Annotated in this window: 44 protein-coding genes and 2 pseudogenes; 16 read left to right on the top strand and 30 right to left on the bottom strand. The window is 66.8% G+C overall.

All coding sequences use genetic code 11. From position 1 onward, the window contains the following. Window positions 1–134: 134 nt before the first annotated feature. The gene (locus tag WS49_RS07265) at window positions 135–1,925 is read right to left on the bottom strand and encodes an acyl-CoA dehydrogenase (RefSeq protein ID WP_059525906.1); all 1,791 of its coding nucleotides are present in this window, start codon (window positions 1,923–1,925) and stop codon (window positions 135–137) included. Here WS49_RS07265 and WS49_RS07260 point away from each other — a divergent pair. The 4 genes and pseudogenes from WS49_RS07260 (at window position 1,924) to pntB (ending at window position 5,997) form a co-directional block, all read left to right on the top strand. After that, window positions 1,924–2,325 carry a hypothetical protein gene (locus tag WS49_RS07260; protein WP_059525904.1) on the top strand — a complete coding sequence of 134 codons (402 nt, stop codon included), beginning with the start codon at window positions 1,924–1,926 and terminating at the stop codon, window positions 2,323–2,325. The genes WS49_RS07265 and WS49_RS07260 overlap by 2 nt on opposite strands. An 81-nt stretch (window positions 2,326–2,406) precedes the next feature. Continuing rightward, a pseudogene (locus WS49_RS33235) lies at window positions 2,407–2,532 on the top strand (dimethylsulfonioproprionate lyase family protein); the annotation flags it as partial. A gap of 434 nt (window positions 2,533–2,966) precedes the next feature. Beyond that, window positions 2,967–4,568: a Re/Si-specific NAD(P)(+) transhydrogenase subunit alpha gene (locus WS49_RS07255; RefSeq protein ID WP_059525902.1), complete on the top strand. Its 1,602-nt coding sequence runs from the start codon at window positions 2,967–2,969 to the stop codon at window positions 4,566–4,568. Between the two features lie 13 nt (window positions 4,569–4,581). Beyond that, complete coding sequence (pntB, locus tag WS49_RS07250; RefSeq protein WP_059525900.1) at window positions 4,582–5,997, top strand: Re/Si-specific NAD(P)(+) transhydrogenase subunit beta; 1,416 nt, start codon at window positions 4,582–4,584, stop codon at window positions 5,995–5,997. Between the two features lie 216 nt (window positions 5,998–6,213). Here pntB and WS49_RS07245 read toward each other — a convergent pair whose 3' ends face one another. Then, window positions 6,214–7,134, bottom strand: coding sequence for a LysR family transcriptional regulator (locus tag WS49_RS07245; protein ID WP_044848491.1), 921 nt, complete (start codon window positions 7,132–7,134; stop codon window positions 6,214–6,216). Window positions 7,135–7,215: 81 nt separating this feature from the next. On the opposite strand from WS49_RS07245, the gene WS49_RS07240 reads away from it, so the two are divergent. The 8 genes from WS49_RS07240 (at window position 7,216) to WS49_RS07205 (ending at window position 14,536) form a co-directional block, all read left to right on the top strand. Beyond that, a complete protein-coding gene (locus WS49_RS07240) occupies window positions 7,216–8,166 on the top strand; it encodes a ketopantoate reductase family protein (RefSeq protein WP_059525897.1) in 951 nt (316 codons plus the stop codon). After that, on the top strand, window positions 8,163–8,555 hold the full coding sequence (locus tag WS49_RS07235; protein WP_059525895.1) for a VOC family protein: 393 nt from the start codon (window positions 8,163–8,165) through the stop codon (window positions 8,553–8,555). Before WS49_RS07240 ends, WS49_RS07235 begins: the two co-directional genes overlap by 4 nt. Window positions 8,556–8,557: 2 nt before the next feature. Then, the gene (locus tag WS49_RS07230) at window positions 8,558–9,016 is read left to right on the top strand and encodes a MaoC family dehydratase (protein ID WP_059525893.1); all 459 of its coding nucleotides are present in this window, start codon (window positions 8,558–8,560) and stop codon (window positions 9,014–9,016) included. Then, a complete protein-coding gene (locus WS49_RS07225) occupies window positions 9,016–10,236 on the top strand; it encodes a CaiB/BaiF CoA transferase family protein (RefSeq protein ID WP_059525891.1) in 1,221 nt (406 codons plus the stop codon). The genes WS49_RS07230 and WS49_RS07225 overlap by 1 nt, the downstream gene beginning before the upstream one ends. Then, a complete protein-coding gene (gene aroE, locus WS49_RS07220; protein ID WP_059525931.1) occupies window positions 10,236–11,069 on the top strand; it encodes a shikimate dehydrogenase in 834 nt (277 codons plus the stop codon). Before WS49_RS07225 ends, aroE begins: the two co-directional genes overlap by 1 nt. Before the next feature lie 19 nt (window positions 11,070–11,088). Continuing rightward, window positions 11,089–11,532: a type II 3-dehydroquinate dehydratase gene (gene aroQ / locus WS49_RS07215; protein ID WP_059525932.1), complete on the top strand. Its 444-nt coding sequence runs from the start codon at window positions 11,089–11,091 to the stop codon at window positions 11,530–11,532. A gap of 207 nt (window positions 11,533–11,739) precedes the next feature. After that, a complete protein-coding gene (locus WS49_RS07210) occupies window positions 11,740–13,167 on the top strand; it encodes an MFS transporter (protein WP_059525889.1) in 1,428 nt (475 codons plus the stop codon). 136 nt (window positions 13,168–13,303) lie between these two features. Next, window positions 13,304–14,536 carry an MFS transporter gene (locus WS49_RS07205; RefSeq protein WP_059525930.1) on the top strand — a complete coding sequence of 411 codons (1,233 nt, stop codon included), beginning with the start codon at window positions 13,304–13,306 and terminating at the stop codon, window positions 14,534–14,536. A 157-nt stretch (window positions 14,537–14,693) separates the two neighbouring features. Here WS49_RS07205 and WS49_RS07200 read toward each other — a convergent pair whose 3' ends face one another. Together WS49_RS07200 and WS49_RS07195 are read right to left on the bottom strand one after the other, a co-directional pair. Continuing rightward, window positions 14,694–15,863, bottom strand: a complete 1,170-nt coding sequence (locus tag WS49_RS07200; RefSeq protein ID WP_059525886.1) for an AraC family transcriptional regulator — start codon at window positions 15,861–15,863, stop codon at window positions 14,694–14,696. Continuing rightward, complete coding sequence (locus WS49_RS07195) at window positions 15,863–17,497, bottom strand: AMP-binding protein (protein ID WP_059525884.1); 1,635 nt, start codon at window positions 17,495–17,497, stop codon at window positions 15,863–15,865. The genes WS49_RS07200 and WS49_RS07195 overlap by 1 nt, the downstream gene beginning before the upstream one ends. A gap of 320 nt (window positions 17,498–17,817) precedes the next feature. On the opposite strand from WS49_RS07195, the gene WS49_RS07190 reads away from it, so the two are divergent. Beyond that, window positions 17,818–18,918, top strand: a complete 1,101-nt coding sequence (locus tag WS49_RS07190) for an AraC family transcriptional regulator (RefSeq protein ID WP_059525882.1) — start codon at window positions 17,818–17,820, stop codon at window positions 18,916–18,918. Between the two features lie 197 nt (window positions 18,919–19,115). Here WS49_RS07190 and WS49_RS07185 read toward each other — a convergent pair whose 3' ends face one another. From WS49_RS07185 to WS49_RS07160, 7 genes and pseudogenes are all read right to left on the bottom strand, one after another. Further along, window positions 19,116–20,573 carry an aldehyde dehydrogenase family protein gene (locus WS49_RS07185; protein WP_059525879.1) on the bottom strand — a complete coding sequence of 486 codons (1,458 nt, stop codon included), beginning with the start codon at window positions 20,571–20,573 and terminating at the stop codon, window positions 19,116–19,118. 19 nt (window positions 20,574–20,592) lie between these two features. After that, window positions 20,593–22,254: a GMC family oxidoreductase gene (locus tag WS49_RS07180; RefSeq protein WP_059525878.1), complete on the bottom strand. Its 1,662-nt coding sequence runs from the start codon at window positions 22,252–22,254 to the stop codon at window positions 20,593–20,595. Between the two features lie 163 nt (window positions 22,255–22,417). Further along, a complete protein-coding gene (locus WS49_RS07175; protein ID WP_059525876.1) occupies window positions 22,418–23,359 on the bottom strand; it encodes a LysR family transcriptional regulator in 942 nt (313 codons plus the stop codon). Between the two features lie 41 nt (window positions 23,360–23,400). Beyond that, window positions 23,401–24,414 (bottom strand): alpha/beta hydrolase, encoded by a 1,014-nt coding sequence (locus WS49_RS07170; RefSeq protein ID WP_257127659.1) that lies wholly within the window; start codon window positions 24,412–24,414, stop codon window positions 23,401–23,403. A gap of 60 nt (window positions 24,415–24,474) precedes the next feature. Further along, window positions 24,475–25,089 (bottom strand): nitroreductase family protein, encoded by a 615-nt coding sequence (locus WS49_RS35835; protein WP_059525927.1) that lies wholly within the window; start codon window positions 25,087–25,089, stop codon window positions 24,475–24,477. A gap of 210 nt (window positions 25,090–25,299) precedes the next feature. Further along, a pseudogene (locus tag WS49_RS35985) lies at window positions 25,300–25,524 on the bottom strand (DoxX family protein); the annotation flags it as partial. Between the two features lie 131 nt (window positions 25,525–25,655). Then, the gene (locus WS49_RS07160) at window positions 25,656–25,856 is read right to left on the bottom strand and encodes a hypothetical protein (RefSeq protein ID WP_059525874.1); all 201 of its coding nucleotides are present in this window, start codon (window positions 25,854–25,856) and stop codon (window positions 25,656–25,658) included. A gap of 128 nt (window positions 25,857–25,984) precedes the next feature. Between WS49_RS07160 and WS49_RS07155 the strand changes: the two genes are divergently transcribed. Beyond that, complete coding sequence (locus tag WS49_RS07155; RefSeq protein ID WP_059525872.1) at window positions 25,985–26,899, top strand: LysR family transcriptional regulator; 915 nt, start codon at window positions 25,985–25,987, stop codon at window positions 26,897–26,899. Window positions 26,900–26,941: 42 nt separating this feature from the next. On the opposite strand, the gene WS49_RS07150 is transcribed toward WS49_RS07155, so the two are convergent. Together WS49_RS07150 and WS49_RS07145 are read right to left on the bottom strand one after the other, a co-directional pair. Beyond that, the gene (locus tag WS49_RS07150) at window positions 26,942–28,435 is read right to left on the bottom strand and encodes a sensor histidine kinase (protein ID WP_059525870.1); all 1,494 of its coding nucleotides are present in this window, start codon (window positions 28,433–28,435) and stop codon (window positions 26,942–26,944) included. Further along, entirely contained in the window at window positions 28,435–29,154 is a 720-nt protein-coding gene (locus WS49_RS07145; protein WP_059525868.1) for a response regulator transcription factor, read from the bottom strand. The genes WS49_RS07150 and WS49_RS07145 overlap by 1 nt, the downstream gene beginning before the upstream one ends. A gap of 647 nt (window positions 29,155–29,801) precedes the next feature. On the opposite strand from WS49_RS07145, the gene WS49_RS07140 reads away from it, so the two are divergent. Next, the gene (locus WS49_RS07140) at window positions 29,802–30,566 is read left to right on the top strand and encodes a winged helix-turn-helix domain-containing protein (protein WP_059525866.1); all 765 of its coding nucleotides are present in this window, start codon (window positions 29,802–29,804) and stop codon (window positions 30,564–30,566) included. A gap of 228 nt (window positions 30,567–30,794) precedes the next feature. Here the strand turns inward: WS49_RS07140 and WS49_RS07135 are convergent, their stop codons facing one another. The 12 genes from WS49_RS07135 to flgB form a co-directional block, all read right to left on the bottom strand. Further along, window positions 30,795–31,853 (bottom strand): hypothetical protein, encoded by a 1,059-nt coding sequence (locus WS49_RS07135; RefSeq protein WP_059525864.1) that lies wholly within the window; start codon window positions 31,851–31,853, stop codon window positions 30,795–30,797. Window positions 31,854–31,868: 15 nt separating this feature from the next. Next, window positions 31,869–32,780 (bottom strand): flagellin N-terminal helical domain-containing protein, encoded by a 912-nt coding sequence (locus WS49_RS07130; protein ID WP_059525862.1) that lies wholly within the window; start codon window positions 32,778–32,780, stop codon window positions 31,869–31,871. A 16-nt stretch (window positions 32,781–32,796) separates the two neighbouring features. Then, complete coding sequence (gene flgK / locus WS49_RS07125; protein WP_059525861.1) at window positions 32,797–34,155, bottom strand: flagellar hook-associated protein FlgK; 1,359 nt, start codon at window positions 34,153–34,155, stop codon at window positions 32,797–32,799. A gap of 134 nt (window positions 34,156–34,289) precedes the next feature. Then, entirely contained in the window at window positions 34,290–34,646 is a 357-nt protein-coding gene (locus tag WS49_RS07120; RefSeq protein WP_059525860.1) for a rod-binding protein, read from the bottom strand. A gap of 13 nt (window positions 34,647–34,659) precedes the next feature. Further along, a complete protein-coding gene (locus WS49_RS07115; RefSeq protein WP_059525858.1) occupies window positions 34,660–35,760 on the bottom strand; it encodes a flagellar basal body P-ring protein FlgI in 1,101 nt (366 codons plus the stop codon). A 50-nt stretch (window positions 35,761–35,810) separates the two neighbouring features. Then, the gene (gene flgH, locus WS49_RS07110; RefSeq protein WP_059525856.1) at window positions 35,811–36,467 is read right to left on the bottom strand and encodes a flagellar basal body L-ring protein FlgH; all 657 of its coding nucleotides are present in this window, start codon (window positions 36,465–36,467) and stop codon (window positions 35,811–35,813) included. After that, a complete protein-coding gene (flgG, locus tag WS49_RS07105) occupies window positions 36,464–37,252 on the bottom strand; it encodes a flagellar basal-body rod protein FlgG (RefSeq protein WP_179949248.1) in 789 nt (262 codons plus the stop codon). The genes flgH and flgG overlap by 4 nt, the downstream gene beginning before the upstream one ends. A gap of 35 nt (window positions 37,253–37,287) precedes the next feature. After that, on the bottom strand, window positions 37,288–38,013 hold the full coding sequence (locus tag WS49_RS07100) for a flagellar basal body rod protein FlgF (RefSeq protein WP_059525854.1): 726 nt from the start codon (window positions 38,011–38,013) through the stop codon (window positions 37,288–37,290). A 2-nt stretch (window positions 38,014–38,015) separates the two neighbouring features. Continuing rightward, window positions 38,016–39,191 carry a flagellar hook protein FlgE gene (locus WS49_RS07095; protein ID WP_059525852.1) on the bottom strand — a complete coding sequence of 392 codons (1,176 nt, stop codon included), beginning with the start codon at window positions 39,189–39,191 and terminating at the stop codon, window positions 38,016–38,018. Between the two features lie 29 nt (window positions 39,192–39,220). Continuing rightward, complete coding sequence (locus tag WS49_RS07090; RefSeq protein ID WP_059525850.1) at window positions 39,221–39,877, bottom strand: flagellar hook capping FlgD N-terminal domain-containing protein; 657 nt, start codon at window positions 39,875–39,877, stop codon at window positions 39,221–39,223. Window positions 39,878–39,903: 26 nt separating this feature from the next. Next, window positions 39,904–40,320, bottom strand: coding sequence for a flagellar basal body rod protein FlgC (gene flgC, locus WS49_RS07085; protein WP_059525848.1), 417 nt, complete (start codon window positions 40,318–40,320; stop codon window positions 39,904–39,906). A 37-nt stretch (window positions 40,321–40,357) separates the two neighbouring features. Continuing rightward, entirely contained in the window at window positions 40,358–40,723 is a 366-nt protein-coding gene (gene flgB, locus WS49_RS07080) for a flagellar basal body rod protein FlgB (RefSeq protein ID WP_059525923.1), read from the bottom strand. Between the two features lie 92 nt (window positions 40,724–40,815). On the opposite strand from flgB, the gene flgA reads away from it, so the two are divergent. After that, window positions 40,816–41,541, top strand: a complete 726-nt coding sequence (gene flgA, locus WS49_RS07075) for a flagellar basal body P-ring formation chaperone FlgA (RefSeq protein WP_257127658.1) — start codon at window positions 40,816–40,818, stop codon at window positions 41,539–41,541. On the opposite strand, the gene WS49_RS07070 is transcribed toward flgA, so the two are convergent. From WS49_RS07070 to WS49_RS07050, 5 genes are all read right to left on the bottom strand, one after another. After that, window positions 41,483–42,196, bottom strand: coding sequence for a glycoside hydrolase family 73 protein (locus WS49_RS07070; RefSeq protein ID WP_257127657.1), 714 nt, complete (start codon window positions 42,194–42,196; stop codon window positions 41,483–41,485). The genes flgA and WS49_RS07070 overlap by 59 nt on opposite strands. A gap of 70 nt (window positions 42,197–42,266) precedes the next feature. Further along, window positions 42,267–42,692 (bottom strand): flagellar protein FlgN, encoded by a 426-nt coding sequence (locus tag WS49_RS07065; protein WP_059525844.1) that lies wholly within the window; start codon window positions 42,690–42,692, stop codon window positions 42,267–42,269. Further along, window positions 42,689–42,958, bottom strand: coding sequence for a flagellar biosynthesis anti-sigma factor FlgM (gene flgM, locus WS49_RS07060; protein ID WP_156441352.1), 270 nt, complete (start codon window positions 42,956–42,958; stop codon window positions 42,689–42,691). The genes WS49_RS07065 and flgM overlap by 4 nt, the downstream gene beginning before the upstream one ends. A 64-nt stretch (window positions 42,959–43,022) precedes the next feature. After that, window positions 43,023–43,733: an RNA polymerase sigma factor FliA gene (gene fliA / locus WS49_RS07055; protein ID WP_059525917.1), complete on the bottom strand. Its 711-nt coding sequence runs from the start codon at window positions 43,731–43,733 to the stop codon at window positions 43,023–43,025. Window positions 43,734–43,738: 5 nt separating this feature from the next. Beyond that, window positions 43,739–44,212 carry a hypothetical protein gene (locus WS49_RS07050; RefSeq protein WP_059596241.1) on the bottom strand — a complete coding sequence of 158 codons (474 nt, stop codon included), beginning with the start codon at window positions 44,210–44,212 and terminating at the stop codon, window positions 43,739–43,741. Window positions 44,213–44,233: the final 21 nt, after the last annotated feature.

Raw genomic sequence — 44,233 nt, 5'->3', positions numbered from 1 at the left:
TCGCCGCCGACAGCCCGGCGGGGCCGCCGCCGACGATCACGACGTCGTATTCCATCGATTCGCGCGGGCCGTATTGCGCGAGCAAGTCCTGTGTGGTCAAAATCCTGTCTCCTCCTGCGCCCCGACCGTTACGGTCAGAACTGGTCTTCCGTCAACGCGAGCACGCTCTCGTTGCCCTTTGCGCCGACGATCGACGCTTCGAGCCCGCCTGCCTGCACGAGGACGTGTTCCGCATAGCATTGTGCGATCGCGATCTTCGCATCGAAGAACGCCGTGTCGCTCGCGCGATTCGCGTGCGCCGCCAGCAGCGCGCGCGCCATCTGCCATCCGCACAGCACCACGCCCGCCAGCTTCAGGTACGGCACGCTGCCCGCGAACACCGCGTTCGGGTCCTGCTTCACGTTCGCGACCACGTAGTCGACCACCGTCGACAGCGCGCGCGCGCCCTTCTCGAGCTGCGCCTTCATCGACGCGGCCGCCGCACCGTCCACCTTGCCGAGCGCCGCGACGGTATCGCCGATCTCCGCGATCAGCGCCTTCGCCACCGCACCGCCGTCGCGCATCGTCTTGCGGCCGACCAGGTCGTTCGCCTGGATCGCGGTCGTGCCTTCGTAGATCGCGAGAATCCGCGCATCGCGGTAGTACTGCGCGGCGCCGGTTTCCTCGATGAAGCCCATCCCGCCGTGCACCTGCACGCCGAGGCTCGCCACGTCGTTCACCATCTCCGTGCTCCAGCCCTTCACGACCGGCACCAGATATTCGTAGATTGCCTGATGACGCGTGCGCGTCGCCTCGTCCGAATGGCGGTGGGCAATGTCGCTGTGCGCCGCTGCGACATACGCGAGCGCCCGTGCGCCCTCGGTCAGCGCACGCATCGTGCCGAGCATGCGGCGCACGTCCGGGTGATGAATGATCGTCACCGACTGCCTGGCCGACCCGTCGACCGGACGGCTCTGCACACGCTCCTTCGCGAATGCCGCGGCCTTCTGGTATGCGCGGTCGGCCACGCCGATCCCCTGCATCCCGACGCCGAAGCGCGCGGCGTTCATCATGATGAACATGTATTCGAGGCCGCGATTCTCCTCGCCAACCAGGTAGCCGATCGCGCCGCCGTGGTCGCCGTATTGCAGCACCGCGGTCGGGCTCGCCTTGATCCCGAGCTTGTGCTCGATCGACACGCAGTGCACGTCGTTGCGTGCGCCGAGCGTGCCGTCTTCGTTGACCAGGAACTTCGGCACGATGAACAGCGAAATGCCCTTCACGCCTTCCGGCGCGTTCGGCGTGCGCGCCAGCACCAGGTGGACGATGTTGTCCGCCATGTCGTGCTCGCCCCACGTGATGAAGATCTTCGTGCCGAATACCTTGTACGTGCCGTCGCCCTGCGGCTCGGCGCGCGAGCGCACCAGCGCCAGGTCGGAGCCGGCCTGCGGTTCGGTCAGGTTCATCGTGCCGGTCCATTCGCCCGAGATCAGCTTCGGCACGTAGCGCTGCTTCTGTTCGTCGGTGCCGGCCGTCAGCAGCGCCTCGATCGCGCCGTCGGTGAGCAGCGGGCACAGCGCGAACGACAGGTTCGACGCGTTCAGCATCTCGATGCACGGCGTCGCGATCAGCTTCGGCAGCCCCTGGCCGTCGTATTCGGCGGGATGCTGCAAACCTTGCCAGCCGCCTTCGACGAACTGGCGGAACGCGGCGCCGAAGCCGGGCGTCGCCGTCACGACGCCGTCCTTCCAGCTGCTCGGGTTGCGGTCGCCCTCGACGTTCAGCGGCGCCAGCACCTCACCGCAGAATTTCGCGGATTCGTCGAGCACGGCCTGCGCGGTGTCGTAGCCGGCTTCCTCGAAGCCGGGCAACTGCGCGACGGTGTCGATGCCCGCGAGTTCCTTCAGCACGAACAGCATGTCCTTGACAGGGGCGTTATAGCTCATGGTCGATGTTCCAAATCAGGCGGTGAATGAGGCGCGCGGCCCGGGCGGCTGCGGCAAAACCGGCCAGCGCCAGGCGACGTCGTGGCCCATCGTAATGCCGCGCCGGCGGTTTTCCATTGTCATATCCGGCCCACATGGTGACAAAACCGGCCACGCGATGCGCGAGGCGATGGCGGAAACGGGCGTCCGGGCGGCGGGTTCGGATGCCGATTTCGGCACAAGCGATGCGCAATCGGCGTGCCGGCGGGACGGGCTGGCCGGCGAAGCCGAAGACCGGGAGTTGATGATGCAAAGTCGCCGAAGCTGCCTCGGGGCGGACGGCAACAACGGCGAGCACATGGCGGCCGGCGCCAAATCGGCCGTCCTTTTTCGCTGTCCGGGCCGGCACGTTTCTGCGTAGACTTTCGTGTCATCAAGCCATGCGAGCGCGGGAGCAGAGACCAGGATGAGTGAACGCCCGAAAGACATCGCGGATTTCGTCCGGCAGCAAAACGGCGCGTGGTTCGATCCCGGGATCGGCGGCGGCATCCACAACGCGCCTGGCGCACTGCATGCGATGCGGTCAGGCAACGCGCCGTTCCTCGCGATGTGGTGTCTGCTGAATTGATCCGACGGATGCGCCTGCGACACACAGCGCGCCATTGCCCTACCGGTCGGTCGGAATCGCCAATGGGGAGCCGGCCATGGGAACCCGCGCAGGAAGCCGGTTATGGGAAGCCCATGCAGCTCCGCCGCGCGGCAGCGCCGCACCGTGGCAGCGGTAGCCCGATCGCATCGTCAACATCCATTCGGCCGACGCGATATCGCCCGCACGTGGATAAAACGCAACAGAACATCGGAAGACGCGTTCGACGCATTTGTGCCCTCGATAGCCCCGCCGTTATGCGGCATACTTTATCCGCACTCAGCGAACGGTCGTTCTATTCTTGACGCAGACCCTCGCACGCGCCACTAAACACGCACATGATTCTGGTACCTTGACGCACCGGCCCGCGCGCTTCGCGATGGCCATCACCGATCTATCACCCATCTTTCAACACTATGACATTACAGATTGGGATTCCTCTGGAGACAGCCACTCAGGAACGGCGCGTTGCGACCGTCCCCGAAGTGGTCGAGAAACTGATCAAGCTGGGTTTTACGGTGGCCGTCCAAAGCGGCGCCGGGGCCGGCGCGAACTTTGACGACGACGCTTACCGCGCGGCCGGTGCGAGCATCGCCGCCAGCGCCGCCGAGCTCTGGTCGGGCAGCGACATCGTGTTCAAGGTCCGCCCGCCGAGCGCCGACGAAGTCGCGCTGATGCGCGAGGGCGGCACGCTGATCGGCTTCGTGTGGCCCGCGCAGAACCCCGAGCTGATGCAGCAACTGGCCGCGAAGCGCGCCACGGTGCTGGCGATCGATTCGCTGCCGCGCACGCTGTCGCGCGCGCAGAAGATGGACGCGCTCACGTCGATGGCCGGCATCAGCGGCTATCGCGCGGTGATCGAGGCCGCGCATGCGTTCGGCCGCTTCCTGAACGGCCAGGTCACGGCAGCCGGCAAGATTCCGCCGGCGAAGGTGTTCATCGCCGGCGCCGGCGTGGCCGGTCTGGCCGCGATCGGCACGGCCGCGAGTCTCGGCGCGATCGTGCGCGCGAACGACACGCGCGCCGAGGTGGCCGACCAGGTCAAGTCGCTGGGCGGCGAGTTCGTCAAGGTCGACTACGAAGAGGAAGGCTCGGGCGGCGGCGGCTACGCGAAGGTGATGAGCGAAGGCTTCCAGCAGGCGCAGCGCGCGATGTACGCGCAGCAGGCCAAGGACGCCGACATCATCATCACCACCGCGCTGATCCCCGGCAAGCCGGCGCCGAAGCTCATCACCGCCGAGATGGTGCAGTCGATGAAGCCCGGCAGCGTGATCGTCGACATGGCCGCCGAGCAGGGCGGCAACTGTGAACTCACGGTGCCCGGCGAGGCGGTCGTGCGCCATGGCGTGACGATCGTCGGCTATACCGATCTCGCATCGCGCCTGTCGCGGCAGTCGTCCACGCTGTATGCAACGAACCTGCTGCGCGTCATCGAGGAGCTGTGCAAGGCCAAGGACGGCACGATCAACGTCGACTTCGACGACGATGCGATCCGCGGCCTCACCGTGATCAAGGAAGGCAACGTCACCTGGCCGCCGCCGCCGATCAAGCAGGCGGCCGTCGCGCCCAAGCCCCCGGCAGCCGTACCCGCGGCGGCCGCGCCGGCGAAGTCTAAAGGCCACGGCCACAGCGGCGAGCCGATGTCGGCCAAGGCGCTCGCGATCGTGTTCGCGATCGGCGCGCTGGCATTCCTGCTGGTCGGCCAGTTCGCGCCGTCCAGCTTCCTGTCGCACTTCACGGTGTTCGTGCTCGCGTGCTTCGTCGGCTACATGGTGATCTGGAACGTCACGCCGTCGCTGCACACGCCGCTGATGAGCGTGACCAACGCGATCTCGTCGATCATCGCGATCGGCGCGCTCGTGCAGGTCGCGCCGCCGCTGGGCGAACTGGCCAATGCCGGCGACCGCCCGTCCGGGCTGATCCTGGGCCTGGCGGTGGGCGCGCTCACGCTCACGGCCGTCAACATGTTCGGCGGCTTCGCAGTCACGCGCCGCATGCTGGCGATGTTCCGCAAATAAGGGGACGACAACAATGACTTCCAACCTGACTACCGTCTCCTATATCGGCGCCGCGATCCTGTTCATCCTCAGCCTCGGCGGGCTGGCCAATCCCGAAACCGCGCGCCGCGGCAACCTGCTCGGCATGATCGGGATGCTGATCGCCGTGCTGGCCACCGTCGCCGGTCCGCGCGTGTCGGCCGCGGGCATTCCGTACGTGATCGCCGCGCTCGTCGTCGGCGGCGCCGTCGGCCTGTACGCCGCGAAGAAGGTGCAGATGACGCAGATGCCGGAACTGGTCGCGCTGATGCACAGCCTGGTCGGCCTCGCGGCCTGCCTGGTCGGTTTCGCGAGCTATATCGACACGTCGCTGCAGTTCACCGGCGCGGAGAAGGCCATTCATGAGGTCGAGATTTATGTCGGCATCCTGATCGGTGCGGTGACCTTCGCGGGCTCGATCATCGCGTTCGGCAAGCTGTCGGGCAAGATCGGCGGCAAGCCGCTGCTGCTGCCCGCACGGCACTGGCTGAACCTGGCCGCGCTGCTGATCGTGATCTACTACGGCCGCGCGTTCCTGCATGCGGAAACGATCCAGGACGGCATGCTGCCGCTCGTCGTGATGACGGTGATCTCGCTGCTGTTCGGCGTGCACATGGTGATGGCGATCGGCGGCGCGGACATGCCGGTCGTGGTGTCGATGCTCAACAGCTACTCGGGGTGGGCGGCGGCGGCCACCGGCTTCATGCTCGGCAACGACCTGCTGATCGTGATCGGCGCGCTGGTGGGCTCGTCCGGTGCGATCCTGTCGTACATCATGTGCCGCGCGATGAACCGCAACTTCATCAGCGTGATCGCGGGCGGCTTCGGCAGCGGCGCGGGCGCACCGGCGGCAGCCGGCGGCGGCGCGGCACAGCCGGCCGGCGAGGCGGTCGCGGTGAGCGCGGCGGAGACGGCCGAGCTGCTGCGCGAGGCCAAGCGCGTGATCATCGTACCCGGCTATGGGATGGCCGTCGCACAGGCCCAGCACACGGTGTTCGAACTGACGAAGCTGCTGCGCGAAAAGGGCGTCGACGTGCGTTTCGCGATCCACCCGGTCGCGGGCCGCATGCCGGGGCACATGAACGTGCTGCTGGCCGAAGCGAAGGTGCCGTACGACATCGTGCTGGAAATGGACGAGATCAACGGCGACTTCCCCGAGGCCGACGTGTCGATGGTGATCGGCGCGAACGACATCGTGAACCCGGCGGCGCAGGACGACCCGTCGAGCCCGATCGCCGGCATGCCGGTGCTGGAAGTGTGGAAGGCGAAGACGTCGATCGTGATGAAGCGCAGCATGGCTTCGGGCTATGCGGGCGTCGACAATCCGCTGTTCTACAAGGACAACAACCGCATGTTGTTCGGCGATGCGAAGTCCATGCTCAATGAGATCTTCGGTGCACTGAAAGCCTGAGTGCGGCCGCGCGCGCGGAGCGGGCAGCACGCCGCTCCGGCGCCGCGTGGCCTCGATACGCCGTCACGGACGCCGAAACCGGACGACGCGCAGCCTCCCCCCTCCTGCCCTTTTCCCGTTGCGCCGGTTTGGTCACCGCTTGTGGACGACGGAGTCGAGCACGAAACTGGTCGTCATGTTTTGCACGCCGTCCAGCGCGAACGCCAAATCCGCAGATCAATGCGACGCGCCGAACAGTTGAATCACGACGCCGCGCAGCCACCGGTTGCCCGCCTCGTGGTGATATCGCGCATGCCAATGCTGCCGCACCGCAAACCCGTCGACCGGGATCGGGCACGCATGAACCGCCAGATCGCTCGCCTGAGCCAGTGTCTGGCCGATATGACGGGGTAGCGTCGTGATCAGGTCGGTCGTCTGGACGATCGCCCCCAAACCCAGAAAACCCGGCAACTCCAGCACCACGTCGCGCTCGATGCGCGCCTGCCGCAGCGCCTGTTCGAGGAGCTGCGCGCCCGTTCCCGCCGTAATGGCGACATGACCTTCCGAACGATACTGCTTTGCCCCGAGGCGACCGCGAATCCTCGGGTGATGCCGATTGGCCAGACAGACCCAGTCCTGGTCGTACAGCTTCTGCTGATAAATGCCGCCGCCTAGCCACGGCACATAGCCGATCGCGAGATCGGCTTCGCCGGATTCGAGCGCGCGCTCCGTATTGCCGTCGATCCGTGCGGCTTCCAGCCGGACGCCGGGCGCCTGCGCGCGGACATGGGCCAGCAGCCGCGGAAGCAGCGTGATGTGGCTCGCGTCGGTCATGCAGATGCGAAACCGTCGCTGGGCCGTCGCGGGATCGAACGCGATCTCCCAAGCCGTGAAGCGCCGCAGGGATTCGAGAATTTCCCGGCAGGGCCCGATCAGCGCGTCGGCTTGCGGTGTCGGCGCCATGCCGCCGGGCGTCCGGATGAAGAGCGGATCGTGCAGGTGTTCCCGCAAGTGCCCGAGCCAGATGCTGACCGTCGGCTGGCTCTGGCCCAGTTGCTCGGCGACGCGCGTGACGCTGCGCACGTCGTACAGGAGATCGAAAAGCTGAAGCAGCTTCAGGTCGGGCAGGTCGGCGGGCATCGTGGCGTTATTGTCCATGGCAATGACGCCATTGTATCCATTGCATTGTCGGCATGAGCGGCGAATCCTATCGTGATGCCATACGTCAAGGAGACACCATTGAAAATAGCAATTCTGGGCGCGGGCGCACTGGGCTGCGCGATCGGCGCCACCCTTACCCAAGGCGGCCACGAGACCTGGCTGATCGACCGCTCGCCGGCACACGTCGATGCGATGCGCCGTGACGGCCTGCGCGTCGACGACGCGGCCGGCACCCGCCACGTACGCGTCCACGCGACGACCCAGGCGGCCGATGTCGGCGTGGCCGACCTGGTGGTGGTGCTGGTCAAGTCGTTCCACACCGATGCGGCCATCCGCGGCGCCCAATCGCTGGTGGGGCCGGATACCACGGTGCTGTCGTTGCAGAACGGCCTCGGACACGAGGACATCCTGATCGACGTCGTCGGCCGCGAGCGCGTCCTCGCGGGCAAGACCTACGTCGGCGGCGTGCTGCGCGGCGCGGGTCATATCGAATCCGGCGTGATCGGCAAGTACACGTATATCGGTGAACTCGACGGCCGCATCACGCCGCGCGTAGAGGCGATCGCCGCGGCGTTCAATACCGCCGGCCTCGCCACGACGATCAGCGACAACATCGTCGGCACGATGTGGGACAAGCTGCTGGTGAACGTCGCGACGGGCGCGCTGACGGGGCTGACCGGCCTCACCTACGGGCAGCTTTACGACGAGCCGCTGCTGAAGGCGACGTCGCTCGCGGCCGTGGCCGAGGCGATCGCGGCGGCGCAGGCAGCCGGCGTCACGCTGTCGATGACCGATCCCGAACAGGCCTGGACGCTCGCCGCCGAGGGGCTGCCCGCGTCCTTCAAGACGTCGATGCTGCAAAGCCTGGAGAAGGGCTCGATCACCGAGATCGACTTCATCAACGGTTCGGTCGTGCGCTGGGGCCAGCGCTACGGCGTACCGACCCCGGTCAATGCGACGCTCGTCGCCTGCATCAAGGGACTGGAACGCGCGATGGCCGACCGCCAACGGCAGGAGGCCGTCGCATGACTGCCACGAAAGCCTATCTCGAACACGTTGCGATCTGGGTGAAGGACATTCGCTGGCACATCCGCTTCTTCGAGGACGTGCTCGGCATGACCCTGCGCGAAGTGGACGGCACGCTCGACGCGCCGCGGCAGTACTGGACGCTCGGCGGCCTGCAGTTCATCCACGCGCCGGAACACGATGGTCCGGAAGGCCGGCTCGCCCATCTCGGCGTGATGTGCGAAGACCTGGAAGCCGCGCTGGCCGCGGCGCAACGATTCGGTGTGACGGAGATGCCGCAAGGGCGCAACTGGCTGCGCCTGCCCGACGGGCTTGCCGTCGAACTGATCCAGGCGAGGCCGGCTTCGTGCGTCGCGCAGGCGCTGGCCATCAACCCGCGCGCGGAGGCGTGACCATGACGATCGTCGAGAAATACTGGGACGACGCCCGCGAGGGCGACACGTGCACGAGCCCGAGCTACACCGTGACAAAGGAGCGCATTCTCGCGTACGCCGACCTCACCGGCGACCATACGCCCGTCCACGTGGACGAGGAATACGCGAACGCGAGCCATTTCGGGTGCCTCGTCGCGCACGGGCTGTTCGGTTTGTCCATCGCCGACGGCCTGAAGACGCAGAGCGACTATCGTTTTCTGCCGGGCATGTCGCTCGGCTGGACGTGGGATTTTCTGCTGCCGATCAAGGTCGGCGACGTGCTGCACGTGACGTTCCGCGTCGGCTCGATGCGGGCAAGCAAGAGTCGCCCGGGTTGGGGCATCGTCGTGTTGCCGTCGGAGCTGATCAATCAGGACGGTCAGGTCGTTCAACACGGCGAACATCGTCTGATGGTGCCGCGCCGCCCGGAGGCACTGTGATGCAGGCTCGCCCACTCGAAGGCATTCGCGTCGTCGACTACAGCCACTTCCTTGCCGGGCCGTATGTCGGGCGCTGTCTCGCGGCGCTCGGCGCCGAAGTCATCAAGGTCGAGCGTCCCGGATCCGGCGACGCCGGACGCCAGCACGCGACCGTGCTCGATGACCAGCAAAGCGGCTACTTCCTGCAGCTCAACATGGGCAAGCGCGGCGTGAGCGTCAACATGAAGGACGCACGCGGCAAGGCATTCATGCAGCGCCTGTGCGACTCCGCCGACGTGTTCATCGAGAACTATCGGCCGGGCGCGCTGGACAAGCTCGGGCTCGGCTATGCCGAACTGTCGGCGCGCAATCCGGGCCTCGTCTACTGTTCGATTTCGGCGTACGGGCATACCGGTCCGGACGCGCATCGCGCGGGCTTCGGGCTGATCGCGGAAGCCAAGAGCGGAATCATGCAGATGGTGGGCACGCCGGGCGAGCGGCCGCCGCTGCTGCGCATCTCGCTCGGCGACATGTACACCGGCATTCATGCGGTCGCGGCCATCAACGCCGCGCTGCTGGGGCGCGTGAAGAGCGGCCGCGGGCAACACATCGACATGGCGCTGTACGACACGCTGGTATCGATGCACGAATATGCGGTGCAGTGCTACACGCTGCAGGGCGTGCTGCCCGAGCAGACCGGGCACGACATGCCGACCTCGACGCTGTACGGCGTATTCCGTGCCGCGGACGGCGATCTCGTGATCGCCGCGCAAGTCGACGACGCGTGGAAACGCTTCGCAGAACTTATCGCGACGCACGGCGGCCCGGCGGATTTCGGCGCCGACACGCGGTTTCACGACAGCACCGGACGCAACGCGCACCGCGCGGAGATCCTGTCGGTGGTCGAGCCGTGGGTGGCCGCGCGTTCCGTCGCGTCGGTGCTCGAACTGCTGGACGGCATCGACGTTCCGTGCGCGAAGGTGCAGCGCATCGATGAGGTATTGAACGATCCGCAGATCCAGGCAAGAGGCATGGTCGTCGAGCAACAGCATCCGCGCTACGGCACGCTGCGCCTGCCCAACCTGCCGTTCCGGTTTTCCGATTGCGATACGACGATTCGCGACGTCGCGCCCGATCTCGGGCAGCACAACGCGGAAGTCGCGCGCGCCCTCGGGTTCGATCCGGCCGAAATCGACGCGATGCAGGCCGACGGCGTCCTCTATTCAAAAGCGAGCCAATGATGACCGACCAATACGCGGTGATCGGCAATCCGATCGGGCACACGAAATCCCCGCTGATTCACGGCCTCTTCGCGCAGGAGACGCGGCAGGACATCAGCTATACGGCCATCGAGGGACCCGTCGAGCCGGCCGGCGCTTTCGCTGCCGCGGTTCGTGCGTTTTTCGAGGGCGGCGGCAAGGGCATCAACGTCACGGCGCCGTTCAAGCTCGATGCGTTCGCGATGTCGGACGAACGCAGCGAGCGGGCGCAGCTCGCGGGTGCGGCCAACGCGCTCAAGTTCGACGGCGGCCGCATCCTGGCCGACAACTTCGACGGCATCGGCCTGGTTCGCGATATCGAAACGAACCTCAATCTGCCGATGGCCGGCAAGCGTGTCCTGGTGCTCGGTGCAGGCGGCGCGGCGCGCGGCGCGCTGTTGCCGTTCCTCGAAGCCGGACCGGCCGAACTGGTCATCGCGAATCGCGACGTCGACAAGGCGCGCGCATTGGTCGCGCAGGTTGCCGGACGCGGTCCGCTCGTTGCCGGCGGCTACGCAGACCTCGCACGAATGGGGCGTTTCGACGTGGTCGTCAATGCGACGTCGGCCAGCCTGACCGGCGACCTGCCGCCGGTCCCGCCGAGCGTGTTCAGTCCGACCGGCACGGCCTACGAACTCGCCTACGGCAAGCGTCTGACGCCGTTTCTCCGGCTCGCGAAAAACGCAGGCGTACACGGAATTGCGGACGGCGTCGGCATGCTGGTCGAGCAGGCGGCCGAAGCGTTCGCGTGGTGGCGCGGCGTGCGCCCCGAGACCAGTTCCGTGATCGATCGGCTGGCCGTGCCCTTTGATTGAACACGCAATGGAGATTCGCATGAAGAAGATCCTGATGCTGCACGGCATCAATCACAACATGTTCGGCAAGCGCGACCCGGCGCAGTACGGGACGATCACGCTCGCGCAGATCGACGCACAACTGCAGGCGCTGGCGGAGGAACTCGGCGTACAGGTGGACACGTTCCAGACGAACAGCGAAGGCGCGATGTGCGAGCGCATTCATCGCGCCTTCGAGGAAGGCCAGGATGCGGTGCTGATCAACGCGGGCGCATGGACGCACTACAGCTACGGCATTCGCGATGCCCTTGCCATCCTCACGTGCCCGATCGTCGAACTGCACATGTCCAACATTCATGCACGCGAGCCGTTCCGGCATCACTCCGTCTTCGCCGAGATCGTCAGCGGGCAGATTTGCGGTTTCGGTGTCCAAAGCTATCTGCTGGCGCTGCGGGCCGCGGTCTCGGCGCTCGGCGAGGCATAAGCCGATGCCCGCATCGGCTGCCGATGCGGGCCCGACGCACATGCGCAACCGTGCCCGCGTGCATGGCATTGCGCACCGCGGTTGTTCGCCGTGCGTCGTATCGATGGGCCTCGGTCAGGTCACACAACGGAGTCGATACATCGGGCAGTGACGACTCCCCGCATCACCCGCGTTGCCCGGCAAACATATCAATATCTGGAGACGACGATGACCACGACCTTGCGAGACGAGCCCCGCGGCAGGCACCAATCGAGAAAAGCCGCCTTCAGCGGCTGGATCGGCTCGGTGCTCGAATACTACGATTTCTTCATCTACGCCACGGCGTCGGCGCTGATCTTCCCGCAGATATTCTTTCCGCACGGCAGCCCCACGACCGCCATCATCGCGTCGCTGGCCACTTACGGTGTCGGCTACGTGTCCCGTCCGATCGGCGCATTCGTGCTGGGCCATCTCGGCGATACGCGCGGACGGAAAACCGTCCTGCTGTTCTGCATGTTCCTGATGGGCATCTCGACCGTCGGCGTCGGCCTGCTGCCGACCTATCAGCAAGCCGGGCTGATCGCGCCGGCATTGCTGGTGACGCTTCGCCTGCTGCAGGGTTTCGCCGTGGCCGGCGAGATCACCGGCGCGAGCTCGATGATCCTGGAGCATGCGCCGTTCGGCCGGCGCGGATACTTCGTCAGCTTCACGCTGCAGGGCGTGCAGGCCGGGCAGGTGCTGGCCGCCGCCGTGTTCCTGCCGCTCGCCTACTACATGCCGTCCGCGCAATTCGACAGCTGGGGCTGGCGCATTCCGTTCCTGCTGAGTGCGCTGGTCATCGTCGCGGGCTTGATCATTCGCCGCCAGGTCGACGAGTCGCCGGCCTTCGATGAAGCGGTACGCAACCGTTCGCAAGCCGGCTCGCCCGTCGCCGACGCTTTCCGGCACCACTTTCCCGACATGGTGCGCGTTGCCTGTATGTCGATGATGAACGTGATTCCGGTCGTCGCCACGATCTTCGGCGCAGCCTATGCGGTCCAGCCGGCGTATGGCATCGGCTTCCAGAAAGACATCTATCTCTGGATCACGGTGATGGGCAATATCGTTGCGATGATCGTGATTCCGTTCGTCGGCAACCTGTCCGACAAGGTCGGACGCCGGCCGCCGATCATCGTCGGCGCGCTGGCGGCCGGCCTGCTCGCGTTCGCCTACCTGTATGCGATCAGCATCCGCAACGTGCCGCTCGCATTCGCGATGTCGATGCTCATGTGGGGGGTGGTGTACCAAGGCTACAACGCGGTATTTCCCTCCTTTTACCCGGAACTCTTCCCGACCCGCACGCGCGTCTCGGCGATGGCGATCGCGCAGAACCTCGGCACCGCAGCCACGGCGATGCTGCCCGCGCTGTTCACGGCGGTCGCGCCGCCCGGCGCACACCACGTCTGGCTGATCGTCGGTGGGATCGCGTTCGGCATCACCGTGATTGCGTCGCTCGCAGCCGCGAGCGCACGCGAGACCCATCGTGTCCATATGAACGACCTGGGGCAAGCGAACGCTCGACCGGTCGACAAGGCAGAATACGACCGGCTGCGCGTCGCTGCGATGGCGCGCCATCGCATCGTGCCCGGGCACGTGCCGGAATCCCTGGGCAGCTAGCCGGTGCTCGACGGGGCGTCGCGTTCGGCGCCCCTTCCGCCGGGCACTGCCGGCTTGCTGCCCCACCTTCACCGGCAGAGCGAACTTGCGTTGCCGCTGTCTTCACCCGATGCCCGATACCGCACCGAAAACCGTCATGCCGGACACCACGCGCCCTGCTCGCCTGAACTTCGCGCTCATGTTGCCGCTTCTGCTGGCGGCCCAGCCGGTGGCGACCGACAGTTACCTGCCGGCGCTGCCTGAAATCGCCGCGACGCTGGGGTCCGCCAGCGTCAGCCTCACGGTTTTCGCATTGATATTCGGTATCGGGCAATTGCCGATGGGCAGTCTTTCCGACCGATACGGCCGCCGCCCCGTGTTGCTGAGCGGCCTTGCGCTCTATGCGCTGGCCGCGCTCGCGGCGGCGCTCGCGTCGAGCGCAGCGATGCTGGTCGCCGCTCGCGCGATGCAGGGCTTTGCCATGGCCGCGATCCTGGTGTGCGCGCGCGCGACGGTGCGCGACCGGTATTCGGCAGCCGACGGTCCGTACGTGATGGCGCGCGGTTTCATGGGCATGGGGATGATGGCGTTCTTCGCGCCGATTCTCGGTGCGTATGTCACGCAGCAGGCCGGATGGCGATGGGTGCTCGGAGGGATGAGCCTGTATGCGTTCGGGCTGCTCGTCATGTGCTGGTACGGCTTCGAGGAAAGTTTCTCCCGAATCGCGTCGAGCCGTGGGTCGACCCGGGACGTGCGCGAAATATTCGGCAATGCCACGTTCAGGGTATGGGCGCTGCTGGCCGCGTCGACGTACACCGGCATGTTCTGCTTCCTATTGCTGTCTCCCGCAATCTACATCCGGTATCTCGGCCTGTCGCCCCAGCGGTATGGCTGGATACCCGCGAGCGGTACGCTCGTCTATGTGCTGAGCACGTATGGCTGCCGCCTGCTGCTGCGACGTCAAAGCATGCTGCGAACGGTGCGACAAGGTGCAACGTTGAGCCTTTCCGGCGCGGTGATTCAGGCGTTGGGCTGTGCGCTGCTTCCCGGCAGCATCTGGCCGCTGCTCGTGGGGCATGGCGTGTATTGCCTCGGCCACGGAATCCATCAGCCATGCGGGCAGGCAGGGGCTGTCAGCAGCCTGCCTCATCTTGCGGGCCGCGCGGTATCCTGGTCCGGCTTCATCATGATGTTCTTCGCTTTCAGCGTGGGACAAACGGCAGCGGTTTTCACCGATCCGCGCTATCAACTGGGCGCGTGGCCGATGGTGGTGCCGATGCTCGTCGTCGGCGTGACGCTGGTGACGATCGCGTTTTTCTGGCTGCCGAAAATCCTCCACACGACGTCGGCCGTCAGGCAATCCGGCGCATCGGCGAGTTCAAGCAGCTGACCGGGCCGCGGTGCTGGCGTGTGAAGCGCGAGGCCGACGCGCTCGCCCTGCCCGTCGAATTCGTGACGGCGAACGACGCGCGATGACGGGAGCCGTCCATGGGAGCGCACGAAGGATGCCGGTTATGGGAGCGGGTTCGAATGCACCGCGCGACGCGCTACGCGCGCCGCCGATAAGTGCCTGGCGTGCTGCCCGTCCAGTGGCGGAACGCGCGATGGAACGCGCTCGGATCGTCGAAGCCGATATCGGCGCCGATCGCCGCGATCGTGTCGAGCGTGTCGGTGAGCCGCTGGATCGCGATGTCGCGCCGCAGTTCATCCTTGAGCGCCTGAAACGTCGTGCCTTCCGAGGCCAGATGGCGGCTCAGCGTGCGCACCGAACAATGCAGATGCTCGGCCGCCTGGTCGATCACCGGCAGGTCGGGCAGCGCCCCCGACAGATACTGCCGCACGCGATGACAGACGAGCTGCTCGCTGAACGATTCGAAGATCCAGTCGCCGGGCGCGCGCGCGAGGAACTTGCGCAGGTTGCGCTTGCTTTGCCGGATCGGTGCGTCGAGGTAGTCGGCGCTGAAGCGCATCAACGTGCGTTCGCAGTCGAACTGCACGGAGCCGGTGAAGAAGTACAGATGCTCGACCGCATGGCGCGGGCGCGGGCACGCGAACTCGATCTTCAGCAACGGGATCTTCTGCCCGATCAGCCAGGAACACACGCCGTGCACGAGCTTGAGCATCAATTCCTGGCCGAGTGCGCCGATCGGGCCGACGACCGGGTTCGGCCGCAGCAGCACCTGCGCGACCAGACCGTCGCGCTTCGATTCGACGAAGAAGTCGTCGAGCAGGATATGGAAGAACTGGCCGAAACGATGCAGCGCCGTTTCGAGGTTGCGCGCATCGAGCAGGCTCAGGCACAGGTACTTCAGCGTGCCGCCGCGCAGCGGGCGCGAGAAGATGCCGGGCATCTCGTCGTCGAGGTCGATCGCGAGCGTGCGGTACAGCGTCGAGAACTGCTCTTCCGTCACGCGCGCATGCGGCTCGCCGAGCAGCTCGAGCGGAATGCCGGCACCGCGCAGGTAGCGTTCGACCACGTCGCGCTGCGCGCCCGCACTTGCCAGGAAACCGTTGACGAGCGAGATCGGCACCGTCGCGCTCGGCGACGGCAGCGCACGCCCGGGTTGGGCGGAAGGTGAGTCTGAACCGGTCATCGCGTCCCCGTCGGTCGAACCGCTCGCATTGTACTTGAGCGGCCCGGACCGGGCCTTCGGGGACTTCGGGGCTTGCGGCGTGCCGGCCCGCGCGCCGTCGGGCGCGCGGCGCTTCGGCGCCATCAGTCGGCGCGGCTGAGTTCCCGGCGCAGGATCTTGCCGACCGTCGACTTCGGCAGCCGGTCGACCAGGCGGATCAGCTTCGGCACCTTGTAGGCCGCGAGGTTCGCGCGGCAGTGCGCGACGATCTCCGCTTCCGTTACGGCCGCGTCCGGCGCGAGCACCACGAACAGCTTGACGGCCTCGCCCGTGCGCTCGTCCGGCACGCCGATGCACGCGCATTCGGCCACGCCCGGCAGCGACGTGGCCGCGGCTTCCACCTCGTTCGGATACACGTTGAAGCCCGACACGATGATCATGTCCTTCTTGCGATCGACGATCTTCAGGAAGCCTGCCGCGTCGAACACGCCGATGTCGCCGGTGCGGAAGTAGCCGTCCGCGGTGAACGCGGCCGCATTCGCGTCCGGCTTGCGCCAGTAGCCGCCCATCACCTGCGGCCCCTGCACGCAGATCTCGCCCGCCTCGCCGATCCCGACCTCACGATCCTGGTCGTCCAGCAGCTTCACGTCGGTCGACGGCAGCGGCAGGCCCGTCGTGCCGGTGAACGCATCGATCGACTGCGGATTGAACGTGACCACCGGCGACGTTTCCGACAGCCCGTACCCTTCGCGGATGAAGTTGCCCGTCACCGCCTTCCAGCGCGCGGAGATCACGTCGATCACCGCCGCGCCGCCGCCGGCCGACAGCTTCAGCCGCGACCAGTCGACTTCCTTCAGCCGCGGATGGCCCGCGAGCCCCGCATACAGCGTATTGACGCCGACGAACACGGACGGCCGCGCGGCCTTCAGCACGTCGATGAAGCCATCCATGTCGCGCGGGTTCGCGACGAGCCAGTTTTCCGCGCCGATCGCGAAGTAGGACAGGAAATTCACCGTCAGCGCGAAGATGTGATACAGCGGGATCGCCGTGACGACGACCTCCTCGCCCGGCTCGCGCGCGGCCGGCACGATCGCCGCGAACTGCTCGATGTTCGCGACCAGGTTGCGGTGCGACAGCGCGGCGCCCTTCGACAGCCCGGTCGTGCCGCCCGTGTATTGAAGCAGCAGCAGATCGGCACCGCCCAGCGCGACCGGCTCGAAGGCAAGCGATTCGCCGGCGGCGATCGCGTCCGCGAGCGGGATCGAGCCGGGCGGCAGCGCGTCGCACGCGCCGGCCGGCGCATCGACGACGCCGAGATCGCCGCGCCCCACGCTCAGCACGGTTCGCATGCGCGTCTTGCCGACCACGTCGGCGAACGTGCCCATCGATCCGCCGCACACCACGGCCACTTCGACGCCGGCGTCGTTGAGCTGATGCTCGAGCTCGTGCGCGGTATAGAACGGGTTCACGTTGACCTGGATCGCGCCGAGCCGCGCAACCGCGACCGTCACCACCGGAAACGCGAGCACGTTGGGCAGCATCACGGCCACGCGGTCGCCCTTGCGCACGCCCACGACCTGCTGCAGGTAGGCGGCGAGCGCGGCCGACAGGCGGTCGACGTCGGCGTAGGTCAGCGTGCGGCCGAACGCGCGGAATGCGGGGCGATCGGCGAAGCGGCGCATCGCTTCGTCCAGCAGCGCGGTTACGGAAGGATGGCGATCGGCATCGATCTCGGCGGGGATCGAGCCGTACGACCCGATCCAGTGTCTCTTCGTCATGTCCTGCTCCTCGGGGGACGGCGCCGGGCAGCGCCGTTCGCACGGCAGCCCGCGCACCGGATGCGCATGGGCCGTCGCCTGACCGGCGACTATCGCCCGCCAAAGGTGCTTTGAAAATGATCCGGGCGGTCGAAAAGATGATCGAAACGGACACGCGAGCGCGCCGCGCGCCGCCAGCCGCGACTTGCGCTCGCGCGTCGGTTTGCCGTTGCCGGGCCGTGCAAGCCCGTGCGCATCAGGGTGAACCCTATGGCGCGCCCGCGCGATCCGGCGCAAAATCGCGAACCCGGAACGATATCGAATCGGACGCAGAACCAGTCATGCCGCGCAGTGCGCCCTTGACCCCGACGGCCGCCGCCGCCGCCCCGCTGCCGGACGCCCCGCTCGCTCACGCGTTGCGCGAGAAGCGCTTCTCGCCGGCCAAGCTGGCCGTGCTCGTCGGCGTCGCCCAGGAACTCGGCCTCGACCCGGCCGCCGTGCTCGACGGCACCGGCCTGTCGCCGGACGCCGTCACCGACCCGTTCACGCTCACGTCGCAGCTGCAGTTCCTGACCGCCGCGCGCAACGCGATCGGCCGCCATGACGGCACCGATCTCGGCGTGCGCGTCGGCCACCGGCTGCATGCGTCGAGCTACGGAATGTACGGCTACGCGATGCTGTGTTCGGAATCGCTCGCGCATGTGTTCGATTCGGCAGTCAAATATCACCAGCTCGCGAACGGGATGCTCGCGATCCGCTGGATCGAACAGGGCGACACCGCGTCGTGGCTGTTTCCGGATCCGCACGAAGCCGCGCTGCCCGAGCCGGACCCGGCCCTCTACCGCTTCCTGATCGACATGCAATTCGCGCTGCACGTGACGATCATCAAGGACGTGATGGGCGCGTGGTGCGTGCCGGCCCGCGCGCAGTTCGCGCAACCGCGACCGCCGCATGCGGCGCTGCTGTCCGATGCGCTCGAATGCCCGATCGCGTTCGATCAGCCGCACCATGTGTTGAGCTACCCGGCCGCGTGGCTCACGCGCGCGCCGCAGCTCGCGAACCCGATCACGGCCGCGCAGGTGTCGTCGCACTGCGCACGCCTGCTCGACGAATTGCGCAGCCAGGCCGGTGTCACGCGACGCGTTTACCAGGAACTCACGCGCACGCCCGGACAATTCCCGGACATCGACGCGATCGCCGACATCCTGTGCATGACGTCGCGCACGCTGCGCCGCAAGCTCGACGCCGAAGGCACGTCGTACAGCGAATTGCTCACGAGCGTGCGCAAGGCGCTCGCGATCGACTACCTGAGCACCACCACGCTCAGCACCGAAGACATCGCGCTGACGCTCGGCTTCAGCGACGCGGTGGGATTCCGCCACGCGTTCAAGCGCTGGACCGGCACGACGCCGAGCGAGGTGCGGCGCAAGCGGGGCGGGTAGGCGCTATGCACAAGGGAGCGCGTAGCGCCGCTCCAGCCCGACCTCGCCGTGCATACTCGTGTGCCGCGTCGGCATCGATGAGCGGAACATCGACGTCCTTCATATAGGTCCGTCCGTTGCGCGCGGCTTCGTCCGACGCGTTCCACTGCGCGGTGTTGGCTCCGTCGTCAGGCGTTCATCGAGAACGACCTTGCCGTTCATCGCGACACCCCGATGCTGAGCGTGATGTGCTTGTATTCGATGAAATCGTCGATGGCCGCGGCACCGTTGAGACGTCCGAGACCGGACTGGCGGTAGCCGCCTTCCTCGAATTCGTCGTAGACCTTCGCCCAGTCGTTGATCCAGACCGTGCCGGCCTGCAGCGCGCGCGCAACGCGCATCGAACGCTGTCCGTCGCGCGTCCACACCGCGGCGGCGAGGCCGTATTCGCTGTCGTTGGCCAGCGCGATCGCTTCGTCCTCCGTATCGAATACCTGCAACGTCATGACCGGACCGAACGTCTCCTCCTGCACGATGTCGAGTTTCGAGTCGCCGACTTCGAGCAGCGTCGGGCGATAGAACGCGCCTCGCGCGAGTTCGCCGTCGGTGGCGGGGCCGCCCCGCAGCAGCACTTTCGCGCCCGCCGCGATCGCCTGTTCGACCGCACGATCGACTCGCGCGACATTGGCCTGATCGATCAACGGCCCCATGTCGCTGCGCGGATCCGCGGCAGGCCCCACGCGCACCGCCTCCAGACGCGCGATCAGACGCGTGCGCACCGCGTCCGCGACGTTGCGCTGCACGAGCAGGCGCGAACCCGTCATGCAGAACTGCCCGGCGAACACGGTCAGCGATTTTTCGAAGACGGGCAACGCGGCGTCCAGATCGACATCGTCGAACACGACGTGCGGTGTCTTGCCGCCGAGTTCGAGGCCGAAGCGCTTCACGCGCGCCGCACCGGCAGCCAGGATCGCACGGCCGGTCGCCGTCGAACCCGTGAAGCTGATGACGGGCACGTCCGGAGACGCGACCAGGTATTTCGCGCCGTCCGCACCGGATTCGCTGAACACGTTGACGACCCCGCGCGGCAGCGACGGCGCGTCGGACATCACGCTGGCGACGAGCGCGTTGGTTTGCGCGGTCTGCCCCGGCATCTTGACGACGACGGTCGCGCCAGCCGCGAGCGCGGGCGCGACCGAGCGCACCATCAGCACGACCGGCGAGTTCCACGGCACGATGACGCCGGCCACGCCCATGGGCTCGCGCAACACGAGCGACACGACGTCAGGGCGCGGCGTGCCGCCGTGCGCACGCTCGGCGCGTGCGAGCGCCGCGTAGTAGCGCAGCTTCGACGGCACCATCTCAACTTCGAAGCGCGCTTCGGGCTTAATCTTGCCGTTTTCGAGCGACAGTTGATCGATCAGTGCATCGGTGTGCCGTTCGAACGCGAGCGCGAGTTCCTCGAGCACGTTCGCGCGCAGCGCCGCATCGTGTTTCCAGGACGTGCGATCGAACGCACGCGACGCAGCGGCGACGGCCGCGCGCGCTTCGGCTTCGCCGCCGTCGGCGTAGCGGCCGATCACGGTGCCGGTTGCCGGATCGAACGAATTGCGATGCACGGGCGAATCGCTCCATTCGCCGTCGATCCAGTGCAATGCACGAGAAGTGATGGTCATCGAGTGCTCCGGCTCGGGTTCAGGCGTATCGATGCGCGATGTGCTCGGCAGTCGCGATCGTGGTGATGTTGGTGGCGACGGAAATCGCATCCGGGAAAATCGACGCGTCGACCACGCGCAGGTTGCGTACGCCGTGCACGCGGCCGTCGAGGTCGACGACTGCGTGCGGATCGCCCGCGGCGCCCATCGGCGCGGTCGACGTCGGGTGGTGGTAGGTGTCGACGGTCGACCTGACGGACGCGAGGATCTGCTCGTCCGTCGCCGCGCCGGGGCCGGGATTCAGCTCGGAATGAACGAGGTCCGACAGCGGCGCGGTACGGCCGATGCGTCGCGCGAGCCGGACGCCGTCGAGCAGACGCGTGCGATCCTGCTGTTCGGCGAGGAAATTCAGGTCGATGACCGGCGCGTCGTCGGGCTTGCGGCTCGCTAGCTTCAGGCTGCCGACCGACAACGGTCGCGTCAACGCAACCGCGAGCACGAACCCGACCTTGGTCGGACTCTGGTCGTGCGGAAACAGGTGGGTCGCCGTGACGTGCAGGTCGAGGTCGCCGTTTTGCGCGGACGCACTGTGCGTCCAAAGAAATGCGCCGATCACGGGCGATTGGTCGCCGATCCTGTCGGGCCGCGCCGCATACGCGTTGTAGTAGAACGGGTGATCCTTCAGGCGCTGCCCGACCGGCAGGTTCGCGATCTCGGGGATCGACAGCGCGCGCAGATCCGCCCCCGGCCCGACGCCGGATCGCAGCAGAATCGCGGCACTGCCATAGCTGCCCGCGCTCAGGATCACTTCGTTCGCGTGGATTTCCTCGCCGCTCGCGAGCTTGACGCCGATCGCCCGGTCGCGGTCGAAGATCACGCGATCGACCAGCGCGCCGCCGCGAATCTGCAGGTTCTTGCGCGCGCGTACGTCGTTGGTCAGATACGCGATGCCCGTGTTGACGCGCACGCCGTTGACGATATTCATCGAATACGGGCCGACACCGTTCGCGTCCGGGCCGTCGAAATCGTCGATGACGCGATAGCCGTTCGCGACCGTCGCGTCGACGAACGCGCGCTGCATCGGCGTGATGTCCTCGCGGGTCAGTTGACGCACGGGCAGCGGGCCGGCGTGACCATGCAGCGCCGCGCTGCCGCTGTCGCGGCTTTCGAGCCGCCGGAACGACGGCAACATGTCCGCATACGACCAGCCGGGCAGATTCCAGTTCTTCAGGTCCTGCTCGCGCGCGCGGATCGCTACCGCGCCGTTGATCGCGGAGCTGCCGCCCAGCACCTTGCCGCGCAGCGCCCGGATTGGATGATCGATGTAGCCGGCCTGCGTGCGGTAGCCCCATTCGTGGCCGGCATCGCCGCCGACGATGTCGCTGCTCGCGATCACGTGCGGGTAGTCCCATGCGGCGTAGTTGTGGCCGGCCTCGAGCAGCAGCACGTTGCGGCTCGCCTTTTCGCTCAGGCGCGCGGCCATCACCGCGCCCGCGGAGCCGCCGCCGACGATCAATACGTCGATCGCGCGCTTGCCGTTTCCGGCATGCCGTCGCGGCGACGCGTCGGTCGGCGTGTCGGCGGCGGGCGCCGCGATCGCTTCGCCGCCCAGCAGCGAGCCGACGGCGAGTGCCGCCGAGTGAGCGAGGGTCTGCGCGAGCATCGTGCGGCGCGCGGGGTATTGGGGGGTATCGTCGTTCATGATCGCAAGTCACGTGAAAGAAGTCGCGACCAGATTACGAACGGCGGCGGCGCCCGCATAGCCGGCGGCAGGCGAACCCGGCGTTCGGTTTTTCCGAACGAAGGCGCGGCGGCGATCTTGATTCGCGGCGCAAGCGTGCGCGAATCGTCATTGCGCGCGGCCGCTACGCGCGCTCGGCGCGAGGCAGGATGCCGTGCTCGATCAGCGCGGCATCCCAGCTCGCCGGCTGTCCGATTTCGTCCGTCAGGAACTGGATCAGCGCCTGGACCTTCGGCGGTGTACGGATCGTCTTTCTGTAGAGCGCGGAAATCTGCCCGCCCGCCGGCGTGTAGTCGGACAGCACCGGGACGAGTTCGCCCGCGATGAGCGCATCCGCAGCGAGGAAGGTCGGGAGGATCGCGAGGCCGAGGCCGGCCAGCGCGCCCGCGAGCAATTGATGTCCCGAATCGGTCCGCATCCGGATGCGGATCCTGAACGACTGGCGCGCGCCGTCGAGCGGCAGACTCCACATGCCATTGGGCTCGCGGTTCAGATAAATCAGCCCGTCGTGCTCCAGCAGATCGCCGGGGTGTGCCGGCACGCCGCGCCGCGCGAGATAGGCGGGGCTGGCGCAGATCAGGTGATGATTCGCGGTGAGCGTGCGCGCGACGAGGTTCGAATCGGCCAGCTTGCCGATGCGTATCGCGACGTCGAAATGACCGTCCTGCAGATTGGACAGCCGGTCCTCCGCCTCGATGTCGACGCAGAGCGCCGGGTATTTCGCCGCGAACCGCGCGAGCAGCGGCGCAAGGCGATGCGTGACGAAGGCGGCCGGTACCACCAGCCTCAACGTGCCGTGCAAGCTCGCGCCGGCTTCCTGGACCGCCTCCTCGATTCGTTCGAGATCCTTGAGAAGTTGCCTTGATTGCTCGAAGAAGCCGTGGCCGGGCTCGGTCAGTTGAAGCTGGCGCCCGCGTTTCAGCAATGCGCAGCCGAGCCGCTTCTCGAGCTGCTGGATGCGCTGGCTGACGATGGACTTGGTCGTGCCGAGGCGCCGGGCAGCCTCGGAAAAACTGCCCGCCTCGACCACGGCCACGAAGGTGCTCATGTCGGAGAATTTGTTCATGTCCCAGGGCAGGCGTGCCGGTCATCGCGCCGACGGGCGAATCATGTGCCACGCACTCCGGTCGCTCCGGCGGCAGTTCGCTCCCGAAGAAACCGAACGCCTTCGTCCAGCGCACGCTCGCCCAGCGCATGGTTCGCCTTGTCCTTGAAGAACTGGACGAAGCCGTGCGCCTGCCCTTCGTAGACGGTGACGGACGCGTTCGTACCGGCTTCGTTCAGGCGGTTTGCATAAGCGACGTTTTCGTCGCGCAGCGGGTCGAGCTGGCCAACCTGAATCAGCGCGGGCGGCAGGTCCGCATGATTGCCCTCGAGTGGCGACAGCAGCGGCGCATACGGATTCGTTCCCGGCGGCACGTAGCTGGCGAGCACGTTGCGCATCACTTCCCGGGTCGGGAAGTACGAGGCGCCCAGTTCGGCCCACGACGGCGTGTCCGTCCTCAAGCTCACCGACGGATACATCAACCATTGCGCGATGAGCGCGGGGCCGTTTCGATCGCGCGCGAGCATCGCGGTGGCCGCCGACAGCGTCGCGCCGGCGCTGTCGCCGCAAACGACGATCCGCGCCGGATCGCCGCCGAATGCCGCGGCGTGGGCAGCTGCCCATTGCAGCACCGCGTAGACGTCCTCGAGCCCAGCGGGGAACGGGAATTCGGGCGCCAGTCGATAGTCGACGGACACGACGATCGCCTGCGCGCGACCGGCGATCGCACGCACGAGCACGTCGTGCGTGTCGAGGTCGCCGGACACGAAGCCGCCGCCGTGCACGAACAGAACGATCGGGAGCGCTTCCTCGCCGCGCGCGCCGGCCGGCTTGTAGATGCGTACCGGAATGCTCCGGGCGGGGTGCTCGGCCGGCACGTCGATCGAGCGTACCTCGCTCACCGCGTCCGGAACGCCGGCCGACGGAATCATCGCGCGATAGGACGTGCGCATCTCGCTCGCGAACGCGGCCATCGCTTCGCTGACCGGACGGGCCGCGAGGGCGCCCGGCTCGACGACATGATGCGTCGGGACCAGGCCGAAACCCGGCCGGCCCAACAGCTTCCCTGAAAACATATGTTCACTCCTGGCTCCGTTTCACTACGGACGGGATCGCGTTCGCCCGGGCGCATTCCGTCACGCGAACGACAGAACGTCCGACACCGGCTTGCGCGGCTTCTGCGGCCAGTTGCCCGACGCCGCATAGCCGACCGTGACCAGCATGACGGGGACATCGCTCTGGGCGAGACCGAACGCGGTCGCGACGCCTTGCGGATCGAAGCCGATCATCGGACCGGACGCGAGCCCCAGGCCCTCGGCGGCCAGCATCAGCGTCATTGCCGCCAGCGACCCCGAGCGAATCGCTTCGTCGCGCTGGAACACGTAATTGTCGCGATACATGTTTTGTGCGGCACCGATCCAGCCCTTGTAGAGACCCTCATCGATGATTCCCGCGTCCAGCGTCGGCCGGAGCGCATCGGCGAGCGTCAGGTGCGGATCGAGCGTGCCGCACACGATGAACGTCACCGCGGCATCCGCGACCTTCTGTTGCCCGAACGCGAGCGGCAGTAGACGCGCCTTCGCGTCGTCGCTGCGCACGGCGACGAACTTCCAGTTCTGCAGATTGAATGCGGACGGCGCACGCGTGGCGAGCTCGATCAGATTGCCGATCTGTTCGTCCGACAACTTGCGGCTGGTGTCATACCGGTTCGCCGAGATGCGCGACTTGATCACTTCAGACATGTTCGACACTTGCACACTCCTTTCTTCTTTCGGGGGGATGACAACGGGATGGACGTCATCGCGGACGACGGCACGATCGTCGGATCGCGCCCGTCTTGCGTCCAGGCTGAAACGGCCGGCACCGACGCTCGCCAGCAGCAGGAAGCCGCCGGCCATCGACACGTTCTTGAGGAACATGACCATCTGCGTCTGGTCCGCGAACTGGGTGTGAAACAACGCGCCGGTAACGACGCAGAAGCCGGCAAGCAGCGCCGCCACGATGCGCACGCGGTAGCCGACGACGATCAGCGCGCCGGTGCCGATCTCGAAGAGCACCGTCGGCACGAACAGCATGCCCGGCACGTGATTGGCCTCCATGTAGCCGCGGATCGCGTCGGGCGCGGCGAGCTTCGACAGACCCGAAAGCAGGAAAATCAGCGCGAGGAGAATGCGCGCGGCCAGCATCGCGGCCGGCTGGAACCGTGCGATGCCTGCCTCGGACAGCGGATGATCGGACGGGACGTTCTGCTTCATATTGGAATCCTATGTTTTTGATTCAGATTGGCGACGGCCACGAGGTCGATGCACGACGACCGTCAAACGGTCACGACGATCTTGCCCGGCGCGCGAACGATCTCGGGCAGCGGGACGTCCGCCGCCGGCATCGCTGTCGTGCCGAACACGCGGGACGGGCGCACGCGAATCCGGACTTCGCCGCCGTCCGATTCCCACGGCGGAATGTCCTGCAACTGCGGTGCGTCAGCGCCGCCGAGGCGTTCGATCACACAGGCTTTCATGCCCTCTCCAGACAGGCGACCGCTTCGCGCGCCCTGTGAGCCATCAATCCGGCCACATTCTGGGTTATCGATATCCGCATTGGAACTGGGTAAAATGAAAGCGATACTTTCATTTTTGGAAGGCTGAATTGGATTTCAACGATGTGCGGATATTTGTCAGCGTCGTGCAGACCGGCAGCCTTTCCGGCGCCGCGACGCGACTGGCGATCCCGTTGCCGACGGTCAGCCGCCGCATTCGCGCGCTCGAACAGCAGCTCCGGGTCCAGTTGCTGGAGCGCACCGCGCGCGGCACCAAGCTGACCGAAGCCGGAACCCGGCTATACGAACATGCGAGCCGAGGCGTCGAGATGCTCGCCGAAGGCGAACAGGCCGTGGTCAGCGATCAGGCCAGGCTGAAGGGACGGCTGCGCATTTCGCTGCCGCCCGGGTTCGACGTGTGGTGGACACTGTTATCGGCTTTCCGGAAGCGCTATCCGGATATCCAGCTGCACGCCTATGCCACCGAACGGCGCGTGGATCTGATAGAAGACGGCATCGATGTCGCGCTGCGCGTCGGCGCGATCACGCATGAAGCCATGGTCGCGCGCCAGTTGCTGACCTATCGCCATGTCCTCGTGGCCAGTCCGAACCTGCTCGATACGTTGGGGATGCCGCAAACGCCTGACGACCTGCACCGGTTCCCGTGCGCGGTATGGAGTCCGATTGCCGATGCCGGCCGCGGCTGGCGCCTGGGCGAACGGACTTTCGAACCCAATGCGGTCCTGTCGACCAACGACTACGCGTTCTTGCGCAGCCGCGCCATAGCGGGCGAGGTCCTCACCGAACTTCCGCCGTTCCTGGCCGCGGAGCCCGTTCGACAGGGCCGGCTCGCTGTCGTGCTTGCCGCCTGCCCGCTGCCCGAACAACAGGTGAACCTGCTGTATCCGTCGCATCGGCATCCGTCGGCCATCGTTCGCGCCTATCTCGAGTTCTGCCAGTCGCAAGTCGCGTGGTTCAAACGCGTCTGTACGATCGGTCAGAGCGGCCCGGGCATCGATATGTAGCGCCTCCGGCCACGCCGCACGCGACGACGGCGCCGGTCGGTCTCACCGCGCTTCGCCCGCCCCCGGCTGCGCCACCGCCAGCGCAAACTCGAACACCGCGCCGCGCCCGTCCCGGTCGACGAGCCGGATCCCGCTGCCGTTGAGCGCCAGCATCCGGTGCACGATCAGCAGCCCGAGCCCGCCGCGCGTCGCCGCACCGCCGCTCATCGGCCGCTGCGGCCGCTGGAACAGCCCTGCGCGCCGCGCCGGCGGAATCCCTTCGCCGGTATCCGACACGGTCACCACCACGCGGTCGTCCTGCGGCGTCAGCGCCACTTCGACTTCGCCGTGCTGCGGCGTGTGCCGCAATGCGTTGTCGAGCAGGTTGGTCAGCACGCGCTCGATCATCCCGAGATCGGCCGACACGACCGGCACGCGCGGCGGGATGCGCGCATGCAGCGTGACGCCGCGCGACTGCGCGGCGAGTTCGAATTTCTCGAATACGTCCTGCACGAGATCGACGAGCGAGAACGGCTCGCGCTCGGCCTGCACCCCGCCCGATTCGAGCCGCGCGAGTTCGAACAGCGCCTGCGCGAGCCGGCCGACCTTCGTGCTCTGCGCGAGCGCGATCGACAGGTAGCGGCGGCGCTCGGACTCCGCGAGCGCGTCGGACTTCAGCGACAGCGTTTCCAGATAGCCGTGCAGCGAGGTCAGCGGCGTGCGCAGGTCGTGCGAAATGTTCGTGATCAGTTCGCGCCGCTGCTGGTCCTGACGCGTCAGCGCGCGCCACTGGTCGCCGATCCGGTCGGCCATCTGCGCGAATGCGGATTCGAGCACCGCGATGTCGTCGCCGCGTCGCCCGGGCGGCGAACGCGGCACCGGCGGCTGCGTGTCGGGTGCGGCGTTCGCGTCGAAGCGGCGCATCGCATCGGTCAGCCGGCGCAGCGGGCGCGTGATGAAACTGAACGCCGTCAGGCCGGCGAGCAGGCCGAGCAGCGCGACTACCGCCATCGACCACAGCGTCGTGCGCAGCACGTTGCCGGCGTCGACGCGCGCGGCCAGCCGGTCGTGCGCTTCGCCGAGCAGCACCACGTAGATGTAGCCGGACGGCGGCTGTCCCGCACGCTGCAGCGGCGCGGCGCTGAACACCTTGCGCGCGTCGGGGCTGCGCGGATCGTCGCCGAGGATCGGCAGCGGCTCGCCCGCGATGAAGCGCTGCACCGGCGCGAGATCGACGCGGTCGCGCTTCACGTGGCCCGGCGGCGCGTCGTCGCCCTGGATGCGCCCCGCGTTGTCGAGCAGATACACCTCGACGCTCGGATTCACGCCCATCAGTTGGCCGAACAACGTGCGCACGGCGTCCGGACGCAGCCCGTTCGCGTCCATCAGCGGCGTGCTGCTCGCGATATGCGCGGCGAGATCGCGCGACAGGCCCTGCACGACTTCCTTCTCGCGCATGTCGTTCGCGCGGATCTGCAGCCATGCCGACGCGCCCGAGCACGCGAGCAGCAGGATCGAGAACACGAGTGACAGCCGCTGGGTGAGGGTCAGCTTCATCACGCGTCCCGCTGATCCGGCGCGGCGAGCTTGTAGCCGCGTCCCCACACGGTGAGGATGCGCACGGGTTCGGCCGGATCGGCCTCGATCTTCGCGCGCAACCGGTTGATGTGGGTGTTCACCGTATGTTCGTAGCCTTCATGCTGGTAGCCCCACACGGCATTGAGCAGGTCCATCCGCGAGAACACCTTGCCCGGATGCCGCGCGAAGAAATACAGCAGGTCGAACTCGCGCGGCGTGAGATCGATGCGCGCGCCATCGACGGCTGCTTCGCGCGCGATCGGGTCGATCGACAGCCCGGCCACGTCGAGCGTGCCCGCGTCGATCCGCGAATCGCGCGCGAGCGCATCGACGCGTCGCAGCAACGCCTTGACCCGCGCGACGAGTTCGAGCACCGAGAACGGCTTCGCGAGGTAGTCGTCGGCGCCGAGCTCGAGGCCGAGAATCCGGTGCACCTCGCTCGAGCGGGCGCTCGTGATGATGATCGGCGTGTAGCGCGCCATCGCGCGCGCGCGTCGGCAGATTTCCAGGCCGTCGACGCCGGGCAGCATCAGGTCGAGGATCAGCGCATCCCAGTTGCCCTGTTCGAGCAGGCGCAGCCCTTCCGTGCCGTCCGCGCTGTGGACCACTTCGTAGCGCTCGTCGCGCAGGTGGAGGCTCAGCACGTCGGCGATGTCGGCATCGTCCTCGACGATCAGGATGCGTTTGGGGTGGTCCATGGCGGTCGGCGGCGGCACGGTGGTATGGGTCTCGGGTTGGTTTCGCAGGTTCGTTCCGGTCGCCCCGGGCGGGAAGGCCTGCCCGGGGCGAATCGCGGCAGCGATGCCGCGCTGCCGCCATTGTGCAAAATTTTGCCGCGGGAAGGGGTCACAATTCGTTTAACTTCAGATCGCGCTTCCGCCGTGGCCCAATGCCCCAATGCGTTCCAATCCGGCCCCGTAAAACAAAAATTGCGCCATCCCGTGCCGACACCGGAAAGCAGAAGCGAGTCGCTTCTCACCAGCCACACAATGTCCTCGATCCGGACGCTTTTTTTGCCGTCCACGATTTACAGCGCTATAGGACGCCACGCCGAGAGATTTTGCGAGTCACGGTCACCTCATCCATCGACTAAGTAATTTGTCGTTATTTTTTCAGACATTTCTCATAGTCATTGGCGGCGATCTATCGCAATATTGTTCGCATCGAACCCGCACACCGCGCCTGACATCACACCGTCCCGGTCCACACGCAACGAGCAGCAAGCTCGGCCACCGGAAGCATCTCACAAAGGTCTTCGTTCCGGTCGGACGACGGGTCGACTCATCGCCCGTCGCTGTGAATTCAGACGCTAACGTTGTCGCGACCACATGTAGCCGGAACATCGATGGATAAATATCTGATAGAAGACCGCGTTATCTTCAATTGCCATCACATGACTCTGACGCTCGCTGACCGCACGACCGAGTTGACTGCGAATGAAGCCGACTTACTGGTGATGGTACTCAAGGGGCTCGCCACCAAGGCAGCGGTGATGCAGCAATTGTGGGGAGACAAGGGGTTGGTCGTGACGGACAGCAGTTACCATCAACTCGTCCGCGCGGTGCGCGCCCGGCTCGAGGAACATGGCATCAGCGGCACGCTGATCAAAACGCTGCCACGTCACGGTCTGCGGTTCATCGGCACCGCGCAGCCACTCGACGATGCGGTGCCGGCGACCGAGCCATCGCAGACCGCCAAGCCGCATGACAACGACGAGAAGTGCGCCGATGTAACCTCGTCGTTCGACGACCCCGCTCACCACACCGTCCCGCCTCGACATGTACCCAAACGCCAACGTGCTGCCCGGCTAATCGAGCGCGCGCTGCTCATCGGTGCCGTTGTCTGGATCGGATGCAACACCTGGAAGATAACCCTTCTCAACAAGCATTTCTCGGGGTTGCTCAGCGCATTGAAGCAGGAAGCGCAGCACCCGGCGCCCGCAAAGGCCGCAAGTCTCGCGCTCCTGTCTTCGATTGGCGTCAAGTTGCAGCCCGGCGAGCGCCTTTATCAGATCACGCGCGGCGGAAATAAGTGGCTCACCGTCTGTCCCGGCACGATCCACACGGTCCAGGGACGCTGCAAGACATATCTCGCGCAGGATCTGCCGTGAATCGCGCGCATCACACAGTGGCATGCCGACGCGATGATCGTAGCGCCCGCAACACCCCTCAAACGCGCGCACAAGTCCGCTCACCTCTCGGCCCCACGTTGCGCTCGCGGCCCCCTCCATCATCCGTTCGGCTTCGTGCGATGGTTCACATCCTGCGCCTGGTTCGTTCGCTTCCGACCGACTTCTCCCCCTCCATCTGACGCACGCGCATCGACGGATGCGTCGCCGTCAACGCAATGCCAGCAATGTGTGCACGCGCGTACGTTCGGCGCCCGCAGTCGCCGGCGCGAGCGCCATCGCATCCTCGTAGTCGCGCACCGAACCTATCCGTGTCGCCATCTGCCCGGATACTGCCCGCGCCCAATCTGCATCGGCCACCTCGGGAATCAGCTCCAGCGTCCGTCGCGCAGCACGCAGCATCTGCTCCGCGCGCGTCGTTGCCTGCTCGACCCGTTCCTGTGTCTGCACCACCGCGCGCAACGTCGCACGCAGCGTCAGCGGATCATCCACTCGCCACCCGGCCGGGTCGATCCGTTCAGGCACATCGGTCAGCGTCGGGCGCAGCGGTTCGCCATCCGGAAACCGGACGCCACCGCCTTTCACACGAAGTCCACTCATGACGCTCGGCCAGCGCGACTCCTCGACCGAAAAGCGGATCCGCCCATGCGGATCCTCGTAACAGGCGACACGCAGCGTCACAAGAGCAACCTTGAGCTGGTACACCATTTGACGCGCCGAAAGGTCCGGCGCGAGATAAGCCGTCGCAGGACTCGCACCGGTGCCGGCAAGGTGAAACGTGATGACTTCTCCGGCAGCCCGACGCGCATCTTGCGCGTTCAGTCCTTCCACCATGAATGCGCGCCTCGCCTTCCCCTCGCCTCCGATGTCCAGCGCATCGCTCAATCGGCCGCCGGTCGCGTCGGCCCGGCGATGCCAGGCGCTCACCGTGCGCGCCAACTGCGTGCGGGCGGCGTCCTCACTACCGCCGCCGACGAGGCTGGAGCCGATTGCCTGCTTCAGCGCATTCAAATGACTGCTGAAGCCGGCCAGGTAATCGAGCACCTGTTGCATCCCGGAAGCCTGTTCGTTGATCTGCCGATGCGTCGTGATCCGGTCGCGCCGCTCGGCCGCGACGCGTATCGTGACGCGCGCGTCACTCGTCATGTCACGTGACGTCGCGTCGCGCGACCGGATTCTGCTGGAACCCGCCGCGCGCGGGGTGTCGCGCCGCACGGTGCCGGTTCCGGTGAGTGCGCTGTCCGCCGAGGAGCGAATATTGATTTCCATTGAGCCGCTTCGCCGTCAGAGCACGTTGAAGAGCGACAACTGCGATACCTGCGCATAAACCTTCTGCGTCGCCTCCAGCGCGGTGCGATAGCTCATGTACGCGTCGTAGACCTCGATGCGGTCGATCTTGCCTGCATCCTGGGCCGCCTCCGTGGTGACGACCTGGGACGACGCATGCAGATCGTCAAGCAGCGTGAGCATGTTCTGCGCGTTACCGAGCCGGCCGATCTTCGATTCGACCGACACCGACGTCCTGTCGATCACGTCGGTCGCCTGCACAAGTGCGTCGCGCAGCGTCGAATCGTTCGCATTGGCGCCCGGCGTCCGCATCCGCCCGATCGCGCGATCGAGCGCGTTGAGTGCATCGGCCATCTCCGCGAGATCGTCGTTCAGCACCTCGGTGACGCCGTCGCCGACGATCGCCGCCTGCTTCCCGGTATTGCCGCCATATGCATAGCGGCTGCCGGCCGGCGCTACCGGATCGAAAGCGATCGGCGCCGTCGTGATCGCCGTCCCCGAAAACAGATAGTGGCCGGCGCCGTCGCGCGTATTGGATGAATGCAACAGCATGTCCCGCACCGATTCGAGCACACCCGCGATTGCCGCGAGATCGCCCGGCGCACGCGCGCCGTCCAGCGCCATCAGCAACTTCTGCTGCGCTTCGCCAAACTGCGCGACGATCTCGGAGAGCGCCTGCTCGCCGCGCTTGAGGCGGAACTCGAACGTCGTGATATTGGCGCGATATCGGGCGAGTCGATCGCCGGATTCGGCCAGCAACGCAAGGCGCACGGCGCCAATCGGATCGTCGGAGGCTCGCAGGATGCGCTGTTCTGTTGTCATCCGAATCAAGGTATCGGAAAGCTGCGCGTTGGTGCGCTGCGTCACCTGCTTCATGACGTCGTGGTGGAATTGGCTGGTCACTCGCATGTCGGCGCTCCGTGGGTCAGATGGCATTCAGCGTGGTTTCGAACAGCGCATTGGCGACTGCGATCACCTTCAAGTTCGCGTTGTACATATCCTTGAAACGGACGAGATTCATCGCTTCCTCGTCGTTGTCGACACCGCTCAGCGACAGCCAGTCGTTTTCCGCCTGCGTACGCACCGCCTGCGCGGTTTCGGCCACCAGCTTGTTTTGCTGGCTGGCCGAGCCGACCTTGCCCACGATCGATGCAAACGCATTCTCGATCGACACCGTGCCGTGACCCGGCATCTCGATCCGCGTGGAACCCAGGCCGCTCAGCGCGAGCAGGTTGCGATTGTCGCCGGGATGATCCGGGTCGGCCGAAAAGGCCAACGCCTCGGGTTGCATGTCGGGCACGACGCCGAGTCGACCGCTCGCTTCGTCGAAGGCCAGCAACGGTTTTCCGGGATTGCCGTGCATGTCGTAACCCTGCGCCAACTGCGCATTGACTCGCTTCGCGGTCTCGACTGCGAGCGTCCGGAGCGCATCGAGCTGCGGACGCAGCACGTCGTTCTCGACCTCGGCGAGTCCGCGCAGCGCCCCGCCGACGTGTGTCGACCGCAGCGGCATCTTCTGTTGTCCGAATGAAATCACCAGTGCCTGTCGACCGTGTCCGTCCCGCCTGATGTCGATTCGACCCGCCTGCTTGCCGACCACGAGCGGTTGGCCGAACGCCATCGACACGTCGACCGTGCCGTCCCGCTGCTGTACGACGCGTACGCCGGCGAGCCCCGCCATCTGGTCGACCGCGACGTCGCGTCGGTCCATCAGCGCCGCGACGTCGCCGCCGCTCGCGAGGCCAACCGCGATTCGCCCGTTCAAGTCGGCGATCTGCGTGGCAAGCCCGTTGACCTGGTCGACCGTCACGTCGCGCTGCCGTTCGATGCTGCGCAGTTGGTCCTCGAACGCCGCGCGCATGCCGTTGAACTGCCGCGTCATTCCGCTTGCGGTGTCGAGCACGGCGTTGCGCAGCACCGGATCGCCCGGTTCGCCGGTCGCGCCGCGCAGTGCCCCGAAGAACGCACCCAGCCCGAGATCGCGGTGCTGGATATCGCCGATTGCCGGGTTGCCGCCCACCATTCCTTCAAGTTGGTCAAGATGCGATTGGGCGGCCCGTGCACGCCCGGACGCATTCGCCGCTTGCCACATCTGCTGTGTCCGGTAGCCCTCGTTGATGCGCATCGCGGCCGACGCGTCGACGCCACCGTGCGCGTTGCCCGACAGAAGCACGCCGCGCCGCGAATAGCCGGGTGTCGCAATGTTGGCGACATTGCCGCTGGTCGCATGGAGCGACCGGTTCGCGGCCAGGATGCCCGACATGCCGATGTCGATCATATTCATCGTCTACCTCCCTCATCGATCGATGCTCGCCCGGCCCACGACGGGCGGCGAGCGGAAACAGCCGCGCAAGCGGCCCCCTGCCGTATCCGGCGACCGGCACGCGCATCGACTTAAATTCGCGCCGCCAACCGGCATCACGCCTGCGCCGAGCCGGCCGTACCGGCGTCCGGGGGCAGTTGCCGCAAGATGAAATCCGCGATACCGAACGCATGACGCGATGCGAGCAACCGGGCGACCTGTCCGTCCGCCAGGTCCGTCATGTCGCTGCCGGCGCGGTCGCGGAAGATACTGCCCGCCGGGTTGATCTCGCGAATGGCGTTGCGCATCTCCCGCAGGATCTGCGCGACGAAGAGCGCCTCGAACTGCTCGGCCGCGTCAAGCGTCCTGGCATCGTGGCCGCCGCCGGCACGCGGGGGCGGCATTGCCGGCGTGCCGGCCTGCCAGCCCGGCGGCGCCACGCGTAACGACATGGCGATGGATGGATTCGACATGCGCGCGCCCTCCTCAGATGACGACCATTTCGCCGTTCAACGCCCCGGCCTCATCGAGCGCCTGCAGGATCGCCATCAGGTCGTCCGGCCCCGCGCCCGTTGCATTGATCGTGTCCACGATCGCCTGCAGGCTCGTGCCCGCTGGCCAGCGAAACATTCGGTTGCCGCCCCGCTGCACATCGACTTGCGACAGCGGCACGACGGCGGTCTCGCCGCCGCCGAACGGATTCGGCTGGCTGACGAGCGCGCCTTCGGAGATCGTCACCTTCAGCGCACCGTGCGACACCGCCGCGGGCGACACCGTCATGCCCTGGCTGATCACCACCGTGCCGGTGCGCGAATTGAAGACGACGCGAGGCGGCGCCTTCTGCGGCGTGACGCTGATCGCGCTCAGTTTCGCGACGAACTCGACGCGCGCGGTCGGATCGACCGGCGCGCCGACGTCGACACTCGTGCCGTCGCGGCTCGTCGCGACGTCATGGCCGACAACGCGATTGATCGCGGCGACGATGTTGGCGGCGGTCTGGAAATTGGGGCGTTTCAGGCTGAGCGTGACCACCGGCTTCGCGTCGAGGCCGGTCCGGATTTCCTGCTCGATGGTCGCGCCGCGCGGGATGCGGGCCGCCGCGGTGGCATTGATCGTCACGCTCGACCCGCCGCGGCCCTCCGCGCTCACACCCGGCACGACAAGATTGCCCTGCGCGAGCGCATAGACCGCGCCGTCTGCCGCGCGCAACGGCGTCAGCAGCAGCGTCCCGCCCCGCAGGCTCTTGGCGTCGCCCATCGACGACACGGTCACGTCAATCTTCTGGCCCGGCCTGTAGCCCGGCGGAAAACTGGCGCTGACCATGACGGCCGCGACATTGCGCGAGCGCAGGCGGATGCCTTCCGGCAACGTCACGCCGAATTGCTTGAGGACGTTCGCGACGGACTGGCCGGTGTAACGGATCTGCTGGCCGTCGCCGGTGCCGTTCAGGCCGACGACGAGGCCGTAGCCGACGAGCTGGTTGTCGCGAACGCCCTCGATGTTGACCAGCGCGCCGATCGTCGCCGCGCCGCACGAGGACGGCGCGCCGAGCAGCGCAACCGTCGCCGCCACCGTCGCCGCGAGCATGCGCGGGCCGGCCAGGATGCTCGACCGAAGTGTTCGCATAGGGCTTCCCATCAGAACGGCATCCATGGACTGTTGAGGAACCGCGTCAACCAGCCGGCCGAATTCGATTCGGACAGCGCACCCTTTCCGACATACTGGATGCGCGCATTCGCGATTCGACGCGACGACACGCGGTTGTTCGTGTCGATGTCGGCCTGCCGGACATAGCCGGTCAGACGCATCACCTCCTCGCCCTGATTCAGCGACAGCACCTTTTCGCCGCGCACCTGAAGCAGGCCGCCCGCGAGCACGTCGGTGACGATCACGGTAATTTCGCCGCGCAGCGAGTTTTGCTGCGAGCTGCTGCCGCTGCCGTCGAACTTGCGGTTCGCGCCGATCGATGTATCGAGATCGATCGGACTGCCGAACAGCCTGCCCGGCTCCACTGATACGTCGTTGCTCTTGCCGAAGCGCGTATCGGCGCGCTTGCTGGCCTGCGTGGTCTCGTCGAGCGTGACCGTGAGCGTATCGCCGGGCCGGTAAGCCCGGCCGTCGGCGGCCAGCGACCAGGCGGTCGCCGCATTGAACACGCCTCCGGCGCGCGGGGCGGTAAGCGCCCATGTGGCCGGCGGCAGATCGTCCTCGGCAAAGTCCGGGCGCGGCGGGTCGAGCAGCGCGCACGCACCGAGCAGCGCGACAGGTGGCAAAAGGAGCAGGCGTTGCTTCATCGCGCGGCCTGCGACAGTTGCTGCAACATGTTGTCGGCCGCGCTCAGCACCTTCGTGTTCATCTCGTACGTCCGCTGCGCGGCGATCATGTCGACCATTTCCTCGACGACCTGTACGTTCGCTCCTTCGAGTGCCCCCTGCTTGATCTTGCCGAACACGTCGGTGCCGGGCTCGCCCTCGTTCGGCGGGCCGCTCGCGACGGTCTCCATGTACAGGTTGTCGCCGAGCGCGAGCAGGCCGGCCGGGTTGACGAAGTTCGCGAGCATGATCTGCCCCGCTTCATTCGGCGTCGCCGAACCCGGCACCGTCACGGCGACCACGCCGTTCTCGCCGATCACGATGTTCATCGCATTGTCGGGAATGCTGATCTCCGGCTGCAGCGGCAGGCCCTGCGCGTTGACGAGCTGCCCTTCCGCGTTCACGCTCAGTTGTCCCGCGCGCGTATAGCCCGTCTCGCCGTTGGCCTGCAGCACCTGGATGAAACCCTTTCCCGTCACCGCGACGTCCAGCGACTGCCCGGTCGTCTGCACGCTGCCGTCGGTGAAGATCTTCTGCGTGCCGACGAGCCGCGTGCCGCTGCCCATCTGGATGCCCGACGGCGACGCGTTGTCCTGGTCGAGCTGCGCGCCGGGCTGGCGCTCGATCCGGTAAAACAGATCCTCGAACATCACGCGGTCGCGCTTGAACCCCACCGTGTTCACGTTCGCGAGATTGTTGGCGATCGCCTGCAGCTTCGCATCCTGCGCCTGCAGCCCGGTCTTGCTGATCCACATTGCCTGATTCATCGTTCTCTCCAATCGGTTATGCGTCGACGTCGCGATCAACCCCGGATCAACCGGTTGCCGGCGTCCGCCATCTCGCCTGCGGCGCCGAACATCCGCATCTGCACCTCGAACGCGCGGTTCAACGACATCGTCGCGATCATCTCGGCGACCGGCGACACGTTGCTCCGCTCCAGATGCCCGCCCATCACGCGCACGTCCTCGGCCGGCGGCAGCGGCTGACCGTCGCGCGCGACGAGCAGCCCCGCCGGGTCCTTGACCAGGTCGGCTGCCGGTGCATCGACGAGCGCAAGGCGATCGACGGCCTGCACATCTGCGTCGCCGGGCGCGGTCACGGAAATCGTGCCGTCCTCGCCGATCCGCAGGCTCGTGAACTCCGGCAGCACGATCGGGCCGCCCTCGCCGATCACCGCTCGGCCGTTGACGGTCAGCGCCCCGTCCGCATCGATTTCGAAATTGCCGGCACGGGTGTAGCGCACGCCGTTCGCGTCGGCGACGGTGAAGTAGCCGCCCCCCTGAATCGCCGCGTCCAGCTCCCGGCCGGTTTCCGCCAGCACGCCCGCGCGACCGCTCACGGCGCCGGACTCGGGCTTCGCCAGATGGCGGGAGTCGTAGCCGTAGCCGCGCACCGCGCGCGATTGCGCCATCTCCAGTTCCGCTCGGAAACCGTCGGTCTGCGCGTTCGCCAGGTTGTTGGCATGCACCTCGAGCCCATGCCACGCGCGGTCGGCACCGCTCATTGCCGTATAGATCAATGCGTCCATGATCAAAGCGCCTGCATCAACGCCTGCATCATCTGATTCTCCGTCGACAGCACTTTCGAATTCGCCTGATAGTTGCGCTGCGCGGTCATCATGTCGACCAGCTCCTTCGTCACGTCCGCGTTCGACAGTTCGAGCGAACTGGTCACCAGCTTGCCGAGCGCACCGGCACCGGCGGTGCCGAGCAACGCGTTGCCCGACGCGGAGGACGCTCGCCACGCAGTGTCGCCTGCCGCCTCCAGTCCGTCCGGGCTCGGGAAGGTTGCAAGCGCGATCGTGCCCAGCGTACGCGTCTGGCCGTTGCTGTACTGGACGACGACGTTGCCGCGCGAGTCGAGCGTCGGCTCGCCCGGCACGCCGGCCGCGTGGCCGTTGTCGCGATTGACCATCGTCGACGCTTCACCCGCGACCTGCGTCGCGCCCGCGTAATGGATGGCGAGGGTCAATGGCGCCGCGCCCTCCGGCGTGCCGAGGTTCAGCGGTGTCGGCGCCGTCGGCGACGTCAGCCGGCCGTGCGTATCGAAGCTCAGCGTCGCCGAACCGTCGATGCGTTCGCCGTTCATCGCGTAATGCACTGTGACGTCCGTCGACGGCGATGGCGCCTTCACGAAGTACTGCGTAACGATGTGCTGCCGTCCGAGCGAGTCGTAGACGGCCGACGACACCGTGTGATTGAAGGATGTGTCGTCATCCTTGTCGAACACCGCTTGCGCAGGCGCCTCCCAGTCCGCCGACAGGTTACCGGCGTAGTCGAGGCGATCGCTTGCCTTCGCGGGCGCCACGCCGACCGGAATCTGCAGGTCGCCATACGTGCCGCCTGCCGCATAACCTTGCGCACGGCGGCCGAACGCGTCGACGAGATAGCCGTCGGCATCACGCTGGAAGATGCCGACGCGCGTAAAGAGCGTCGATCCGTCGGCGTCCTTCGTGACGAAGAAGCCGTTACCGTCGATCGCGGCGTCGAGCCCGCGCCCGGTCGCGAACACGCCGCCGCCCACGCCGATGCTCTGGGTGACGGAGCCGATGTACGCGCCGTTCGCCTGGGTGCCCGAGATCATCGTCGCGAAGTTCGCGCGGCCGGACTTGAAACCGTAGGTGCCGGTGTTGGCGATGTTATGGCTGATCGTCGTCAGCTGATTGTTGATGGCATTGATGCCCGATAAAGCGATGTTGAAACTCATGTGTATTCCTTGCGTGATGGGTGAGTGGGTCAGCGGCCCTGAAAACTGACGATCGCCGCGGTGTCGACGTCGCCGACGCCGGCCACGCGCAGGATCACCTTGCCGTCGGCACCGAGACGCACGTTCTCGAGCGTGCCTTCGATATTGGCCGGCGGCGTGCCGTCGCCGGTCTCGACGCGAATCCGGTAACGGCCGGGGGCCAGGCCGAGCTGGGTGGGGTCGATGCGGAACGGCGCGTCGCCCTTGGGGCGCGCACCGAGCGCGATGTGCTTGACGCCGCCGGATGCGCCGGTGAGCACGACGGTCACATCCGATGCGTCGCGATCGAGCGCGATGCGCCCGTTGACCACGTGGTCGCTCACATCGACCGAATCGGCTTGCGCCATCACCTGCGATCCGACGTGCGTTCCAAGCGCCACGGTGATCAATTTCCCGATCAAGCCCATGCTGTTCTCCACCAGATTCACGACCGTATTGAGCGACGCCGTCTGTTGCGCCTGCATGATCTGCGACACGAACTGCGCGGAATCCATCGGGTCGAGCGGGTCCTGGTTCTGGATCTGCGCGCTCAGCATCTTCGCGAAGATGTCCGTCGACGTCCCGCCGGTCACCGTCCCCGATGGCGCGCGCGTCGCATCGGCGTTGAACGGCATGCTTGCCGGCGAAAGCTGGATTGGGTTCGACATGTTGTCCTCATAGCGATAAGGGTTCGTTACTGGCCGAGCCTGAGCAGCTCGCGCTGCATGCCGTTCACGCGCGCGAGCACCTCGACGTTGGTCGAATACGCGCGCGACGCGGACAGCATGTCGGTCATTTCCTCCACCGCGTTGACGTTCGGATACAGCACGTTGCCTTGCGCATCGGCGAGCGGATGACCCGGCTGATGAACCTTGCGCAGCGGCTCCGTGCTCGTCACGACGTCGAGCACCTGCACGCGCGCGCCCATCGATTCGCCATCCTCATCGATGCGAAACACCGATGCGAAGACGGGCCTGCGCGCGCGATACGCATCGGCCTCGGTGGCGGACGCCGCATCGGCGTTGGCCAGATTGCTGGCAATCGTGTTGAGACGCACGGTCTGCGCCGACATGGCGGAGCCGGCGATCTGCGCGATTTCCCTGAAACTCATGACACCTCCTCGGAAAGATGCAAAACACCGCGTTTCATTACGTGTTGCCCGTGATCGCGACATGCAGACCGCGAATCCGCAGGTTGAGAAACGCGATGCTCGTCTGAAAATCCACGTCGTTCTGCGCGAATGCCGCCTGCTCGACGCCGAGCTCGACCGTGTTGCCGTCCTGCGACGCCTGGAACGGCACGCGATAGCCGAGCGTCGCGGCGTCCGCGAGCGGCACCCCCGGATACGCGTTGCCGGCCGCATCGGCGATGCTTCGCCGAAAATCCAGGTCTCGCGACTGATAGCCCGGCGTATCGAGGTTCGCCAGATTCGACGCGATGATCTCCGTGCGCGCCGCCCGCAATCTCAACGCGACCGGATGCGGCCCGAGCCCGTTCGCCAGATCAAATGCCATTTCGTTCTCCTTCATTTACACTTCGCTCATCGATTCCGAACCGGGCCCGTCTCGTCTTTATGTCGCGGCTAGAACGTATTCCATTTCACATCATGCGCACGATTCGTTTCCCGATTGCCCTTCTCCTGCTGCCGATGTCCTGCACGCACGCCGCCCCGCCTTCGCCCGCGCTGCAAGCCCGCGCGCACGCCGCGGCGCTCGCGGAACTGACCGCGCGCGCGCAACGTGCGGGGCTGGACGACGCAGCCATCGCGGTCGTCGTACCGCCGCCGCGCCGCCCTGCGCCCGGCTGCGCCACGCCGTTCGATATCTCGGTCGGCGAGCCGGTCCGGCTGAGCCGCATCGTGCTCACCGCGCACTGCCCGAGCACCGGCCGAACCGCGAAATTCATCGCTCGGGCAACCATCACCGCGACGATCCCCGTCGCGTCGCGGAACATCGCTGCGGGTCAACCGCTCACGCACGACGATCTCGATTCGGCCGTGCGGACGTTGTCGTCGCTCACCGACACGGTGACGCGTGCCGACGATGCGATCGGCAAGCTCAACCGCCGCGCCCTGCGCCAAGGGCAGCCCCTGTCGCATCGCGCCCTGCAGGCGCCGGCGCTGATCCGGCGTGGCCAGACCGTGCGCATCGTCGCGCGCATCGGATCGGCTCAGGTCGTCAATACCGGCGTGGCGATGCAGCCTGGCGCACGGGGCGACATCGTGCGCCTGCGCGTCGGCAACGGCAGCGCCGCACGCGAGATTCAGGCTCGCGTTACCGGCGAGGCAAGCGCGGAGCCGATCGATCTGCCGACGTCCGACGTGTCCCGGTGAGCCCGCCGTCGCGGCCGGCGCGCATCGCCGCCACATCGGCGACCACCCGGCGCAGCTTCGACGCATAAGCGGGATCGGTCGCATAGCCGCCCCGCGCCAGCGCCGCCGCAAACACGGCCGCGTTGCGTCCCGCGCCGACGACATCGCGAAACCGCGGATTCCCCTTGAGCATCGCGACATAGTCCGCGAACGCCGCGCGATAATCCGGATATGCGCGAAACCGCTCCACCGTTTTCAGTGGCGTGCCGTCGACGAATTCGGTCGTCGGCACGTCGACAACGCTGCCTGCCCATCCCGCACCCGCCTTCAGGCCGAACAGGTTGTGGCTGTCCGCCCCGTCACGCATCGTCACCGGATGCCGCCCCCAGCCCGATTCGAGCGCCGCGTGCCCGGCGACCAGATCCACCGACACACCCAGCGCGGCCGCCGCCTCGCGAGCGAACGGCAAGATGTCGTCGAGAAACGCACGCGGGCTGGTGGCCGGACGGGCCGGCGCCACGTCCGCCGCCGGTCGAGCCGCCTCGCTGCCCGGATGCCGCAGCGGCGGCGCCCCGCGCCATGCGTCGCCCCCGATGCGAGGGAAACCCTCGGAAACGATCGTCTCGATCTCGCGCCGCAGTTGTGCGAACGCCGCGCGAAACGCGCCGACGGCCAATCCGGACGCGCGAGAATACGGCGCATCGCTTTCGGCCCGTATCGCGCCGGTCGGCAGCCAGTTCGACGCGTCACCGACCCACATAGGTATCGACCTCGCCGTACAGTGCGCGCTGCGCGATTTCAAACTGCGACATCAACAGCGCCGCATTGCGCTGATTCAGGTTTCTGCATTCCTGAATTTGCGATTCGAACTGCGCCACCACACGCGTCAGCCGCTCGCGCACCCGGCCCGGCAACGCCGCCCATGCCTGCGTCATCGATTCCGGCTCCAACGGGCTGACGAGCACGTGCATGCACCGCCTGCGCATCTCGTGACTTGCGCGAAGCGCATCGGCGAGCGCGAGAATCGCGTTGCCCGTCGCCATCAGCGATGCGCCGTCGCGACGCAATGCGGCGGCGAACTGCAGGTCGAGCAGCCCTTTCATTTCGGCGTAGCGGGCCAGATCGGCGCGAATCCCGTCGAGGATCTTCGCGAACGCTTCGTTGCGCGTCATTCCCGCCCTCCGTGAAAACGCTGAATCAGCTCGGCCAGCCTGCCCGCGTCGAACGGAATGCGACCTTCCGCGAGCGCGAGGCGCAACGCGTCGACGCGCGCCTCGTCGAAATCCGGCAGGCTGCGCAGCGCCGCCTGGGCGGACCGGACCGCCTCGATCGAGAAGTCCGTGCGGGCCGCCGGCGCACTCACGGCGGCGCCGGCCCGGCCGACCGGTGCAACGTGGGGCGCCGTGCTGCCCGGTTCCTGCGGCGCGCGCGGTTTCATAGTCGACAGTCTCATGTTTGCCCTGTGAAAAGATAAATGCCCGAATCGAGCGAAGATGGCCTGCTCATGCGTCACCTATCGCGTCTCGCATCTTCCCGAGCGCCGCCTTGTTGATCTGGCAGACGCGGGCTTCCGTCAGCCCGAGCACCGCGGCGATCTCGCGCAAGCTCAGATCGAATTCGTAGTAGAGCTGAATCACGCGCTGCTCGCGATCGCGCAACCGCATGAGCGCCTGTTCGAGGCTGCGGCGCTGCACGACTCGCCGCTCCGGACTCTCTACGAAGGCAAGCGCCTCTCCGTCGAGCAGGCTGTCGAGGCTCGCCATCGCCTCCGCGTTGCCCGCCATCACCCGCTGCCGATACTCGGCCGCACTGATGCCGAGTGCGCCACTCACCTCGGTCTCGGTCGGTTCGCGCCCGAGTGATCGACGCAGGTCGCGCTCGCAATCGCGCACGCGGTGCGCGTCCTGCCGCACCATGCGGGGCCGCCAGTCGTGGCGACGCAGCTCGTCGAGAATCGCGCCGCGCACCCGCTTCAACGCATAGCCGCCAAATGCCGCGTCGGGCGCCCCGTAGCGGCGCAGCGCCTCGAGCAATCCCATCAGTCCGATCTGCTCCATGTCCTCGATCGCGATCGCGCCGCAGGCCTGCCAGCTCAACTGACGTGCCGCACGCTTGACGATCGGCGCGTACTCGAGCAGCCACGCCAGCTCGACTGCCGGATTCGCGTCCGCGTGGCGCGTTCGCGCGTCGATGTTGCCGATACAGGTCGTCATGGCGATCACTCCACCAGAAGCCGGCTGATCATCGCCTTCTCAAAAGGCATCTCGACGTGCCGCCCCTTGTACGAACTGATGAACGCGCGATTGAGCGACGCGGAGATCTCCGACAGGTTCTTCCTGCGGACGTCTTCCAGCGTGTAGCGCGCCGCCACTCGCACGGCGATACTGCGCAGCAGCGGGATATGCGCGCGCGCCATCGCTTCCTGGGCGGGCGTCGTCTTCAGCACGAGATCGAGCACCGCATAATGGGTTTCCTCGACGTAAGGTGGCACGAAGCCGGCGTCCGGAGGCATGCGAAGCATCACGACGATCCGGTCGACGCTGATGTACTTGTGCGTGTCGGCCGCTGCGGGGGGCGCCGCCGCGTGAGGCGTGTTCGCCGCCTGGTTCTGGTAAGACCAGATGCCACCGGCGGCCAGCGCGGTCAGCAGCACCGTGCCCCCGCCGCCCCAGATCAGCAATTTCCTGTTCATCGAAATCCGCTCCCTTCCGTG

The organism is Burkholderia sp. RF7-non_BP4 (assembly GCF_001521935.1).
GTDB classification, from domain to species: Bacteria; Pseudomonadota; Gammaproteobacteria; order Burkholderiales; family Burkholderiaceae; genus Burkholderia; species Burkholderia diffusa.
This window is presented reverse-complemented; position numbering and strand designations above follow the sequence as displayed.

Excerpts from the sequence above, each read along its gene's own strand:
- WS49_RS07200 (WP_059525886.1), bottom strand. The coding sequence starts at position 15,863 with ATGGCGCCGAAGCGCCGCGCGCCCGACGGCGCGCGGGCCGGCACGCCG.
- flgG (WP_179949248.1), bottom strand. The coding sequence starts at position 37,252 with ATGAATCAGGCAATGTGGATCAGCAAGACCGGGCTGCAGGCGCAGGAT.
- WS49_RS07195 (WP_059525884.1), bottom strand. The coding sequence starts at position 17,497 with ATGACGAAGAGACACTGGATCGGGTCGTACGGCTCGATCCCCGCCGAG.
- WS49_RS07190 (WP_059525882.1), top strand. The coding sequence starts at position 17,818 with ATGCCGCGCAGTGCGCCCTTGACCCCGACGGCCGCCGCCGCCGCCCCG.
- WS49_RS07130 (WP_059525862.1), bottom strand. The coding sequence starts at position 32,780 with ATGCGAGTGACCAGCCAATTCCACCACGACGTCATGAAGCAGGTGACG.
- flgA (WP_257127658.1), top strand. The coding sequence starts at position 40,816 with ATGCGCACGATTCGTTTCCCGATTGCCCTTCTCCTGCTGCCGATGTCC.
- flgH (WP_059525856.1), bottom strand. The coding sequence starts at position 36,467 with ATGAAGCAACGCCTGCTCCTTTTGCCACCTGTCGCGCTGCTCGGTGCG.
- fliA (WP_059525917.1), bottom strand. The coding sequence starts at position 43,733 with ATGACGACCTGTATCGGCAACATCGACGCGCGAACGCGCCACGCGGAC.
- WS49_RS07100 (WP_059525854.1), bottom strand. The coding sequence starts at position 38,013 with ATGGACGCATTGATCTATACGGCAATGAGCGGTGCCGACCGCGCGTGG.
- WS49_RS07235 (WP_059525895.1), top strand. The coding sequence starts at position 8,163 with ATGACTGCCACGAAAGCCTATCTCGAACACGTTGCGATCTGGGTGAAG.
- WS49_RS07095 (WP_059525852.1), bottom strand. The coding sequence starts at position 39,191 with ATGAGTTTCAACATCGCTTTATCGGGCATCAATGCCATCAACAATCAG.
- WS49_RS07090 (WP_059525850.1), bottom strand. The coding sequence starts at position 39,877 with ATGTCGAACCCAATCCAGCTTTCGCCGGCAAGCATGCCGTTCAACGCC.
- WS49_RS07180 (WP_059525878.1), bottom strand. The coding sequence starts at position 22,254 with ATGAACGACGATACCCCCCAATACCCCGCGCGCCGCACGATGCTCGCG.
- WS49_RS07210 (WP_059525889.1), top strand. The coding sequence starts at position 11,740 with ATGACCACGACCTTGCGAGACGAGCCCCGCGGCAGGCACCAATCGAGA.
- WS49_RS07120 (WP_059525860.1), bottom strand. The coding sequence starts at position 34,646 with ATGTCGAATCCATCCATCGCCATGTCGTTACGCGTGGCGCCGCCGGGC.
- flgK (WP_059525861.1), bottom strand. The coding sequence starts at position 34,155 with ATGAATATGATCGACATCGGCATGTCGGGCATCCTGGCCGCGAACCGG.
- WS49_RS07170 (WP_257127659.1), bottom strand. The coding sequence starts at position 24,414 with ATGTTTTCAGGGAAGCTGTTGGGCCGGCCGGGTTTCGGCCTGGTCCCG.
- WS49_RS07065 (WP_059525844.1), bottom strand. The coding sequence starts at position 42,692 with ATGACGCGCAACGAAGCGTTCGCGAAGATCCTCGACGGGATTCGCGCC.
- flgM (WP_156441352.1), bottom strand. The coding sequence starts at position 42,958 with ATGAAACCGCGCGCGCCGCAGGAACCGGGCAGCACGGCGCCCCACGTT.
- pntB (WP_059525900.1), top strand. The coding sequence starts at position 4,582 with ATGACTTCCAACCTGACTACCGTCTCCTATATCGGCGCCGCGATCCTG.
- aroQ (WP_059525932.1), top strand. The coding sequence starts at position 11,089 with ATGAAGAAGATCCTGATGCTGCACGGCATCAATCACAACATGTTCGGC.
- WS49_RS07255 (WP_059525902.1), top strand. The coding sequence starts at position 2,967 with ATGACATTACAGATTGGGATTCCTCTGGAGACAGCCACTCAGGAACGG.
- aroE (WP_059525931.1), top strand. The coding sequence starts at position 10,236 with ATGACCGACCAATACGCGGTGATCGGCAATCCGATCGGGCACACGAAA.
- flgB (WP_059525923.1), bottom strand. The coding sequence starts at position 40,723 with ATGGCATTTGATCTGGCGAACGGGCTCGGGCCGCATCCGGTCGCGTTG.
- WS49_RS07050 (WP_059596241.1), bottom strand. The coding sequence starts at position 44,212 with ATGAACAGGAAATTGCTGATCTGGGGCGGCGGGGGCACGGTGCTGCTG.
- WS49_RS07245 (WP_044848491.1), bottom strand. The coding sequence starts at position 7,134 with ATGGACAATAACGCCACGATGCCCGCCGACCTGCCCGACCTGAAGCTG.
- WS49_RS07140 (WP_059525866.1), top strand. The coding sequence starts at position 29,802 with ATGGATAAATATCTGATAGAAGACCGCGTTATCTTCAATTGCCATCAC.
- WS49_RS07230 (WP_059525893.1), top strand. The coding sequence starts at position 8,558 with ATGACGATCGTCGAGAAATACTGGGACGACGCCCGCGAGGGCGACACG.
- WS49_RS07225 (WP_059525891.1), top strand. The coding sequence starts at position 9,016 with ATGCAGGCTCGCCCACTCGAAGGCATTCGCGTCGTCGACTACAGCCAC.
- WS49_RS07145 (WP_059525868.1), bottom strand. The coding sequence starts at position 29,154 with ATGGACCACCCCAAACGCATCCTGATCGTCGAGGACGATGCCGACATC.
- flgC (WP_059525848.1), bottom strand. The coding sequence starts at position 40,320 with ATGAGTTTCAGGGAAATCGCGCAGATCGCCGGCTCCGCCATGTCGGCG.
- WS49_RS07205 (WP_059525930.1), top strand. The coding sequence starts at position 13,304 with ATGCCGGACACCACGCGCCCTGCTCGCCTGAACTTCGCGCTCATGTTG.
- WS49_RS07160 (WP_059525874.1), bottom strand. The coding sequence starts at position 25,856 with ATGAAAGCCTGTGTGATCGAACGCCTCGGCGGCGCTGACGCACCGCAG.
- WS49_RS07135 (WP_059525864.1), bottom strand. The coding sequence starts at position 31,853 with ATGGAAATCAATATTCGCTCCTCGGCGGACAGCGCACTCACCGGAACC.
- WS49_RS07175 (WP_059525876.1), bottom strand. The coding sequence starts at position 23,359 with ATGAACAAATTCTCCGACATGAGCACCTTCGTGGCCGTGGTCGAGGCG.
- WS49_RS07185 (WP_059525879.1), bottom strand. The coding sequence starts at position 20,573 with ATGACCATCACTTCTCGTGCATTGCACTGGATCGACGGCGAATGGAGC.
- WS49_RS07260 (WP_059525904.1), top strand. The coding sequence starts at position 1,924 with ATGGTCGATGTTCCAAATCAGGCGGTGAATGAGGCGCGCGGCCCGGGC.
- WS49_RS07150 (WP_059525870.1), bottom strand. The coding sequence starts at position 28,435 with ATGAAGCTGACCCTCACCCAGCGGCTGTCACTCGTGTTCTCGATCCTG.
- WS49_RS07115 (WP_059525858.1), bottom strand. The coding sequence starts at position 35,760 with ATGCTCGCGGCGACGGTGGCGGCGACGGTTGCGCTGCTCGGCGCGCCG.
- WS49_RS07265 (WP_059525906.1), bottom strand. The coding sequence starts at position 1,925 with ATGAGCTATAACGCCCCTGTCAAGGACATGCTGTTCGTGCTGAAGGAA.